Annotated in this window: 54 protein-coding genes (2 of these 54 running past the window's edge); 28 read left to right on the plus strand and 26 right to left on the minus strand. The window is 63.0% G+C overall.

The window, feature by feature from the left end:
- On the plus strand, positions 1-396 hold the final stretch of the coding sequence (locus YH63_RS02590; RefSeq protein WP_046828955.1) for a LysR family transcriptional regulator. It extends 531 nt beyond the left edge of the window; only the last 396 of its 927 coding nucleotides appear in the window; its start codon lies off the left edge, out of view; the stop codon is at positions 394-396.
- On the opposite strand, the gene YH63_RS02595 is transcribed toward YH63_RS02590, so the two are convergent.
- On the minus strand, positions 391-864 hold the full coding sequence (locus YH63_RS02595) for a nuclear transport factor 2 family protein (RefSeq protein WP_046828954.1): 474 nt from the start codon (positions 862-864) through the stop codon (positions 391-393). The two genes, YH63_RS02590 and YH63_RS02595, sit on opposite strands and share 6 nt — an antisense overlap.
- A gap of 19 nt (positions 865-883) precedes the next feature.
- Complete coding sequence (locus YH63_RS02600) at positions 884-1,708, minus strand: helix-turn-helix domain-containing protein (RefSeq protein WP_046828953.1); 825 nt, start codon at positions 1,706-1,708, stop codon at positions 884-886.
- Between the two features lie 223 nt (positions 1,709-1,931).
- Here YH63_RS02600 and YH63_RS02605 point away from each other — a divergent pair, with 223 nt between their 5' ends.
- A complete protein-coding gene (locus tag YH63_RS02605) occupies positions 1,932-3,221 on the plus strand; it encodes a flavin-dependent oxidoreductase (RefSeq protein ID WP_046828952.1) in 1,290 nt (429 codons plus the stop codon).
- On the opposite strand, the gene mutY is transcribed toward YH63_RS02605, so the two are convergent.
- Positions 3,218-4,315: an A/G-specific adenine glycosylase gene (gene mutY / locus YH63_RS02610; protein ID WP_137325096.1), complete on the minus strand. Its 1,098-nt coding sequence runs from the start codon at positions 4,313-4,315 to the stop codon at positions 3,218-3,220. The two genes, YH63_RS02605 and mutY, sit on opposite strands and share 4 nt — an antisense overlap.
- A 29-nt stretch (positions 4,316-4,344) precedes the next feature.
- Here mutY and YH63_RS02615 point away from each other — a divergent pair, with 29 nt between their 5' ends.
- From YH63_RS02615 to YH63_RS02655, 9 genes are all read left to right on the plus strand, one after another.
- Positions 4,345-4,824 (plus strand): DUF721 domain-containing protein, encoded by a 480-nt coding sequence (locus YH63_RS02615; protein ID WP_046828950.1) that lies wholly within the window; start codon positions 4,345-4,347, stop codon positions 4,822-4,824.
- A gap of 116 nt (positions 4,825-4,940) precedes the next feature.
- Positions 4,941-5,597 carry a DsbA family protein gene (locus YH63_RS02620; protein WP_046828949.1) on the plus strand — a complete coding sequence of 219 codons (657 nt, stop codon included), beginning with the start codon at positions 4,941-4,943 and terminating at the stop codon, positions 5,595-5,597.
- Positions 5,598-5,836: 239 nt separating this feature from the next.
- Positions 5,837-9,301: a chromosome segregation protein SMC gene (smc, locus tag YH63_RS02625; protein ID WP_137325097.1), complete on the plus strand. Its 3,465-nt coding sequence runs from the start codon at positions 5,837-5,839 to the stop codon at positions 9,299-9,301.
- A 181-nt stretch (positions 9,302-9,482) separates the two neighbouring features.
- Positions 9,483-10,475, plus strand: a complete 993-nt coding sequence (locus tag YH63_RS02630; protein ID WP_046828947.1) for a small ribosomal subunit Rsm22 family protein — start codon at positions 9,483-9,485, stop codon at positions 10,473-10,475.
- A gap of 71 nt (positions 10,476-10,546) precedes the next feature.
- Entirely contained in the window at positions 10,547-10,927 is a 381-nt protein-coding gene (locus YH63_RS02635; protein WP_046828946.1) for a COG4315 family predicted lipoprotein, read from the plus strand.
- 307 nt (positions 10,928-11,234) lie between these two features.
- Positions 11,235-11,795, plus strand: coding sequence for a LemA family protein (locus YH63_RS02640; protein ID WP_046828945.1), 561 nt, complete (start codon positions 11,235-11,237; stop codon positions 11,793-11,795).
- A 129-nt stretch (positions 11,796-11,924) separates the two neighbouring features.
- Entirely contained in the window at positions 11,925-13,085 is a 1,161-nt protein-coding gene (locus tag YH63_RS02645; RefSeq protein WP_046828944.1) for a M48 family metallopeptidase, read from the plus strand.
- Positions 13,086-13,230: 145 nt separating this feature from the next.
- Entirely contained in the window at positions 13,231-13,998 is a 768-nt protein-coding gene (locus YH63_RS02650; RefSeq protein ID WP_046828943.1) for a hypothetical protein, read from the plus strand.
- A gap of 28 nt (positions 13,999-14,026) precedes the next feature.
- Positions 14,027-14,698 (plus strand): hypothetical protein, encoded by a 672-nt coding sequence (locus tag YH63_RS02655; RefSeq protein WP_046828942.1) that lies wholly within the window; start codon positions 14,027-14,029, stop codon positions 14,696-14,698.
- Here the strand turns inward: YH63_RS02655 and YH63_RS02660 are convergent, their stop codons facing one another.
- The 10 genes from YH63_RS02660 to petA all read right to left on the minus strand — a co-directional run bounded on the left by YH63_RS02660 (position 14,699) and on the right by petA (position 25,856).
- Positions 14,699-15,499, minus strand: coding sequence for an SDR family NAD(P)-dependent oxidoreductase (locus YH63_RS02660; RefSeq protein WP_046828941.1), 801 nt, complete (start codon positions 15,497-15,499; stop codon positions 14,699-14,701). It lies immediately after the preceding gene.
- Positions 15,500-15,565: 66 nt separating this feature from the next.
- Entirely contained in the window at positions 15,566-16,105 is a 540-nt protein-coding gene (locus YH63_RS02665; protein ID WP_046828940.1) for an adenine phosphoribosyltransferase, read from the minus strand.
- A gap of 123 nt (positions 16,106-16,228) precedes the next feature.
- A complete protein-coding gene (locus YH63_RS02670; RefSeq protein WP_046828939.1) occupies positions 16,229-18,391 on the minus strand; it encodes an anthranilate synthase component I in 2,163 nt (720 codons plus the stop codon).
- Positions 18,392-18,587: 196 nt separating this feature from the next.
- Positions 18,588-19,055 (minus strand): GNAT family N-acetyltransferase, encoded by a 468-nt coding sequence (locus YH63_RS02675; protein ID WP_046828938.1) that lies wholly within the window; start codon positions 19,053-19,055, stop codon positions 18,588-18,590.
- A complete protein-coding gene (locus YH63_RS02680) occupies positions 19,052-19,726 on the minus strand; it encodes a dienelactone hydrolase family protein (RefSeq protein ID WP_046828937.1) in 675 nt (224 codons plus the stop codon). The genes YH63_RS02675 and YH63_RS02680 overlap by 4 nt, the downstream gene beginning before the upstream one ends.
- A 26-nt stretch (positions 19,727-19,752) precedes the next feature.
- Positions 19,753-21,048: a flavin-containing monooxygenase gene (locus YH63_RS02685; RefSeq protein WP_046828936.1), complete on the minus strand. Its 1,296-nt coding sequence runs from the start codon at positions 21,046-21,048 to the stop codon at positions 19,753-19,755.
- A complete protein-coding gene (locus YH63_RS02690; protein ID WP_046828935.1) occupies positions 21,045-22,031 on the minus strand; it encodes an SDR family oxidoreductase in 987 nt (328 codons plus the stop codon). The genes YH63_RS02685 and YH63_RS02690 overlap by 4 nt, the downstream gene beginning before the upstream one ends.
- The gene (locus YH63_RS02695) at positions 22,028-22,975 is read right to left on the minus strand and encodes a bile acid:sodium symporter family protein (protein ID WP_046828934.1); all 948 of its coding nucleotides are present in this window, start codon (positions 22,973-22,975) and stop codon (positions 22,028-22,030) included. The genes YH63_RS02690 and YH63_RS02695 overlap by 4 nt, the downstream gene beginning before the upstream one ends.
- Before the next feature lie 201 nt (positions 22,976-23,176).
- Positions 23,177-25,240 (minus strand): cytochrome c1, encoded by a 2,064-nt coding sequence (locus YH63_RS02700; RefSeq protein WP_046828933.1) that lies wholly within the window; start codon positions 25,238-25,240, stop codon positions 23,177-23,179.
- Between the two features lie 49 nt (positions 25,241-25,289).
- Positions 25,290-25,856: a ubiquinol-cytochrome c reductase iron-sulfur subunit gene (gene petA, locus YH63_RS02705; protein WP_046828932.1), complete on the minus strand. Its 567-nt coding sequence runs from the start codon at positions 25,854-25,856 to the stop codon at positions 25,290-25,292.
- A gap of 238 nt (positions 25,857-26,094) precedes the next feature.
- Between petA and YH63_RS02710 the strand changes: the two genes are divergently transcribed.
- The 6 genes from YH63_RS02710 (at position 26,095) to YH63_RS02735 (ending at position 29,966) form a co-directional block, all read left to right on the plus strand.
- Positions 26,095-26,577 (plus strand): tRNA (cytidine(34)-2'-O)-methyltransferase, encoded by a 483-nt coding sequence (locus YH63_RS02710; RefSeq protein WP_046828931.1) that lies wholly within the window; start codon positions 26,095-26,097, stop codon positions 26,575-26,577.
- Positions 26,578-26,609: 32 nt separating this feature from the next.
- Positions 26,610-27,242: a 7-carboxy-7-deazaguanine synthase gene (queE, locus tag YH63_RS02715; RefSeq protein WP_046828930.1), complete on the plus strand. Its 633-nt coding sequence runs from the start codon at positions 26,610-26,612 to the stop codon at positions 27,240-27,242.
- Between the two features lie 31 nt (positions 27,243-27,273).
- Entirely contained in the window at positions 27,274-27,639 is a 366-nt protein-coding gene (locus tag YH63_RS02720; RefSeq protein WP_046828929.1) for a 6-pyruvoyl trahydropterin synthase family protein, read from the plus strand.
- Between the two features lie 13 nt (positions 27,640-27,652).
- A complete protein-coding gene (gene hemF / locus YH63_RS02725; protein WP_046828928.1) occupies positions 27,653-28,546 on the plus strand; it encodes an oxygen-dependent coproporphyrinogen oxidase in 894 nt (297 codons plus the stop codon).
- A 217-nt stretch (positions 28,547-28,763) separates the two neighbouring features.
- Positions 28,764-29,555 (plus strand): outer membrane protein, encoded by a 792-nt coding sequence (locus tag YH63_RS02730; RefSeq protein WP_046828927.1) that lies wholly within the window; start codon positions 28,764-28,766, stop codon positions 29,553-29,555.
- 144 nt (positions 29,556-29,699) lie between these two features.
- Positions 29,700-29,966, plus strand: coding sequence for a YodC family protein (locus YH63_RS02735; RefSeq protein WP_046828926.1), 267 nt, complete (start codon positions 29,700-29,702; stop codon positions 29,964-29,966).
- 63 nt (positions 29,967-30,029) lie between these two features.
- On the opposite strand, the gene YH63_RS02740 is transcribed toward YH63_RS02735, so the two are convergent.
- The 4 genes from YH63_RS02740 to YH63_RS02755 are packed head-to-tail and all read right to left on the minus strand — an operon-like array spanning position 30,030 to position 32,860.
- Entirely contained in the window at positions 30,030-31,286 is a 1,257-nt protein-coding gene (locus tag YH63_RS02740; RefSeq protein ID WP_046828925.1) for a CCA tRNA nucleotidyltransferase, read from the minus strand.
- A complete protein-coding gene (locus YH63_RS02745; protein WP_046828924.1) occupies positions 31,283-31,546 on the minus strand; it encodes a DUF6111 family protein in 264 nt (87 codons plus the stop codon). Before YH63_RS02745 ends, YH63_RS02740 begins: the two co-directional genes overlap by 4 nt.
- Entirely contained in the window at positions 31,543-32,235 is a 693-nt protein-coding gene (locus YH63_RS02750) for a CoA pyrophosphatase (RefSeq protein WP_046828923.1), read from the minus strand. The genes YH63_RS02745 and YH63_RS02750 overlap by 4 nt, the downstream gene beginning before the upstream one ends.
- Positions 32,236-32,251: 16 nt before the next feature.
- Positions 32,252-32,860, minus strand: coding sequence for a DUF1285 domain-containing protein (locus YH63_RS02755; RefSeq protein WP_046828922.1), 609 nt, complete (start codon positions 32,858-32,860; stop codon positions 32,252-32,254).
- Positions 32,861-33,327: 467 nt separating this feature from the next.
- Here YH63_RS02755 and YH63_RS02760 point away from each other — a divergent pair, with 467 nt between their 5' ends.
- The 4 genes from YH63_RS02760 to YH63_RS02775 all read left to right on the plus strand — a co-directional run bounded on the left by YH63_RS02760 (position 33,328) and on the right by YH63_RS02775 (position 40,346).
- Positions 33,328-34,332, plus strand: a complete 1,005-nt coding sequence (locus YH63_RS02760) for an AAA family ATPase (RefSeq protein ID WP_046829808.1) — start codon at positions 33,328-33,330, stop codon at positions 34,330-34,332.
- Entirely contained in the window at positions 34,332-35,276 is a 945-nt protein-coding gene (locus tag YH63_RS02765; RefSeq protein ID WP_046828921.1) for a DUF58 domain-containing protein, read from the plus strand. The genes YH63_RS02760 and YH63_RS02765 overlap by 1 nt, the downstream gene beginning before the upstream one ends.
- Positions 35,273-38,137: a DUF4159 domain-containing protein gene (locus YH63_RS02770; protein ID WP_046828920.1), complete on the plus strand. Its 2,865-nt coding sequence runs from the start codon at positions 35,273-35,275 to the stop codon at positions 38,135-38,137. Before YH63_RS02765 ends, YH63_RS02770 begins: the two co-directional genes overlap by 4 nt.
- A gap of 145 nt (positions 38,138-38,282) precedes the next feature.
- Positions 38,283-40,346, plus strand: coding sequence for a membrane protein (locus YH63_RS02775; RefSeq protein WP_046828919.1), 2,064 nt, complete (start codon positions 38,283-38,285; stop codon positions 40,344-40,346).
- 76 nt (positions 40,347-40,422) lie between these two features.
- Here YH63_RS02775 and YH63_RS02780 read toward each other — a convergent pair whose 3' ends face one another.
- Entirely contained in the window at positions 40,423-40,644 is a 222-nt protein-coding gene (locus YH63_RS02780) for a hypothetical protein (RefSeq protein WP_046828918.1), read from the minus strand.
- A 276-nt stretch (positions 40,645-40,920) separates the two neighbouring features.
- Between YH63_RS02780 and YH63_RS02785 the strand changes: the two genes are divergently transcribed.
- Together YH63_RS02785 and YH63_RS02790 are read left to right on the plus strand one after the other, a co-directional pair.
- Positions 40,921-41,283, plus strand: a complete 363-nt coding sequence (locus YH63_RS02785; protein ID WP_046828917.1) for a DUF2946 family protein — start codon at positions 40,921-40,923, stop codon at positions 41,281-41,283.
- A gap of 115 nt (positions 41,284-41,398) precedes the next feature.
- A complete protein-coding gene (locus tag YH63_RS02790; protein ID WP_046828916.1) occupies positions 41,399-43,741 on the plus strand; it encodes a TonB-dependent receptor in 2,343 nt (780 codons plus the stop codon).
- A 183-nt stretch (positions 43,742-43,924) separates the two neighbouring features.
- On the opposite strand, the gene YH63_RS02795 is transcribed toward YH63_RS02790, so the two are convergent.
- Both YH63_RS02795 and YH63_RS02800 read right to left on the minus strand, forming a co-directional pair.
- Entirely contained in the window at positions 43,925-44,443 is a 519-nt protein-coding gene (locus tag YH63_RS02795; protein ID WP_046828915.1) for a GNAT family N-acetyltransferase, read from the minus strand.
- Positions 44,444-44,590: 147 nt separating this feature from the next.
- Positions 44,591-45,076, minus strand: a complete 486-nt coding sequence (locus YH63_RS02800; protein ID WP_046828914.1) for an NUDIX domain-containing protein — start codon at positions 45,074-45,076, stop codon at positions 44,591-44,593.
- A 118-nt stretch (positions 45,077-45,194) separates the two neighbouring features.
- On the opposite strand from YH63_RS02800, the gene YH63_RS02805 reads away from it, so the two are divergent.
- Positions 45,195-46,094, plus strand: coding sequence for a metallophosphoesterase family protein (locus YH63_RS02805; RefSeq protein WP_046828913.1), 900 nt, complete (start codon positions 45,195-45,197; stop codon positions 46,092-46,094).
- Between the two features lie 118 nt (positions 46,095-46,212).
- On the opposite strand, the gene YH63_RS02810 is transcribed toward YH63_RS02805, so the two are convergent.
- The 3 genes from YH63_RS02810 to YH63_RS02820 all read right to left on the minus strand — a co-directional run bounded on the left by YH63_RS02810 (position 46,213) and on the right by YH63_RS02820 (position 48,812).
- Complete coding sequence (locus YH63_RS02810; protein ID WP_046828912.1) at positions 46,213-46,800, minus strand: hypothetical protein; 588 nt, start codon at positions 46,798-46,800, stop codon at positions 46,213-46,215.
- A gap of 196 nt (positions 46,801-46,996) precedes the next feature.
- Complete coding sequence (locus YH63_RS02815; protein ID WP_046828911.1) at positions 46,997-47,206, minus strand: DUF4170 domain-containing protein; 210 nt, start codon at positions 47,204-47,206, stop codon at positions 46,997-46,999.
- A gap of 187 nt (positions 47,207-47,393) precedes the next feature.
- A complete protein-coding gene (locus tag YH63_RS02820; RefSeq protein WP_046828910.1) occupies positions 47,394-48,812 on the minus strand; it encodes a helix-turn-helix domain-containing protein in 1,419 nt (472 codons plus the stop codon).
- Positions 48,813-48,962: 150 nt separating this feature from the next.
- On the opposite strand from YH63_RS02820, the gene YH63_RS02825 reads away from it, so the two are divergent.
- The 4 genes from YH63_RS02825 to YH63_RS02840 all read left to right on the plus strand — a co-directional run bounded on the left by YH63_RS02825 (position 48,963) and on the right by YH63_RS02840 (position 54,039).
- The gene (locus tag YH63_RS02825; protein ID WP_046828909.1) at positions 48,963-50,603 is read left to right on the plus strand and encodes an isocitrate lyase; all 1,641 of its coding nucleotides are present in this window, start codon (positions 48,963-48,965) and stop codon (positions 50,601-50,603) included.
- Between the two features lie 248 nt (positions 50,604-50,851).
- Positions 50,852-52,090: a lytic murein transglycosylase gene (locus YH63_RS02830; protein ID WP_046828908.1), complete on the plus strand. Its 1,239-nt coding sequence runs from the start codon at positions 50,852-50,854 to the stop codon at positions 52,088-52,090.
- A 100-nt stretch (positions 52,091-52,190) separates the two neighbouring features.
- Positions 52,191-52,694: a DUF1993 domain-containing protein gene (locus YH63_RS02835; protein WP_046829807.1), complete on the plus strand. Its 504-nt coding sequence runs from the start codon at positions 52,191-52,193 to the stop codon at positions 52,692-52,694.
- Positions 52,695-52,941: 247 nt separating this feature from the next.
- Positions 52,942-54,039, plus strand: coding sequence for an alkene reductase (locus tag YH63_RS02840; protein WP_046828907.1), 1,098 nt, complete (start codon positions 52,942-52,944; stop codon positions 54,037-54,039).
- Between the two features lie 69 nt (positions 54,040-54,108).
- Here YH63_RS02840 and YH63_RS02845 read toward each other — a convergent pair whose 3' ends face one another.
- The 3 genes from YH63_RS02845 to YH63_RS02855 form a co-directional block, all read right to left on the minus strand.
- On the minus strand, positions 54,109-54,303 hold the full coding sequence (locus YH63_RS02845) for a hypothetical protein (protein WP_046828906.1): 195 nt from the start codon (positions 54,301-54,303) through the stop codon (positions 54,109-54,111).
- 392 nt (positions 54,304-54,695) lie between these two features.
- Entirely contained in the window at positions 54,696-55,124 is a 429-nt protein-coding gene (locus YH63_RS02850; RefSeq protein WP_046828905.1) for an acyl-CoA thioesterase, read from the minus strand.
- A 39-nt stretch (positions 55,125-55,163) separates the two neighbouring features.
- Positions 55,164-56,842: the 3' portion of a 3-hydroxyacyl-CoA dehydrogenase NAD-binding domain-containing protein gene (locus YH63_RS02855; protein ID WP_046828904.1), read on the minus strand. The gene runs 409 nt beyond the window's last position; the window shows 1,679 of its 2,088 coding nt (coding positions 410-2,088); its start codon lies beyond the right edge, outside the window — the gene reads right to left on this strand; its stop codon occupies positions 55,164-55,166.

Consider the following 56,842-nt stretch of genomic DNA (forward strand, 5'->3'; position numbering starts at 1 on the left):
CCGGCGGGAGCACGCCTGAAAAACAGGGACACGTTTCTCAAGGCGAGGCATGTCGCGGTCATCATCCGTGGCCAGAGCGAAGACCTGATCGACACCTGGCTGCAAACCAAAAAACTGGAGCGGCGGATCGCGCTGGTGGTGCCGAGCTATATCGAGGCCCTGCACGTTGCGGCGCGCACCGACCTCGTCGCATTCGTGCCGCGCCGCCTGATCGCCGCGCTGTCGAAACAGTTGTCGCTGGTCACAGTGGCTCCGCCCATCGATCCGGGGATCGACGAGCAGTTCATGTTCTATCCGACCCGCGCGCAGATGGACCCCGGATCGATCTGGCTGCGGAGCATCATGCTTGGGATCGGACGGGAGCTTGAACGGCCGAAGCGCCGCGCTCCGTCATGAAAGCTGCTTCTGAAGCTTTCCGTCGATGTAGGCACTGACGATCGTATCGTCGGACGGATAGTTCTCGGGAGCAACTGTCGTGATCTGGGCCTGGATGCATGTCCACTTGCCGTTCTCGAACAGATACGTGTCGGTGTATGTCGTCATGCCGGTCACGTCCGCGCCATCGCGGCGGCGCGTGCACTTGTTGGTGGACCGCACCAGCGCGACATCGCCGATCACCGTGATCAGTTCGTCGCGGACGTCCCAGTAAACGATCACCTTGGGATCGAAGCCCGTCGCCCAGCGCTTCAGATACGTTGCGCGGTCCTGCCGCTGGCCGTTGGGCCGGATGTCGATGAAGCTCGGATGAAGAATGGCGTCGTGCGACGCCACGTCGTTGGTCACGAAATTATGGATGAAGCGCGCGTTCAGCGCGCGCAGCGTGTCCATCGTTTCGGCCGATTGATGGTCGGGTTGGGCAAGCATTGTAATCTCCTGAGTTTTTTCAGAGCGCCAGTGCGCGCGCCTTCTCCGCAGTCTCGTCGTCTGCCGGGTAGAAACATTCGATCTTCAACTTTTGCAGCGTCGCGTCGGTCGGCATGGCGAACGTTGTAAATGTCGAAAAGAAAGCGAGACGAAAATCATCTTTCTGAAGCCGCATCGTCATCACCGGCGAAGATCCGGCCACATGACGCGGAAGCCTCCATTCCGCGGGCAGTCCGGGATAGGTCGTGACTTCAGCGAGCAGTTGCGCCGCGATCCCGCCGCCCTGCGCGACCTCGCGATGAAGGATCTGGATCATCTGACCGGCGAACTCGTCCCAGTTCACGATGAACTGCCGCAGGCCTTTCGGGTGAAATACCGTGTGCATGGCGTTGTCGGAGAATTCCGGCTCCATGTCGTAGGCGTCATGGAACGGCTTGAACAAACGCCGCGACGCTTCGTTGCGGATACGAACATCCCAGCGTCCATCGATGACGATTCCAGGATACGGCTCCTGCTGCCGGAGAATGAAGTCCAGCGCCTGGCGCACGTGCTGCAGATTGTCGGCAGCCAAGCCGCTGTCGCCATACGGCGGGACGAAACCCGCCGCGACGTGCAAGGCGTTGCGCTCTTCCAACGGAAGATCCAGCGCGGTCCCGAGCAGTTGCACCATCTCGCGGCTGGGCTGCGCGCGGCCGGTTTCCAGAAAACACAGGTGCCGTGCCGAGACATTGGCATCGCCCGCAAGTTCGACCTGGGTCAGGCGGCGGACGCTGCGCCAATGCTTGAGCAGACTGCTGAAAGGCCCGATTGCCGGTTCTTGCGAAACTGAATTCTGGGTGCCCATGCAACTGAGCCTAGACTGTCGGATCAGAAGATCAATTACCTTGGACGTAAGTCACCGACCTGAAAACCCTAAAGCGGAATCGCACTCTGACGTCACCACACTCGCCTTTGAAGCCGGATGTCCCAGAGCTGCAGCGCCGCGACGAGAGCCCTAAAGGCCCCCTTTCGCAGTTGCCCCCGCGCCGTTTCCCGTGCCATGACCACGTCAGTTACAGGAGCGTATCATGACGGTTCTTATCGCAGGCGGCGGGATTGGCGGGCTGACGCTCGCGCTCAGCCTTCATCAGATCGGCATTCCGTGCCGCGTGTTTGAAAGCGTGCCGGAACTGAAGCCGCTGGGCGTCGGCATCAACGTGCTGCCGCATGCGGTGCGCGAACTGACCGACCTCGGCCTGCTCGACAAGCTCGACGCCTCGGGCGTCAGGACCAAGGAACTCTCCTACTTTTCCAAACAGGGAAAGCCGATCTGGAGCGAGCCGCGCGGGCTTGAGGCCGGATACAAGTGGCCGCAGATCTCGATCCATCGCGGCGTGCTGCACCAGATCCTGCTCGATACCGTGATCGAACGTCTGGGCGCGGACAACCTGCTCAACAGCCACCATCTGGCGAGCTTCACCGACACGCCGGACGGCGTCTCGGCCCGCTTCATCGACAAGGCGAGCGGCGAGGATGCCGGCACCTATGACGGCACGCTGCTGATCGCCGCCGATGGAATCCATTCCGCCGTGCGCGGCAAACTTTATCCCGTCGAAGGTCCGCCGATCTGGAACGGCCGCATCCTCTGGCGCGGCATCACCGAAAGCGATGCCTTCCTGTCCGGCCGCACCATGATCATGGCGGGCCACGAGGTCCTGAAATTCGTCTGCTATCCGATTTCGAATGCGCCGACCCGCGACGGAAAATTCCGCATTAACTGGATCGCCGAACGCCTGCTGCCGCCAACTTATTCATGGCGGCGCGAGGACTACAACCGCGCCGCGAAGCTCGACGAATTCCTGCCCTGGTTCGAGGACTGGACATTCGACTGGCTCGACGTGCCCGGCCTGATCCGCAATTGCGCACACGCTTACGAGTATCCGCTGGTGGACCGCGACCCGATCGACCGCTGGACCTTCGGCAATGTGACCCTGATGGGCGACGCAGCGCACCCAATGTACCCCATCGGCTCCAACGGAGCGTCGCAGGCCATTCTCGATGCCCGCGTGATCACGCGCGAGATTCTCAATCACGGCGAGACGTCCGAGGCCCTGCAGGCTTATGAAGCCGAACGCCGCCCGGCCACCACCGAACTCGTCAAGCTCAACCGCCGCAACGGCCCCGAGCAGGTGATGCAACTGGTCGAGGAACGCGCGCCGAACGGGTTCAACGTCGTGACCGAGGTGATGTCGCAGCAGGAACTGGAAGACGTCGCCAACACCTACAAGCGCGTCGCAGGCTTCCAGGTCGATGCGCTCAACGCCAAGCCGCCGATCGTGCCTCGACCTGAAACATCGATGCTGTCGAGTGCGGGCTAGTCGCCCAATCCATGCGCGATCACCTTGCGCATGACGTTCGGTAGCGCCTCGTCCTTCAGCGTGGCGACGGGCACCCAGCGCATGCCGTCGGGCGCGCGCGTGCGTGCGGCAACGCTCGCGGTATAGACGACAAGCTCGAGCGGGAAATGCGTGAACACATGGGTCACCACGCCAGCCTTGCGATGCCAGCGTGGCACATTGAGCGCCGGAGCCTGTGCGCGCGCGGCCTTGTCGTCGTGACCGGCGAGCCATTCGGAATTCGGCACCTCCGTCATGCCGCCGAGCAGACCTTTTTCACCACGCGTGCGAACCAGCAGCTCATCGCCGCGCGTGACGACGAACGCCGCACCTCGCCGCAGCGCGCCCGTCTTCTTCGGCGCCTTGCGCGGAAACGTCTCCTGATCGCCACGGATGCGCGCGGCGCAATTGTCGTTGAGCGGACAGAGCGCACAGGCGGGTTTCTTTGGGGTGCAGATCGTGGCACCGAGATCCATCAGCGCCTGCGCACTGTCACCCGCACGTGAATCCCAAAGCATCGTCGCCGCCAGTTGCTGAATCTGCGGCTTGGATTTCGGCAGCGGCTCTTCCACCGCGAACAGCCTCGACACCACGCGCTCGATATTGCCGTCCACCGGCATGGTCTGCCGACTGAATGCAATCGCCGCGATGGCCGCAGCCGTATATGGCCCAACGCCCGGCAGCGTGCGGAGGCCTTCTTCGGTGTCGGGAAAGGCCCCGCCGTGCTCGCGCAGCACCGTGACGGCGCAGGCATGAAGATTGCGCGCACGGGAATAGTAGCCGAGCCCCGCCCACATGCGCAGTACGTCATCGAGCGAGGCGGACCCCAGCGCCGCCACCGTCGGCCAGCGCGCGGTAAACTTCTCGAAATACGGCCCGACCGCTTTCACGGTGGTTTGCTGCAACATGATTTCCGACAGCCATACCCGGTAAGGGTCGCTCGTGCGGCCCGGCAGCGCGCGCCACGGCAATTGTCGCCGATGGCGGTCGTACCAGGCGAGCAGCAGCGCCGGGCGATCCGCTTCAACGTTGTCCGGAGATTTCTTTCGCCGCGCGGCTACGCCTGATATGGTCATGGAACACTATGTACCGACGTCAGCCACCCATGAACAAGCCCGGTCCCCTCACCGCGAAGCCGTTATCCGCACTGCTCGGCAGTGCGATCAACGACGTCTTCGCCAAGCAGGGCTTTGCCTCGCGCGAACTGGTGACGCGATGGGCAGAAATCGCGGGGCCGAACGTCGCGGCCCATTCGGAACCGCTGAAAATCCAGTGGCCACGTCCGGTCGAAAACCAGATCCCCGAACCGGCCACATTGGTGTTGCGGGTCGAAGGCCCGATGGCGCTGGAAATCCAGCACACCTCGGATGTCATTCTGGAGCGGGTCAACCGCTTCCTCGGCTGGAATGCTGTCGGGCGGATCGCGCTGCGTCAGGCGCCGCTGTCACGCAAACCTGTGCGGAAAGCCCGAAAAGTGCCCGACGCCGCAGCCGTCGCGACGATCGAAGCCTCGCTCGGCACCGTGGAAGACGACGATTTGCGTGCGGCGCTGGCGCGGCTCGGCGCCTCGATCAAGCGAAATTGAGGCTTAGGACGGCGCGCGGCGGCGGCCCGGCATTGCCACAATTGTCGTTTCAAGCTAGCGAAACGTTCCTCATCAGGCGTGACGACGCCGTTCGCACGTATTTCCGGAGCAGACCGTTGAACATCACGCGCCGTACCTTTACCGCCGCCCTGTCCCTCACCGGCTTCGCCGCAGCACTCGGCCTGTCACCCTGGCAGTTTGTCAGCCAGGCCAATGCCCAGACCGCTGCCGAAATCAATCAGGCCGGCGAACTCGGCGACATGGCTCTGGGATCGAAAGACGCCCCGGTCACCATCATCGAATACGCGTCGATGACCTGCCCGCACTGCGCGTCGTTCACCAAGGACGTGTTTCCCCAGATCAAGACCAACTACATCGACACCGGCAAGGTGCGCTTCATCTTCCGCGAGTTCCCGCTCGATCAGGTGGCGCTGGCCGCCTCGGCGCTCGCACGCTGCGTCGCCAAGGACGACGCCCCGAAATATTTCGCGATCATCGACATCCTGTTCAAGCAGCAGAACGATCTGGCCTCGGACGCGCTCGGCACCATCAATCGCGTCGGCAAGCAGGCCGGCTTTAGCGAGCAGATGATCAAGGACTGTGTGCAGAATGATCCGAAAATCCAGAAGGGCATTCTGGACGTGCGCGAGCACGCGTACAGCAAGCTCAAGGTCAACTCGACGCCGTTCTTCTTCGTCAATGGAACCGTCGTGAAGGGCGATATCTCGTTCGACGCCTTCGAAAAGCTGATCAAGCCGCTACTCAAGAGCTGAGGCCTTCCGGGCGGAACCGATCCGGTTCCCGGGAACATCCGCCCGAAACACACTGAAATCTCTCGGAAATCCCTTTAAATCCCTTGGGAAAAGCCTCCTGCGCAGTTGCCCTGCGCGGCCTGCCTCGCCATTGTGCGGACAGTTCGAGGCGCATTCCGCGACTCAGTTATACTGGCAAGGCCTGCTATGACCTTGCCCCGGCTGGATAATTCCGCCCCGGCCAACAGAGCACCGATTGCATGAAACTCACGCGTCTTCGTCTTCACGGGTTCAAGTCCTTCGTTGAACCGACCGACTTTCTGATCGAACCCGGCCTCACCGGCGTTGTCGGTCCGAACGGCTGCGGCAAATCGAACCTGGTCGAAGCGCTGCGCTGGGCGATGGGCGAGACCTCGCACAAGTCGCTGCGCGCCGCCGACATGGACGCGGTGATCTTCGCCGGCTCCGGCAACCGCCCCGCGCGCAATCACGCCGAAGTGGCGATGACCATCGACAACTCCGATCGCTCGGCGCCGTCCGCGATGAACGATCAGGAAGTGTTGGAAATTTCCCGGCGCATCGAGCGCGAAGCAGGTTCCGTCTATCGCATCAACGGCCGCGACGTACGCGCGCGCGACGTGCAGATTCTGTTCGCCGACGCCGCCACCGGCGCGCGTTCGCCTGCCCTCGTCCACCAGGGCAAGATCGGCGAGATCATTCAGGCGCGTCCCGACCAGCGCCGCCGCGTGCTGGAAGACGCCGCCGGTGTCGCCGGTCTGCATGCGCGCCGTCACGAAGCCGAACTGCGCCTCAAGGCGGCCGAGACCAACCTCACCCGCGTCGAAGACGTCATCGGTCAGCTTGCAAGCCAGATCGAAGGCCTGAAAAAGCAGGCGCGTCAGGCGATCCGCTATCGCGAAGTCGCCGCCAAGGTCCGCAAGGCCGAGGCGCTGCTGTTTCACCTGCGCTGGCTGCAGGCCAATACCGACGTCGCCGAAGCAGGCCAGACCCACGACCTGAATGTCCGCGAGCAGGCCGAACGTACTCTTCAGCAGGCGGAAGCCGCACGCATCCAGGCGATCCGCGCCTCCGAGCTTCCGGGCCTGCGCGAAAACGAAGCGCGCGCCGCAGCCGGCTTGCAGCGCCTGACCAACGCCCGCGAAATGCTCGACCGCGAGGAAGCGCGCGCCAGGGAGCGCGTCATCGAGCTCGACCGCCGCCTGACGCAGTTCGCCGCCGACATCGAGCGCGAGCAGCGCCAGCTGTCCGATGCCGACGTCGCACTGGCGCGGCTGGAGGCCGAAGACAACGACCTCAAGGACGAAATCAAGTCGCGCGTCGACAAGCGCAGCGGCGCCGATGAGCGCGTTGCGGAAGCCGAGGCCACACTCGCCGCGGCGGAGCGGACCTTCTCCGAACTGACCACCGCGCTCGCTGACCTCACCGCGAAGCGCAACCAGTTCGAGGCCAATGTCCGCACCCACCGCGACCGTCTGGCGCGGCTCGATCAGGACATCGTCAGTGTCGAGGGCGAAGTCGAGAAGCTCGCCGCCGAGACCGGCGGACTTGGCGATCTCGATACGCTGGTCGCTGCGATGGAAGCGGCAGCGGAAGCTTTGCTGATCTCCGAAGCCACGACCCAGGCCAGCGAGGCCGCGCATGTGAATGCCCGCGCCACGCTGGAGGCCTCGCGTGCGCCGCTTGCCGACGCCGAGAAGCGCGTGCAGCGGCTGGAGACCGAAGCCAAGACGATTTCCAAGATCGTCAACGGCGAAACCAAGAACCTGTGGCCGCCGATCATCGACGGCGTCAACGTCGCCAAGGGTTTCGAAAAGGCGCTGGGCGCTGCATTGGGTGACGATCTCGACGCACCGGTCGATCCGACCGCGCCGATGCGCTGGTCCAATCTCGGCGTGGTCGATGGCGATCCGTCGTTGCCGGAAGGCATCGAGGCGCTTGCAGCCCATGTCACCGCTCCGCCGGAACTGGCGCGGCGTCTGGCGCAGATCGGCGTCGTCAGCCGCGAGCGCGGCGCGCAGCTTGCCTCGCAACTGAAGACCGGCCAGCGGCTGGTCTCGCGCGAAGGCGATCTGTGGCGCTGGGACGGTTTCGTCGCGGCGGCGCATGCCCCGACCGGCGCCGCACGGCGGCTGGCCGAGCGCGCCCGCCTCATCGACATCGAATCCGAACTTGAGCAGGCGCGCGCCGACGCCGTCGCAAAGCGCCGGGCACTCGACAATGCCGACGCCGAACTCAAGGCCGCGTCCGCCGCCGAGAGCGCCGCGCGTGAAGCCGCACGCTCGGCCCAGCGCGAAGCCAATGCGGCCCGCGAGCAGCATGCCAACGCCGAACGCGAGATCAATCGCCACGCCTCGCGCCGTTCCGCGCTGGACGAGCGCCGGACCCGCCTTGCCGCGGATCGCACTGAAGCCCACGACGCGCACGAAGCCGCCGTCGGCGTCCTGAGCGAATTGCCGTCGAGCGCCGAGAACGAGGAAAAGCTCGCCACCGTGCGCGCCGACATGGACGGTCACCGCCGCCTCGCGGCGCAGGTCCGCGCCGAGGCGCAGGCGCTGGCGCGCGAAGCCGAACTCGCCGACCGGCGCGTGCAGGCAATTATCGCCGAGCGCAACGAATGGCAGAACCGCAAGGAAAACGCCGCGTCGCAGATTGCGACCGTCGAGACCCGCATCGTCGAGGTCAAGACCGAGCGTGCTGAGCTTGAAAACGCGCCGGAGGTGTTCGCCGAGAAGCGCAGCGCGCTGATCAGCGAAATCGAATACGCCGAAGCCGACCGCCGCACTGCCGCCGATGCGTTGGCCTCTGCCGAAACCGCGATGGCGGAGACCGACCGCGTAGCCCGCGCTTCGCTCGATGCGCTGTCTGCCTCACGCGAAGCCTGCGCCCGCTCCGAAGAGCGGATGGACGGCACCCGCCGCCGGCTCGACGACATCGAGCGCGAAATCCGCGACATGCTCGAGGTCGAGCCGCAGGGCGTCGCCGCGCTGGCCGAAATCACGCCGGAGACCGAGCTTCCGGCCGTGATCGACATCGAAACCGATCTGGAAAAGCTGCGCCGCGACCGCGAGCGTCTTGGCGCCGTCAACCTGCGCGCCGAGGAAGAACTGCGCGAGGTCGAGGCCCAGCACCTGACCCTCACCACCGAGCGCGACGATCTGGTGGAAGCGATCAAGAAGCTGCGCACCGGCATCCAGAGCCTCAACAAGGAAGCCCGCGAACGCCTGCTGACCTCGTTCGAGACGGTCAACACCCACTTCAAGCGGCTGTTCTCCGAACTGTTCGGCGGCGGCCAGGCCGAACTGACCCTGATCGAGAGCGACGATCCGCTCGAGGCCGGTCTGGAAATCATCGCCAAGCCACCCGGCAAGAAGCCGCAGACCCTGTCACTTCTGTCTGGCGGCGAGCAGGCGCTGACCGCGCTGGCGCTGATCTTCGCGGTGTTCCTCACCAATCCTTCGCCGATCTGCGTACTGGACGAAGTCGACGCGCCGCTGGACGACCACAACGTCGAGCGGTTCTGCAATCTGCTGCATGAGATGACCTCGTCCACCGAGACGCGCTTCATCATCATCACCCACAATCCGATCACCATGGCGCGCATGAACCGGCTGTTCGGCGTCACCATGGCTGAGCGCGGCGTGTCGCAGCTGGTGTCGGTCGACCTCGACGGCGCGATGAAGGTTCTCGACCAGAACGTGGCGTGATCTGCGCCGCTCCTCGCTGACGAGTGAAACCCGTCACATCCACGATGTCGTCCCCGCGAAAGCGGGGACCCATAACCACCGGCCGGTCAATTTGACAAGATCGCCGGAAGGCTTCGTTGCAATAAGCAAGACTCAGGGATTATGGGTCCCCGCTTTCGCGGGGACGACGTAGTATGCTGCAATGATAGCCCCCAACCTCCCCGCCGAATTGAAAGCCGCACTTGCCCGCAAGGCCGAAGGCCTGTCGCGCAACGACGCCGCGCAGCGCGCGGACACCATCTCGCGCACCTATCGCGACGGCGGCGGCTCCGGCGGTATCCGCACCGGCGCGGACGCGCTGGCCTATGCGCTGGCGCGGATGCCGGCGACTTATGCAGCGGTCGCCGCGAGCCTGAATGCTCTGGCTGAGGTCAATCCGGATTTCGCTCCACGTAGCCTGCTCGATATCGGCGCCGGCCCGGGAACGGCAACATGGGCGGCGAGCGAAGCCTTTGCATCCATCGACAAATTTACGCTGCTGGACGCCAACACGGCGCTGCGCGATCTTGCCACCGAGCTGGCGCAGTCGCACTCGCGGTTCAACACGATGCGCTACGAATCCCGCGACGCGCGCAAACTGCTTGCTGCCGCGCACGAGGCTGATCTGGTCGTCGCAAGCTACGTGATCAACGAGCTGAGCGAAAACGAACGGGCAGCGTTAGCCGACGCCATGTGGGCGAAAACGCGCGACACGCTGCTGGTGGTCGAACCCGGCACGCCGGCGGGCTATGCGCGCATCATCGATCTGCGCGCGCGGCTGATCGATAAGGGCGCGCATGTGATCGCGCCCTGCCCGCACGACACGGCATGCCCGCTGACCAAACCCGACTGGTGTCACTTCACGCAACGGCTACAGCGATCGCGCGCGCATAAACACCTTAAAGCGGCAGACCTTCCCTATGAGGATGAAAAATTCAGCTACGTTGTTCTGTCACGCACGCCACCTGCGCAAAGGCCCGTACGCGTGCTGGCACAGCCACTGGTGACCAAGATCGCGGTCACCGCAAAAATCTGCGCGCCGGATGGATTGAAAACCGCAAGCATCCCGCATCGGGACAAGGCCGCGTACAAGCGCGCGAAGAAATGGGACTGGGGCGACGCGGTTTTTTCCGCTGGGAACGATGGGCCGGAATAATTTCGCCACGCCGGAGTTTGTCCTGATGACGCGTTCGCGTCCGACACAAAATTCATCAGGAGTAAACTGCGATGTCCAAAACATTCGCCGCGATTGCGGCTGTCTCCCTCATGCTCGCGTCAACCAGCGCCTTCGCGCAGGCGGCAAAAGTCGCCGATACTCCGAAGGGCAAGACCTATGTCGATGCCAAGGGCATGACGCTTTATACGTTCGATAAGGACAGCGCTGGCAAGTCGGCCTGCAACGGCCCCTGCGCCACCAACTGGCCGCCGCTGATGGCCGCTGCTGACGCCAAGGCGTCGGGCGACTGGACCATTGTCACCCGCGACGACGGCGGCAAGATGTGGGCGTACAAGGGCAAGCCACTTTACACCTTCGCGAAGGATACCAAACCCGGCGACACCACCGGCGACGGCTTCCTCAACGGCGCGTGGCACATGGCCAAGCCGTGATACTCATCGCAAGTACTAGCCGCACATGATCTTGTCGTCCCGGCGAAGGCCGGGACCCATATTCCCTGGGTTGTCTGTTGACGATCGATCGTTGCAGAATCTGGCGCTACCCAGAGATCAGGGGTTATGGGTCCCGGCCTTCGCCGGGACGACTGGGGAAAATTGAACCTGAATCAAATAGAAGAAAATTGAACCATCGCTCCTTGAAGGCGACCAATGAGAACCATTCCGCCGTGCGGCCCCTGCCGCGCGGGCGGTTTTTGGTCTAGGGTGCGCGCCATTCGTTGTCCTCAAGGAGTTTTCCCTCATGTCGTCCGGCTGGATTTTACTCGGTGTCATCGTCGTCATCGCGCTGTTCGCATTCGGCGCCTACAATCGGCTGGTCGCGCTGGCGCAGCGGGTCAGCCAAGCGTTCGCCGACATCGACGTGCAACTCAAGCAGCGCCACGACCTGATTCCGAACCTGGTCGAGACGGTCAAAGGCTACGCCACTCACGAACGCGGTACGCTGGAAGACGTGGTGAAGGCCCGCAACGCGGCGATGTCCGCGCAGGGACCGGCGCAGGTGTCGGCGACCGAAGGCCAGCTCACCGCTGCGCTGGGCCGACTGATCGCGCTGTCGGAGGCCTATCCGGACCTGAAGGCCAACACCAACTTCCAGCAGCTGCAGACCGAGCTGTCCGACATCGAAAACAAGATCGCCGCCAGCCGCCGCTTTTTCAACAACGCGGTCCAGGAATACAACACCGGCATCCAGCAGTTGCCGACCGCCCTGTTCGCCGGCGCGCTTGGATTCACCAAGAAGGATTTCTTCGACCTCGGCGAAGCGCGCGGGCAGCTCGAACAGGCGCCGTCGGTCAAGTTCTGACGCGTACTCTGATGGCAATAATGTCGTCATTGCGAGCGAAGCGAAGCAATCCAGCATTTCTTTGCCTAAGGCTGGATTGCGTCGTCGCTACGCTCCTCGCAATGACGATCTTGTAGGACAATCCGGATCATGACCGCGTACGGTCTCTACACGCACATCGCATCGAACAAGTTTCGTTCGATGCTGCTGCTCGGCGGACTGTTCCTGCTGGTCTACGTGATGGTGTTCGCCGGCGCGCTGCTGGCCGAAGTGGCGCTCAACAGCAATCGTCCGTTCGAGGCGTATATCACTCTTGCAGCGCATGACCTCGTCAAGGCGTTCCCCTTCGCGACCATCGGGGCCGCGGCATGGATCGTGATTGCCTATTTCTTTCACCAGAACATCATCGATGCGGTGACCGGCGGGCATGACGTGACGCGGCAGGAACAGCCCCGGCTCTACAACCTGCTCGAAAATCTCTGCATCTCGCGCGGCATCCCGATGCCGAAACTCAAGATCGTCGACAGTCCCGCGCTCAACGCCTTTGCCACCGGGCTTAACCGCAGCCAGTATTCCATCAGCGTCACCACGGGGCTGATGAAGGCGCTGAACGACCGGGAGATGGAAGCCGTCCTCGGGCACGAGCTGACCCATATCCGCAACGGCGACGTGCAGCTGCTTGTGATCGCCGTCGTCATCGCGGGCGTGATCGGGTTTTTCGCGGAACTGTTTTTCCGCATCTTTTTCAACTCGGGTGTCCGCTACAGCGGCGGCGGGCGATCATCGTCCTCGTCCGACGGCGACAAGAAAGGCGGCGGCGCCTTCGCCATCGTGCTGCTGGCGATTGCCCTGATCGGCATCGCCTGGGGCCTGTCGCTGGTGGTGCGCTTTGCCCTGTCGCGCTCGCGCGAACTGCTGGCGGATGCGGGTTCCGTCGAACTGACCAAGGACGCGGACGCCATGATCTCGGCGCTGCGCAAGATCGAGGGCCGCGGCGAACTGCCCGGCGCAACCTCCGCCGTGATGGAAATGTGCATCGACAATCCGCGCGAGGGCTTCGCCGACCTGTTCGCGACCCATCCTTCGGTCGATTCGCGGGTCAAGGCGCTGGTGAAATATGCCGGCGGGCGCGATCCCGGCCCGATGGCGCTGCCAGGCGGCGACGCCGAAACCGGCGATAGCGCACCCCAATCCGGGGATACCTCACCGGAAGCGCGGCCTGAGCCTCCGCATGGCGGGCCATGGGGCAGTTCCCCGCAGCCGACACCATCTCCGGCGGGCTCGATTCTCGGTCCATGGGGCCGCCGATGACCCTTCGGCATTAACGAAGCCGTTGTTTATTAAGCATAACAGCGTCGTCAAGAATTGAATTATCCCTCGATTCTGCCATGTTCCGGCGGAAAGCAGGCTAAGCTCCCGTCGTCAGGCGGACGTGTTTAGCGCGTAAAGGGGTCTTATGGCGAAACCGGCAGTGATCGTAGTGGGCGCGGACAAGGGTGGGGTCGGCAAGACCACCGTTTCGCGCACCGTTCTCGACTATTTCAGCGCAAACAACATCCCAACCCGTGCCTTCGATACCGAATCGCCGCGCGGCACCCTGATGCGCTTTCATCCCGACATCACCGAGATCGTCGACGTCACCTCGACGTCCGACCAGATGAAGATCTTCGATACGCTGAATTCATCGGGTACCAGCGTCACCGTCATCGACGTCCGCGCAGGACTGTTGTCCCCTACCCTCGCGGCGCTTCGCGACATCGGCTTCCTCGACGCCGCCCGCTCCGGCCAGATCACCTTCGCCGTGTTCCACATTCTCGGCCCGTCGATCGCCTCGCTCGACGAAATCGCCGAAACCGCGAACTTCATGGACGGCGCGAAGTATTTCCTGGTGAAGAACTTCATCAACAACACCAGCTTCTTCGAGTGGGATCAGGCGACCTACAATTCGTACTTCCACCGCATCAAGAACGCGACCGAGATCACGATTCCGAAGCTGAACGAAATGGCCTACGAGCAGGTCGAAGTCGCCTCGGTGCCGTTCCTCAAGTTCGTCGCCAACAAGGGCACGAAGGACGAGGCCGCGAACTACTCGTTCGTGCTGCGCGGCTATGTCCGCCACTGGCTGGGCAATGTGTGGGGTGAGTTCGACCGCATCAAGCTGACCGAGATCGTCGGCTCGAAGGACAAGTCAGCCACGTCGCGCGCGCCGACAAGCGAGATCTGACGTCGGACACCAGCCGGACATCGCGCCGATGCGCCGCACGCCTGTCTATATCGTCTGCTCGCCCCGCCCTGCGGTGGGCAAGACCCTGATCGCGCGGGCGCTGACCGAATTCCTCGTGCTTCAGCGCGGCGCGGTGATCGCTTTCGATATCAACCTGCGCGAACCGTCGCTGCTGAACTACCTCCCCGGCGTCACCGAGACCGCGCTGATCAGCGATACGTTCGGGCAGATGGCGCTGATGGACCGCCTCATCGTCAATGACGGCGTGCCCAAGGTCATCGACCTCGGCTTTCACGCCTTCGACGATTTTTTCAAGCTCATCGCGGAAATCGGCTTCATGAAGGAAGCGGACCGGCGCGGCGTCGATCCGATCGTTCTGTTCATTCCCGATCGCGACCGAGCCTCCATCATGGCGTGGGCGATGCTGCGCGAGACGTTTCCGAACGCCGCCATCGTGCCGGTCGAGAACGAACACGTGTTGTGGGGACCGTTGCCGAGAGAATTCGCCCGCGTGCGGCCGTTCAAGGTCGCGGCATTGCCCGCGTTCCTCAAGTCGATCATCGGCCGGCTGACCTTCTCGTTCTCGCACTATCTGCGCACCAACAAGGATCAGTCGTCGGAACTGCATCAATGGGTGCGCACCAATTACACGCGCTTCCGCGAGCTGGAGCTGAACCTGATCCTGCACAAGCTGGGCTGATCAGTAATAGATGCTTCCGGGCGCGCCGCCGCCCGCCGCAATCGCATCGCCATTGATGGCAATCGACTTTGGCGACGCCAGAAACGCGACGATGTGGCCGATCTCCTCGGCCGTCACCAGACGGCGGATGGTATTGAGATCGTTCATCGCCTTCTCGACTTCAGCTTCCGTCTTCTTGGTGAGCCCTGCGCGCCACGCGATCACGCCCGGCGTCTTCTCCGTCCGGGTCAGGCCGGGATGAACGCAGGTGACATTGATGCCGCGCGGTCCAAGTTCATCAGCGAGATTCTTGGTGAGTGCCGCCACGCCGACATTGCGGATGCTGCCAATCGTGGTGCCGGTCTGACGCGCGCCGAGTCCGCTGATATTGATGATGCGGCCCCAGCCCTGTTCGGTCATCAGGGGCGCGACCTCGCGCGCCATGCGCAGATAGCCCATCACCTTGACGTTGACGTCGCTCCAGAACATCTCGTCGGTGATCTCGCTCAGCGACGGCGGCTTCGCCTGCCCGCTCGGCTGCGCCGCGCTGTTCACCAGCACATCGATCCGGCCGAAGTCAGAACGGATCGCGGCGACTGCGGCGCGAACCGCCTCGTCCTTGCCGGTATCGCCCGCATAGGCGTGCACCATCCGGCCTGTCGCACTTGAAATCTCCGAGGCCGTCGCCTTCGCAGCCTCCAGGTCGCGCCCGATGATCGCGACATCCATGCCCTCACCCGCGAGCGAGCGCGCAATCGCCTTGCCGATGCCGCGCGTGCCGCCGGTGACGACTGCGATTTTACCCGTGAGTTGAAGATCCATCCGCCGCCCCTCTATGTTTTAGAGCACTTTCTGACGACTAGTCGGATTGCACTTAGCCGGATGTCCTCAATGACCGTCGAATGTCATCAGCGTCCGCACCGGCACATCCATCGCGCGCAGCTTGGCTGCGCCGCCGAGTTCCGGCAGATCGATGATAAAACAGGCGGCGACCACATCGGCGCCGATCTGGCGCAGCAGCTTGACCGCGCCTTCCGCCGTGCCGCCGGTCGCGATCAGATCGTCGATCAGGATGACGCGCTCGCCGGGCTTGATGGCGTCGGCATGCATTTCCATTTCATCGAGGCCGTATTCCAGCGAGTAGGCGATGCGCACCGTCGTATGCGGCAGCTTGCCTTTCTTGCGGATCGGCACGAATCCCGCAGAAACCTGATGCGCCACCGCGCCGCCGAGAATGAAGCCGCGCGCTTCCATGCCGGCGACCTTGTCGATCTTCGACCCGGCCCACGGCTGCACCAGTTCATCGACCGCGCGGCGGAATGCCCAGGCGTTGCCGAGCAGCGTGGTGATATCGCGGAAAACAATGCCGGGCTTCGGATAGTCCTGAATGGCGCGGACGGTAGCTTTCAAATCGTCTTCGAGAGTCATTGTTTGTCTAACCCGGTTGAACCAAAGAGTTCGTCATTGCGAGGAGCGAAGCGACGAAGCAATCCAGACCTCTCGTTGCCGCGCACTGGATTGCTTCGCTGCGCTCGCAATGACGGATACATATCAACTCGCAGGCCGGCCGAGCCTGAATGCATTTTCCACGATCCGCAGGCCGACATTGCCTTCCAGCGACATCAGCGACTCCGGATGAAACTGCACGCCGCCGACCGGCAGCGTCTTGTGCTCGATGGCCATGGCGATGCCGTCCTCGGTGCTGGCAGTGACTTCCAGCACGTCCGGCATGCCGTCGCGATCCACATAGAGCGAATGGTAGCGGCCGATCACGACCTCGTTCGGCAGGTTGCCCATCAGCGTGCCGCCGCGCACCTGAACGCGCGAGGGACGTCCGTGCGCGGGCGTGGACAATTGCCCGAGCTTGCCACCGAAGTATTCGCCGATGGCCTGCACGCCGAGACAGACGCCGAACACCGGCAACTTCTTTTCCAGCGCCGCGCCAATGAATTTCGAGATACCGAAATCCTCTGGGCGGCCAGGGCCGGGTGACAGCACCAGAAGGTCGTAGTTGCCCTTCTTCATCATCTCGAGGGCGTGGTTATGCCGCGTGACGCTGACCGTCGCGCCGACCTGCCGGAAGTAATCCGCCAGCATGTGCACGAATGAGTCTTCGTGGTCGATCAGCAGCACTCTCTTGCCGGAGCCGGTAGCGTCCGGAGCGAAGGCCGACAGCGGCTTCGCCGGATCGCCGCGCAGCGCCTGGAACAGCGCTGCCGCCTTGGTCTGGCATTCCTTCTCTTCGGCGACAGGATCAGAGTCGAACAGCAACGTTGCGCCGACGCGCACTTCGGCAAGACCGTCCTTCATGCGGATGGTTCGAATGGTCAGCCCGGTGTTGATGCTGCCGTCGAAACCGAGGAATCCAAGCGCGCCGGCATACCAGCGCCGCGACGAGCGCTCATGGTCCTCGACGAACTGCATCGCCCACAGCTTCGGCGCACCGGTCACGGTGACGGCCCAGGCATGGGTCAGGAACCCGTCCAGCGCATCGAAGCCCGGACGCAGCATGCCTTCGACATGATCGACGGTGTGGAACAGCTTCGAATAAGTTTCGATCTGCCGCCGCGCCAGCACCTTGATCGTGCCCGGCTCACAGACGCGTGCCTTGTCGTTCCGGTCGACGTCGGTGCACATGTTGAGTTCGAATTCGTCTTTCTGCGAATTCAGCAGTTCCTGAATCTGTTTGGCATCGCTGATGGCGTCGACGCCCCGCGCGATGGTGCCGGAGATCGGACAGGTCTCGATCCGCTTGCCGTCGGAGCGAACGAACATCTCCGGCGATGCCGCCACCAGAAATTCGCCGTCGCCGAGATTGATCAGCGCGCCATAGGGCGATGGATTGATCTTGCACAGCCGCTGGAACACTTCGGCGGGGGTGCGCTCACAAGGCTCGGCGAACAATTGGCCCGGCACTGCCTCGAACAGATCGCCGCGCGCGAACGCCTGACGCGCCGTCTCGACGGTGGCCTGATAGACGCCGGGCGCATGGTCGGCAAAACCCTCGCGCCTGGTCTTGGCGTAGACGCTCTGCGGCGTTTCGCGGTCGAGCCCCTTGGTGGACTGGCCGTTAAAGGCGAATTCGTAGCTCAGGATGACGCCGCGCCCGGTGGCGCGGTCGTAGGCCAGAATGCGGTCGGGAATGTAGAGAACGATGTCGCGCTGGTCCTTCTCGCGCGTACGTTTCTGCACGAGATCTTCAAACTGGAACACGAGATCGTAGGCGAAAGCGCCGAACAGCCCGAGCAACCCGTCGCTCGGAGAATTGAATGCCGCGATGATGTCGCGCACCAGCGACACCACCGAAGCGCGCCGCGTGCGCTGATCCTCGTCCACCGGCGCGTCGCCGCGCACGATATGGCCGGCAAGACGCGTCGCGCTCTTCTCGGTGACGACGGCGCAAGGCTCTTTCAGGGTCTTGGCGAGAAACGCCACCAGCACCTTGCCGCGCGCGTTCAGCGCCTCGATGAAGAAGTCCGTACCGGTGGATTCCAGCCGCAGCGGCGGATCGGAAAAGCCGAGGTCGAAACTCTCGTAGCGGCCCGGCACCGTGGTGCCCGACGACAGCACCACGCCGCGGCGGGTATCGAGCTGCTCGATCAGCTGGTCGAGCGCGGTGCCGCCGGTGAAATGCTCGACGGAACGGGCCACATCGAGGCCGCGGGCGGTCCGGTATTCGCTCTGCGCGGGAAGCGCGAAAACTGTCCTGTTCATCTGGTCCTCTTACGAGACTTGCTGGAGGAACGCCACACAGGACAAACGAAAAAAGGCCGTCGCTCTGCGATGACGGCCTCGACGATTGTTCATGAAATAAATCGCACCGGCCACCTTTAGAAGGTGCGCCACCAGAGACGGGTCGGGTTGGACAGGGTGCTCATGGCAGGCAAAACATCATTGCCGGGGGGCGATGTCAAGACCCGGCCAGCTTCACAAAGACCGTCAGCTTGTGCTCCCCTACGTTCTCCTCGATCGGCGCCCAGCCCTGACGGGTATAAAACCGGCGCCTCTCCTTCTGGGCACAGAGATAGACCCGCCGGAAATTGAGCGCGAAAGCATCGCTGACCGCGCGTCCGACCAGTTCCGTGCCGATCTCCTGCATCCGGTATTTTGGGTCGACCCAGACCGCTGCCACCCAGGGCGAGTATTGCGGGCGATCCTCGAGGTCTGAGGCAATGACCGACGCCGTGCCCAGAAAGGTATCGCCCCGATGCGCCACCAGCGCGAAAGGGATTGGCGACGGCGTCATATTCTCCTGCAAGCGCCCGGCGATGTAGTCCGCCGGGACGCCTTGCTCCTTCCACCATGCCCGCCAGATGCGGTCAGCAACCGCGTCGAAAAACGCAGGCTGCTGGCGCAGGTCGGAGATGGTGAAGCTCACCCCAAATGCTTCTTGAAGAATTCGGTCGCACGGCCCCAGGCCAGTTCGGCAGCCTCGCGGTCATGCACCGACATCCGCTGCTCGTTGACAAAGGCGTGGTCGGCTTCATAGCGGAAGAACTCGCAAGTCTTTCCGGCGGCCTTCAGGCCCTTCTCGAACGCATCGACCACCTGCGGGGTGCACCAGTCATCGCGGTTGGCGAAGTGGCCTTGCAGCGGGATCTTGACGTCGGCGGGCTTCGCCGCCTGCTCGGGCGGAATACCGTAGAACGCGACACCTGCTGCGAGTTCGGGAATGCGGGTTGAGCCGATCACCGTCACCGCACCACCGAGACAAAAACCGGTGAGGCCGACCTTGGCGCCGTTGCGGGCGAGGTACTGCGCTGCACCGCGCACGGTCTGCGTCGTGGCGTCCATGAAATCGAGAGAGTTCATCTCTTTGTTGGCGGCGTCGGTGTCGTGATACGGCACCACCACGCCGTTGTAGAGATCCGGCGCCAGCGCATCAAACCCGGCCACAGCGAAGCGATCGCACAGGCCCTTGATCTGGTCCTGCAAGCCCCACCATTCCTGAATGACGACGACGCCCGGCGCGTTGCCGCGCGCGGCGTTAGCGAGATAACCCTTGGCTTCCTTGCCGTCGGGACGTTTGAACGTGATCGCTGTACCCATAATGTCCTCCGATAGTTTCTGATGCTTTATACCGCGGGCGAAGCGACGCTCAAGCTCGCGATGGCTTTCTGAAGATCACGTTTGTATTGCAGGAAGTCGACGAAAATACCGTGCTCCCCGCGATCCTTGCGCAAAGGTTGCGCGTGAAAGGCGACGATCTTCTCACGGAAGTCCGCCGTCGTATCGGGACTTTCCTTTTGCGCCTTGATGTAGGCAGCAATCAGATCGGTCTGCAACGCGCGGCCCGGCCAGCCGACTCCAGCGCCTTCCAGCAGTCCCGCAACGTAAATGCCATTCGGGCGTGACGGAAAGATGTTGAGGTAGAGTCGGGGCGCGTGCACATCTGGCTGCCAGTTCAGTTCGGTCAGGTCTTCCAAAAACGGAAACGTGATCTCGTAGCCGGTCGCAAGCAGCACCAGATCGACCTGATCTTCCTGTCCGTCATTGAAGACAACCGTGTCGCCGCGAAATTCCTTGATCGGCTTGCGCAACACAACGTCACCCTGCCCCAGGTGCTGCAGCACCAGCGAATTGACGATCGGCGTCTTGTCGTAGAGCCGATGCTCCGGCTTCGGCAGGCCGAACCGCTCGGGCGGTCCCACCATAAAGCGCAGGATCGGCTCGTGCAGCATCGAGCGCAGGCGCTTGGGGATGATGAAACGCCTGGGCTTGTGGTTGCCCTCATCCGCCGGCTTTCCCGCAAGAAATTTCGGCACGAAATGATTGCCGCCGCGCACACTCCACAGCACCTGCTTGGCGCGGTGGATCGCGTCGACAACGATGTCGCAGCCGGTATTGCCCATGCCGACGACCAGCACGCGCTTGCCCTCGAAAATATCGGCGGTCTTGTAGTCCTTCGCGTGCATCAGCTTGCCGCTGAATTCGCCCGGAATTTTCGGCGTCAGAGGATCGCTGAGATGGCCGTTGGCGAAGATCACGCTCTCATAGTCGTCGGTGGTGCCGTCGCTGAGCGTCGCGCGCCAGCTTCCGTCACGCTGCTCGATGGTGCGGACCTCGGTGTTGAAGCGGATCGAGGGATAGAGATCGAAGTGTTTCGCGAACGACTTGAAGTATTCCGACACACGCTCATGGCCCGGATAGGCCGGCCAGTCCTCCGGCATCGGGAAATCCGCATAGGCGGTGGTGCGCTTGGACGAGATCAGATGGGTCGAGGCATAGACAGCGCTGGGTTCAGCGCCGTAAAGCCATTGCCCGCCGACATCGGCGTTTCTCTCCACGGCCTTCACCGGCAAATCGGCCTGCTTGAGACTTCTGACGGCGGCAAGGCCCGCCGGCCCTGCGCCGATAACGAGCGTCGTCATGTCTCGCGCTCCGCCCGGCCGTCGCGATAGCGCTCAAATGTTTCGCGCGCGTTGTAGCGCGGCGTGAATCCGAACTCGGATTTCAGCTTGTCGTTGGCAAGCACAGGCCGGTACTGCACAAATTTGACCGCCCCGGGGCCGAGTTTGGTGATGCGCAGGGATTGCAGCAGCCAAAGCAAAAACTTGAGTGGCCCCGGCGGAATCGCGACATAGAGTTTTCGATTGAGCGCCGCGATCTCGCGCAGGCTCAACACGCCGTCGCCAGCCAGATTGTAGGTGCCGGGCTTCGGATGGCGAACGGCCTGCACCAACGCATCGATCACGTCGCTGTCGGCGATCAGCGAGAACGGCGTCGAGGTCCCGCTGAGACCGAGCACCACCGGCCGCTCGAACATCGCGGTGATCTGATTGTTGGTCGTGGGACCGAGCACCGTGCAGGGTCGGAACACCGTATGCTCCAGGTGCGGATGGAGATCATGCCATTCGACCAGCATTTCCTCGACTTCGCGCTTGTTGCGCGCGTAGGGGAAATCCGCGTTGCCGCGCAGTGGATCATCCTCGCGCAGCGGCACCGGATTGTCGGCGTAATAGCCGTAAGCCGCCCCGCTCGATGTGACGATCAGATGCTCGACCCCGGCGTCAACACAGCATTGCAGCACGTTCTTGGTCCCGAGCACGTCGATTTCCCAGTCGCGCTGCGGATCGCCGCCAACCGCGACAACGGAAGCGAGATGCACCACGGTCTGCGGACGACGGACCTGAAACAGATCCCTGAGCGCCGGGTCGCGCACATCGCCGGTCAAATAAGTAACATTGGGCAAACGCTCGTGAGCGACGACCTCGCGCATATCGAGCGCAATGATCTCCGAGTTTGTATTGGCGCGCGCAAGTTCGGCGATCAGCGACTTGCCGATAAAGCCCGCAGAGCCGGTGACCAGCACGCCGCCGTGCATGGCGTATTGTCCTGCGTGAGCTTCGCTCATTCTGCCGTGTCCGTGCGTGCGACTTGGCTTCCGCCTTGTGGATGCGGATCGCGGCGCTTCCACCACGCCGCCAGCGCCCATCCGGAAATCAGGTGCCAGACGCCCCACCCTGCCGCGACCAGCGCCGCGCCGCCAAGGCCATCGAACTGGTTGAGGATCAGCGCGAGGCCTAAACCCGAATTATGCATGCTGACTTCGATGGTCATCGCGCGGGTGTCGTAATCGCTCAACCGCAACACCTTGGCGGTGCCCCAGCCGAGCCCGATGGCGATGGCGTTGTGAAGCACGACGAACGGCAGGATCGATTGCACGAAGATCGTCAGATAGCGCGCATTGGTGAAGATCGCGCCGCCGATGAACGCGACCAGAAACAGAAACGACAGGATCTGCAGCGGACGGCGCAGCAGATGGCCGAGGCGCGGCCAGTAATGCACCGTCGCAAGACCCAGAGCCATGGGGATGCCGAGGATCGCCATGGTCGAGCCGAGGAACGACAGCGGCTCGATGCTCACCTGTCGCAGCAGTGCCGCGGTGTCGGGATTGAGCGCCGCCCAGAACAGGATGTTGAGCGGCGTCGTGACGATGGCAAGCAGGCTCGACACGCCGGTCATGCTGATCGAGAGCGCGGTGTTGCCCCGCGCCATGTGCGTGATCAGGTTGGAAATGTTTCCGCCCGGACACGCCGCCACCACCATCATGCCGAGCGCGATGCTGGGCTGCGGCTTCAGCAGCATGGTGATCGCCCAGGTCACCGCAGGCAGCACGGCAAGCTGCGCCAGCAGGCCGGACAGCGGCGCGATCGGCCTGCGGAACACTTCGATAAAGTCATCGATCCGCAGATCGAGAGCCACGCCGTAGATGATCAGTGCAAGCACGCCGCCGAGCACGAGCTGCCCGGTCGGATTGATGTTGAGCAGAATGTCGTCGATCGGTGCGCCCGTCATGTGTCCCTCAGCCCCAGACACCGAGGTTAGTTGAGCGGCACACAGGACGCCAGTGTCGCCGGGATGCGATCAGCGTCCGTCATCGCCCCATGGGAGACGGAGCGCATCCGGCCGATGTCGATGCTGCATTGAAGCATTGGCGCAGCAAAAAGGCCCCGCAACGGGGGCCTTTCGCAATCCGGAATTCAAGAAGACTTAGTGTTAGTGGGCGTCGGCCCAGACCTTCTTCTTGGTGAAGTACAGCAGACCCGACAGCACGATCAGGAAGAGCATGACCTGCATGCCGAGGCGCTTGCGAGCCTCCAGATGCGGCTCGGCAGTCCACATCAGGAACGCTGAGATGTCCTTGGCATACTGCTGCACGGTCGCCGGCGAGCCGTCGTCATAGGTCACCTGGCCGTCGCTGAGCGGCTTCGGCATCTTGATCGCGTGGCCGGGGAAGAACTTGTTGTAGTACGACCCTTCGGGCAGCGTGAAGCCGGCAGGCGCCTTGTCCTCGTAACCCTGCATCAGCGCATCGAGGTAGTTCGGGCCCTTCTCCTGGAACTGGATGAAGGCGTCGAAGATGAACTGCGGAAAGCCGCGCTCGTAACCACGGGCTTTGGCGATCAGCGACAGGTCCGGCGGAAAGGCACCGCCGTTCGAGGCGCGCGCCGCTTGCTCGTTCGGATACGGCGACGGGAAGTAATCAGCCGGACGGCCGTTACGCTCGAACATCTCGCCCTTGTCGTCCGGTCCATCCTTGACCTTGTATTCCGACGCGAAGGCAGCCGCCTGCGCAGGCGAATAGCCCGGGCCGCCGGGATCGGCGAGGTTGCGGAACGCCACAAACGATAATCCGTGGCAAGCCGCACAGACTTCCTTGTAAACCTTGAGGCCGCGCTGCAACTGGCCTTGGTCGAACTTGCCGAACGGACCGGCAAACGACCACTTCAGCGACGGCGGCATTGGAGCACCCTCGGCCGCGCGCGCCGTGTCCACGGCGCCCAGCATCAGGGTGCCGCCGACCGCAAGCGCGATCATGGCCGACACCGGCGTCTTGCCGGTTTTGCGCAGCACGTCTTCGGCAATCGAATTCGGCAGCGGACGCGCCTTCTCGATGCGGCTGAGGATCGGCAGCACGATCAGGAAGTAGGCGAAGTAGGCGAACGTCAGGACGCGACCGGCGACGACATAGATGCCTTCCGCAGGCTTGGCGCCCAGCCAACCGAGGCCAAAGCAGACGGCTACGAAGATCCAGAAGAACTGCTTGGCGAGCGGACGATACTTCGACGAGCGCGTCCGGGCCGAGTCGAGCCACGGCAGGAATGCCAGCACGATGATCGCGCTGAACATCGCGATGACGCCGGCGAGCTTGTTCGGGATCGAACGCAGGATCGCGTAGAACGGCAGGTAATACCATTCCGGCACGATGTGCGCGGGCGTCACGGCCGGGTTGGCCGGAATGTAGTTGTCGGGATCGCCCAGATAGTTCGGGATGTAGAACAGGAACCAGGCGAAGAACAGCAGGAAGCAGACCATGCCGAACGCGTCCTTGAGGGTCGCGTATGGCGTGAACGGCACGGTGTCCTTCTCGGTCTTCGGCTCGACGCCAGCCGGGTTGTTCTGACCGGCGACATGCAGCGCCCAGACGTGCAGCACGACGACGCCAGCGATCACGAACGGCAGCAGGTAGTGCAGCGAGAAGAAGCGGTTCAGCGTCGGATTGCCGACCGAGTACCCGCCCCACAGCAGCGTCACGATGCTCTCGCCAAAATACGGAATGGCGGAGAACAGGTTGGTGATGACGGTGGCGCCCCAGAAGCTCATCTGGCCCCACGGCAGCACGTAGCCCATGAAACCGGTTGCCATCATCAGCAGGTAGATGATGACGCCGAGAATCCACAGCACCTCGCGCGGCTCCTTGTATGAGCCGTAATAGAGGCCGCGGAACATATGGATGTATACGGCGATGAAGAACATCGATGCGCCGTTGGAATGCAGGTAGCGCAGCAGCCAGCCGTAGTTGACGTCGCGAACGATCAGTTCGACCGACTTGAAGGCGAAATCGACATGCGGCGTGTAGTGCATCGCCAGGATGACGCCGGTGATGATCTGCACGCCGAGCATCATCGAAAGGATCGCGCCGAACGTCCACCAGTAGTTGAGGTTACGCGGTGTCGGGTAGGCAACGAAGGACGAGTGGATCAGCCCCCCGATCGGGAGACGCCGTTCAACCCATTTCAAGGCTGGGTTTTGCGGGTTGTAGTTCGATGGTCCGCTCATGATGCGATCCTGAAAAAGAAGAAGCGACGCAATCGGGTCAGATTAGGAATCAGCCGATTTTGATTTTGGTGTCGGAGACGAACGAATAAGGCGGCACCGGGAGGTTGGTCGGCGCCGGGCCCGAGCGGATACGGCCCGAGGTGTCGTACTGCGAGCCGTGGCACGGGCAGAAGAAGCCGTCATAGGTGCCTTCGTGGGCAATCGGAATGCAGCCAAGATGCGTGCAGATGCCGACCACGACCAGCCACTGGTCGTGGCCTTCCTTGACGCGCGCCTGGTCGCTCTCCGGATCGGGAAGGCTCGCGGTCGGAACAGCGCGCGCCTCGTCGATCTGCTTCTTGGTGCGGTTCATGATGTAGATCGGCTTGCCGCGCCAGAACACCTTGATGTCCTGTCCGGTGGCGATCGGTGTGAGATCCACTTCGATCGGAGCGCCTGCCGCGATGGTCGAGGCATCCGGGTTCATCTGGGAAATCAGCGGCCAGGCCACTGCCGCCGCACCGACGGCAGCTACGGATCCCGTCGCTACATAGAGAAAATCACGGCGTGTCGCAGCGGCCGATGATGAAGACGTCACGATTGCAAACCCTTTCCGAACTGCAACCGGCTGACCCATCCCCGTACGACGCATCGCATGCGCCGGGAGAGGAAGCCGGTGCCCGCGGGCCCCGCGGTGGCAGAATGACCACTTGTCCTACTCAACCGGGCAGAACATACGATCTAGAATCGATCTATTGGCACCCTTGCCGGGAGAGCGCAAGCCCGCTATCGGCACATTTAGTGCGACGCACTAAAACCGCCCATAGCTGTGATTTTTCTTCACGTTTTCCACCGGGGCCAGAGGCCGTTTTCCGATGCGCGTCGTCCTTTTTCAACCTGACATCCCGCAAAACACCGGGACGATTCTGCGGCTCTGCGCCTGCCTCGGCGTGGAGGCCCACATCATCGAGCCGGCCGGATTTCCCATTTCCGACCGGCATTTCCGCCGCGCCGGAATGGACTACCTCGACCAGGTCACCATCGTGCGCCACGATTCATGGGCTGCCTTCGAGGCCTGGCGCGCCCGGTCCGGCGGCCGGCTGGTTCTTTTTTCGACAAAGGCGGCAACGCCCTATCTCGACCATATCTATCGGGATGACGACATCCTGCTGTTCGGCCGGGAATCCGCCGGCGTCCCGGATGACGTGGTAAACGCGGCCGACGAACGGCTGGTCATCCCGATCGCTTCAGGAATGCGCTCCCTGAACGTCGCCATGACGGTGGCCATGGCGCTCGGTGAAGCGCTCAGACAGACACGCAGCGTGTTTTCGAGCGAAGTGGGCACCGGTTCGCGTTAAGAAAACACGGTAAAGCTAAAAGGAACGGCGAGTTGAGTTACGCGGTCAAGGAAATCTTCCTGACATTGCAAGGCGAAGGCGCCCATGCCGGGCGCACGGCCGTGTTCTGCCGGTTCAGCGGCTGCAACCTGTGGACCGGCCGCGAGCAGGACCGCGCTGACGCCGTATGCAAGTTCTGCGACACCGATTTCGTCGGCATGGACGGTACGCTCGGCGGACGCTACGCGAACGCTGACGACCTCGCCTGCGCCATTGCAGAACAATGGGTGGGCCCGCAGGACCATCGCTATACGGTCCTGACCGGCGGCGAGCCCCTGCTCCAGATCGACCCCGCCCTGATCGATGCGCTGCATGCCCGCGGCTTCACCATCGCGGTCGAGACCAACGGCACCATCGCGGCCCCGCCCGGCCTCGACTGGATCTGCGTCAGCCCGAAGGCCGGATCGGAACTGGTCATCCGCAAGGGGCACGAATTGAAACTGGTCTATCCGCAGGAGGAAAACACTCCGGAGGATTTCGCGGGCCTGGAATTCGAGCGGTTCTCGTTGCAGCCGATGGACGGACCTGACATAGCGCAAAGCACCCAGGCGGCGATCGCGTATTGCCTGCGTCATCCGCAGTGGCGCCTCAGCGTCCAGACGCACAAGACGCTTGGCATCAGATAGAACTGGCATCAGCCAAGACCGGATAGAATCTATGTGGGAATTGACGAAATCGTTCCGTTTCGAGGCCGCGCATTCGCTGCCGGGCACGACGCTGGGCGAAGCCAGCGACGAAATCCACGGCCACTCGTTCCGCGCCGAGATCAGCATCCGCGGCACGCCAGACCCCGCCACCGGGATGGTGATGGATCTGGGCGTGCTCGAGCAATCGATGGCCGACGTGCAAAAAATGCTCGACCACAAACTGCTGAACAAGGTCGAAGCGCTGGGCGCGCCGACGCTGGAAAACCTCACGCGCTTCATCTGGGACCGGGTCCAGCACGCGGGCAAGGTCACCCGCGTCAGCGTTCATCGCGACAGTTGCAACGAAAGCTGCACTTATTACGGCCCGCAGGGCTAGCCGGAGACGTCCATTGGAAAAGCCCGTCACCACGATCGAGCAACGCAAACAGCAGGCGCGGATGTGGTTCGAGCGACTGCGCGACGACATTTGCCTCGCGCTGGAAAAACTAGAGGCAGACGCGCCGAGTATGCTTTATCCCGGCGATGCCGGGCGTTTCGTGCGCACGCCGTGGAATCGCACCGACCACTCGGGAAAGCCCGGCGGCGGCGGCGTGATGTCGGTGCTGCGCGGTCGGCTGTTCGAGAAGGCCGGCGTGCATTGCTCGACCGTGCACGGCGAATTCGCACCGGAATTCCGCGCACAGATTCCCGGCGCCGCGGACGATCCGCGGTTCTGGGCCTCCGGCGTTTCGCTGATCATTCATCCGCGCAATCCGAACGTTCCCGCGGTCCACATGAACACGCGTTTCGTGGTCACGACCAAGGCATGGTTCGGCGGCGGCGCGGACCTGACCCCGGTGCTCGACCGGCGGCGGACGCAGGACGACCCCGACACGGTCGCCTTTCATGCGGCGATGAAGGCAGCCTGCGATGCCCATGCGGCGGTCGCGCCCTACGAGAAGTACAAAACCTGGTGCGACGAGTATTTCTACCTGCCCCACCGCAAGGAGGCCCGAGGCATCGGCGGCATCTTCTACGACTGGCTCGATTCGGGGGACTGGGACGCCGACCTGGCTTTCACCCAGCACGTCGGCCGGACCTTTGCCGGGATCTACCCGGAGCTGGTGCGGCGGAATTTCAAGGACGCCTGGACCGACGAGGACCGCCAGGAGCAACTGGTCCGCCGGGGCCGCTATGTCGAATTCAACCTGCTCTATGATCGGGGAACGATTTTCGGGCTGAAAACAGGCGGAAATGTCGATTCGATCCTGTCGTCGATGCCGCCCGAGGTGAAGTGGCCGTAACGGCTCCCGCGACAGGCAAAAGTTCAGAAAAGCTTAATAAAAGAGCACTTTCTGAGCGATTTTGACGTGTCACCTAGACAACACACTCGCCAAAGAACAGCACCCAAAGCCCCCGAAGCCAGTGGAACGCATTGAGCCGGTAACATCCCGCCGGTATTGCTATGGTCATAGGCGTGGCAGAATCGTGCTGCCATCGACAAGTTATACAGGGGCTCACATGCGCAAGATTGCTGTTCTTCTTCTCGCTGCCGCAGGCGTTAGCCTGGCAGGCGCGGCTTCCGCAGCCGATCTCGGCACCGCACCGATCTATCGCAAGGCACCTCCCGTGCAGGTCTTCACCTGGACCGGCGGTTACATCGGCGGTTACATCGGCGGCGCATTCGGTGCCAACGACGTCGTCACGGGCGTTCCGGTTGATGGGGCTGGCTTGCCAATCTTCGCGGGCGCTCCAGCGTCGTACGGCTACGGCTCAAGCGTGATCGGCGGCTACACCAGCGGCTACAACTACCAGTTCGCCCCGAACTGGGTGATCGGTTACGAAGGTGAAACCGGCTACATCGGCCTCAAGGGCTCGTCCGCCTATGCCGGATCGGCGACCTCGATTGCGACGACTCGCGCCGAAGGCCTCTACAGCGTCTGGGCTGCCCGCTTCGGTTACGCATTCGACCGCTCGCTGATCTACGTCAAGGGCGGCGCGGCTCTGGTCGATTTCGAGACCGGTGTGTCCAACGGAACCCCTGGCACGCACATCGACACCATGCACACCAAGTATCGCCTCGGTTACGCGATCGGCGGCGGCTGGGAGTATGCCTTCGACAACAAGTGGAGCGTGAAGGCCGAATACCTCTACATGGGCTTCGACAACAACATCACCACCACGGGCAACCTCAACGGCAATGGCGGCACGCAGGTCTGGACCACGACCAGCCTCCCCGGCATTCACACCGCCAAGGTCGGTCTGAACTACAAGTTCGACATGCTCGGGTACGTCCTCGGCATCGTTCGCTAACCGCCGACAGTTCTCTAAACGTCAAAGCCCCGGACATGGTCCGGGGCTTTTTCTGTTTGTCGCAAATCCTATCAACGACCCTTTGTCGCCGTGTCATGACCCGCGGCTAGGCTGCAGGCTCCTCACATCACCAAGGAGCCGATCATGAGACTAAAAGCAGGCGACGTCGTTGTTCTTAAATCCGGTGGTCAGGCGATGACTGTCGCCGAGGTCACCGACGAGACGGTCGAGTGCATCTGGCTCGGCGAAGAAGGCGACCTGTTCCGCGAAAAGCTTCCGCCGTCCGTTCTCGAACTCGCTCACATCGACCTGTCGGACGATGAGGACGAACACGACGAAGACGAAGGCAGCGAAGAAGACGAGAGCGAAAGCGAAGACCAGCACGCGAAGAAGACGGCGGAAGTCGCCTGAAGGCGACAGCGCATACTTCTTCACCTCTCCCCGTTCTGACGAGGAGAGGTCAAACAAGCACGATCAAAGCCGGTGATCCCGCGTGAATCGCGCGACGGTGTCATCGGCGATGGTTGTCAGCGCCGCTGCATCGAGCGGAAACTGCATCGCCAGCCACGCATCCTCGGCCAGCGTCAGCACGTGGCCGAGCGCCGGACCTTCCGCGAAGCCACGCGCAATGAAGTCCGCCGCCTTGAGCGGGAAAACCGGAGCCGTCCAGCGCTGCGGCAACGTCACGAGATCACGCCACTGCGGTGAGTTGAAACCCTGCCCCGCCCGCGACCATGCCAGCATGATCCGGTCGAGATAGCGCGGCGCACCCAGCCGGTACAACCTGCGCTGCGCCGTCGCCTCGTCCATGCCGGCCGCCCGCCACCAGCGATGCCCCATCGAATCGAGGCGCTTGGTTTCGGCATTGGACAGCCGCCAGCGCAGCGACAGGCGCTTCGCATCTTCGGTGACCGCGACCCCCAATGCGCCAAGGCGGAGCGTTGCGTCCGGTCCAATCCCCAGCTCGCGCTCGGCGGCGATCATGTTGGCGAGGGCGCCGTGATAGACCACGCCCGCCGTCAGCCGCAGCAGCAGTCCCGCGTCGTCCATCGCCACCAGCGCCGGTGCCGCGCCCTTCGCGACCATCAGCTTGAGCATTTCAATCCGGATGCGCTCGGCGGACAGACCTGACAGGCCGTCGCGTCCGGCGATGCAGGCCTCATACCCGGCAGGGTCCGGCGCACCCTCGCCATAGGCCGCGTGAATCCGGAAGAATCGCAGGATGCGCAGGTAATCCTCGGCAATGCGCTGCGCGGGCTCGCCGATGAAGCGCACGCGGCGGGCTTTGATGTCCGCCAGCCCGCCAATTTCGTCGTGAACAACACCATCCGGCGTCACCGACAAGCCGTTGATCGTGAAGTCACGGCGCATTGCGTCGCGCCTCCAGTCGCGGCCGAAGGCCACCTTGGCCTTGCGCCCGAAGGTCTCGATGTCCTCGCGCAGCGTGGTCACTTCGAACGGCTGGCCCTCGATCACCAGCGTGACTGTGCCGTGCTCGACGCCGGTCGGCACCGACTTGATATGCGCGAGCTTGGCGCGGCGGATCACTTCGTCCGGCAGCGCCGTGGTCGCAATATCGATATCGCCAACGGGAAGATCGAGCAGCGCATTGCGCACCGCGCCGCCCGCCACCCTCGCTTCCTCGCCGTCCGCATTGAGCAAGGTCAGCACCCGCGCCGTCGCGCCAGCCTTCAACCAGGGGGCGTCGCGCAGCGAACGCGGAGCGCTCATTTCTCGGACCCCCGGATCAGCTTGCCGTCCTCAACCCGCGCGGGCGTATAGGTCGAGCCGGGAGGCGCGCCGGAGAAATGCGCCAGCAACACCAGACTGACGATCACAAGCACAAACGCCGCCACCGCCAGCTTGCCGACGACATGGAGTGGCCACGATGACTTGACCCAGACGCCCGAGCGGCTTGCCAGAAGGAACGCCGCATAGACCGCAAATGGAATGAGGAAGATTGCGATCTCGGTGAGGACGGGACGGATCATGAAAGACAGATCCGTTCATACATCGCGCGCAGCATGCCCGCAGTCGCACCCCAGATGTAATGCGTCTCGAACGGCATCTCATAAAACGAGCGCTGCATGCCGCGGAATTCCTTGCTGCCGAGCTTGTGATTGACCGGGTCCATCAGGAACGCCAGCGGCACCTCGAATGCGGCATCGACTTCATTGGCGTTGATCGTGAGTTCGAAGCCCGGCCGGACACGCGCCAGCGTCGGCAGAATCCGAAATCCGAAGCCGGTTGCATACACATCGAGGTAACCGATCGGTTCGACGAAATCCCGCTTGAGCCCGATCTCCTCGTCGGCTTCGCGCAGCGCCGCATCCATCGGCGAGGCATCCGTCGGATCGATCTTGCCGCCGGGAAACGATATCTGTCCGGCGTGCTCGTTGAGATGTTCGGCGCGCTTGGTCAGCAGCACCATCGGCACATCGCGCTCCACGATCGGAACGAGAACCGCCGCCGGACGCACCGGACGCTCCTTCGCGATGATCTGCAGCATCGCATCAGTGCCGAAATCGCCGGTCGGCGCCAGCACGGCGGCGTCGGTCAATCCAGGCGGCACATCGAAATTCAGGCGTTCTCGCGACCGGCGAAAGAATTCGCCGGACGTGATCTCGGCCGCTGCCGCGATGTTGTCAGGTACCGCGTCCCTCAAAACAGTCTTCGTCAACCCAAATCCTCTTTCGTCAAACAGGGTCGCGCGCCTGCGCGGCGTCCGCCATCGAGAAGAACTCGCCGCCCGACGTGACCCCGAACATCTCGTGGCCATCGACGGTGCGAATTTCACCCATCTCGACCAGATCATAATAGAGCGCGCGTGTGACTTTTGCCCACAAATCCGCACGCACATGGAGGTATGGCGTTAGCCCACCGTCGGCCGCGGCTTCGAACCGCAGCCTGTGGGCGCCATCGCATGGCACCCATTCGTCGACATTGGTGCGGAAACTCAACACCCGCGCCGCACCATCACCGTCTTGCTCCATCTCAACAGCGAGAAACGGCGCGTCATCGACGCGGATACCAACCTTCTCCACCGGCGTGACCAGAAAATACTTGCCGTCTTCGCGCTTGAGGATTGTGGAAAACAGCTTCACCAGCGCCGGCCGCCCGATCGGTGTCCCAAGATAGAACCATGTGCCGTCGTTCGCGATCCGCATGTCGAGATCGCCGCAGAACGGCGGATTCCACAAATGGACCGGCGGCAGACCTTTTGTCGCAGCACCGCGCGCAGCATGAGTCAGCCCGTCCAGACGCTGAACCGGATTCGGCTCCTGTTTCTGCCCTTGGTTCGCCATTGTTTGCCCTGACCGTTGACGCTTCTGTTTGGCACGAATGGTGCACAACAAGAAGCCGAGAGACCGCTGATCGAGAACGGATGAACGACCAACAAATCACCCCGGCGCCCGGCGCGATTACTCGCCACATCGTGATGAGTTTCAAGCCCCCTAGCCGCTAATGTGGGGACAGCTAGTGTGGTGGTTCGCAAGTCCGCATCATTTATCCGGGGGCATCTCATCTGCGGACTTGCGAACTAAAACCACACTAGAATTAGTTGTTCTAGTGTCCTTCCGAATCCGAAGTTCGCTTCGGAACGTGCTGCAAGGAAAGCGAACTTCGGATTCGGGACACTAGATGGGTGAATACATAAGAGAATACATGGCCTTTGCACGGGTTTAGCATAGGCCTGCGGTCTGAAGTCCGGGCTTTGAGTCCCGCGGAACCCGAAAACGGAATCGTGCGGTCCACGCAAGGAGCGATGAATATGGCTGGCGCAGAAGGTGTCGAGAAACTGGAAGACGTGATCGTGCGCTCGGCCGAGCAGATCGCGGGGAACATCCGCACCGCCCGGGAGGCGGTTTCAACCGTCATCTTCGGGCAGGAACGCGTCGTCGAAAATGCGCTGGTCACGATCCTGTCGGGTGGACACGCATTGCTGATCGGCGTTCCGGGTCTGGCGAAAACCAAACTCGTGGAAACGCTCGGCATCACGCTCGGCCTCGATGCCAAGCGCGTGCAGTTCACGCCGGACCTGATGCCGTCGGATATTCTCGGAGCTGAAGTGCTGGATGAAAGCGTCAGCGGCAAGCGCTCATTCCGCTTCATCGCGGGGCCGGTGTTCGCACAACTCCTGATGGCAGACGAAATCAACCGCGCCAGCCCGCGCACGCAGTCTGCGTTGCTGCAGGCGATGCAGGAGCAGCACATCACCGTCGCCGGCGCACGCCACGATCTGCCGAAGCCGTTCCATGTGCTCGCCACGCAGAATCCGCTGGAGCAGGAAGGCACCTATCCGCTGCCGGAGGCTCAGCTCGACCGCTTCCTGATGGAAATCGACGTCGAATATCCGGACCGCGACGCCGAGCGCAAAATCCTGTTCGACACCACCGGTGCGGACCAGTCGGTCGCGAAAGTGGCGATGACCGCCGAAACGCTGCTCACCGCACAGCGGCTGGTGCGGCGTCTGCCGGTGGGCGATTCCGTGGTCGAGGCAATTCTGTCGCTCGTCAGGTCCGCGCGTCCGGGTGAGGACAGCGGCGAGATCGGCAAGTCGATCGCGTGGGGACCGGGACCGCGCGCCAGCCAGGCGCTGATGCTCGCGGTTCGCGCGCGGGCGCTGCTCGACGGGCGGCTCGCGCCGTCGATCGACGACGTGCTGGATCTCGCGGAGCCCGTTCTCAAGCACCGCATGGCGCTGACGTTCTCGGCGCGCGCGGAGGGCCGCACCATTCCCGACATCATCAAGCAACTCAAATCACGGATCGGCTGATGGCAGCACGGCCGCAACCCGCACTTCAGGAGATCGAAGCAGTCCGGCGTGCCGATGGTGAAAGCCGTTCGCTCGCCGCGTCGCTGCCGCGTCTCGTGCTGGAAGCGCGGCGCATCTCGGCCAACGTGATCCACGGCCTGCACGGGCGGCGGCGCGCCGGCACCGGCGAAAACTTCTGGCAATATCGCCGCTTCGTTTCCGGCGAAGCCGCGCAGAATGTCGACTGGCGGCGTTCGGCGCGCGACGATCATCTCTACGTCCGCGAGCAGGAATGGGAGGCCGCGCACACCGTGTGGCTGTGGCCGGATCGCTCCAAATCGATGGCGTTCGCCTCGAAGACTGCGCGCGACAGCAAGCTTGAGCGCGCGCTTGTGGTGACGTTCGCGCTGGCCGACCTGCTGGTGGCCGGCGGCGAGCGCGTCGGCATTCCCGGCCTGATGAATCCGAGTTCGAGCAGCAACATCGTCGACAAGATGGCGCAGGCGATCCTGCACGACACGCTCACGCGGTCGAGCCTGCCGCCGTCCTTCGTACCGTCGGCGCTGTCGGAAGTCGTGGTGCTGTCCGATTTCTGGTCGCCCATCGGCGAGATCCACGCCATGCTCGCCGGGCTCTCGTCATCGGGCGCACACGGCACGCTGTTGCAGGTCGTCGATCCCGCCGAGGAAACGTTCCCCTATTCGGGCCGCGTTGAATTCGTCGAGCCCGAAGGCGGCGACGTCATCACCGCCGGACGCGCCGAAACCTGGGCGAAGGATTACATCGCGCGCGTTGCCGCGCATCGCGCCGCCATCCGCGAGGAAACCAACAAGCTCAGTTGGCTGTTCTCGACCCACACCACCGATCGCTCCGCCGCCGAACTGCTGCTGTATCTGCACAGCGGCATGATGGTCGCCAAAGGCAGCGCAGGCCGCGTCGCCGTGACAGCGGGGCGCAGCTCATGATGGGCCTGCCGCTCTCGTTCGCCGAACCATGGCTGCTGATGGGGCTGCTGAGCCTGCCGGCGCTGTGGTGGCTGCTGCGCGTGATGCCGCCGCGCCCGCGCCGCGTCGATTTTCCGCCGACGCGCCTGCTGTTCGACATCGCACCGAAGGAAGAAACGCCGTCGCGCTCGCCGTGGTGGCTAACGCTATTGCGCCTGCTCGCCGCAGCGCTCGTCATTCTCGCAGCCGCCGGTCCGATCTGGAATCCGAGCGAGGGCGTGACGCGCTCCAGCGCGCCGCTGGTGCTGTTGCTTGATGACGGCTGGAGCGCTGCGTCCAACTGGGACGCCCGCATCAAGACCGCCGACGATCTGATTTCCAATGCGGAGGCCGACCGGCGCGCTGTCGCGCTCGTTCCGCTGTCGGACTCGACCCGCGATATCACGCTGATTCCTGCGGGCACCGCGCGCGTGACACTGCGCCAGCTTACGCCGAAGCCCTACTCGGTCGAGCGGGTCGAGACGCTGCCCGCGCTGACGCGCTTCCTCGCCAAGACCGGCGACGGCGAAATCGTCTGGCTCAGCGACGGCATCGATACCGGACGCGGCAGCGAGTTCACCGAAGGCCTGGCGAAAACGATTCAGGATCGCACGCTGACGATTTTCGAAGGCGGCACTCCGCCAGCGCATGCGCTGGTCGCGGCGGAAAATGCAGCGGCAAAGATGACGGTGAAGGTGCTGCGCGCCAATGGCGGCGGCGGTGACACCGGACTTGTCCGCGCGCTGGATCAGAAGGGCTCTCCGATCGGCGAGGCGAAATTTGCCTTCGGTTCCCAGGATCGCGAAACCGAGGCGAGCTTCGACCTGCCGGTGGAACTGCGCAACGACATCACGCGCCTCGAAGTTTCCGGCGAGCGCTCGGCCGGCGCGGTGCAACTGCTCGACAAACGCTGGCGCCGCCGCGCCATCGGCATCGTCTCGGGCGCAACCAGCGACACGGCACAGCCGCTGCTGGCCTCGACATTCTATCTGGCACGCGCGCTGGCGCCGTTCGCCGACGTGCGGCTTGGCGAACGCGGCTCGCCCGCAGTGGCGATTGGACAGTTTCTCGACCAGAAGCTGCCGATGATCGTGCTTGCCGACGTCGGCACCTTGTCGCCTGAGATCCGCGACCGGCTCAACACATGGATCAGGCAGGGCGGCGTGCTGGTTCGCTTCGCCGGGCCGCGCCTTGCCGCAGGCGACGACGATCTCGTGCCGGTGAGACTGCGGCGTGGTGGACGCAGCTTGGGGGGCAGCCTTACCTGGGAGAAGCCGCAGCCGCTGGCATCATTCACCGCCGACGGACCGTTCGCTGGCCTTGTCGTTCCGAAAGACATCACCGTGACGCGTCAGGTGCTGGCCGAACCCGATCCGGGGCTCGCCGCGCGAAGCTGGGCCTCGCTCGCCGACGGCACGCCGCTGGTGACCGGCGAACACCGTGACAAAGGCCTGATCGCGCTGTTCCATATCAGCGCCGATATGCGCTGGTCGGACCTGCCGCTCTCTGGCACCTTCGTCGAGATGCTGCGGCGAATCGTCGATATGTCCGGCTATACGGCCAACATAGGCGCGGGTGTCGCCACTGAAGCCGGAGCGGAAACGGTTGCGCCGATCCGCACCCTCGACGGCTTCGGCGCGTTCGGACCACCGCCTTCCACTGCGAAGCCGTTGCGCGCGGACTACCGCGACCGCGCCACGCCCGATCATCCGCCCGGTCTTTACGGCCCTGCAGACGGCCCGCTTGCGGTGAACGCGCTCGCTGCCGCGGACAGGCTCGCGCCGCTCGATACCTCTGCGTTGAAGGCGCGGCGCGCGACCTACACCAACGCCGAGCCGCGTGAACTGCGCGGCATCCTGCTCTCGACTGCGCTGGCGCTGTTCCTGATCGACGCGATCATCGTCGCTATTCTGGGCGGCGGCCTCACGGCCCTGCTGCGGCGGCGGACGGCGACGGCAGCGCTCGCCGCCGCATTCGCGCTGGCATCTGTGACTGGCCTCCCCTCGCCGTCTTACGCGCAGGCCCCGAAGACTCCGCCGAGGAGCGCGCCTGCCAAGCCCCCTGCAAGCAACCCCGCCAGTGACGACTTCGCCATCAAGGCAGTTTCACAGACGCGCCTCGCCTATGTCGTCACCGGCAACGCCGACGTGGATTCCATCGTCAAGGCCGGACTTTCCGGGCTGACACTGTTTCTCGCGCAACGCACCGCGCTGGAAGCCGGCGAGCCTGTCGGCGTCGATCCGGCGCGCGACGAACTCGCCTTCTTCCCGCTGGTGTACTGGCCCGTGATCACCGGCACACCGAAGCCGTCGCAGGACGCCATCAACAAGCTCGACGCCTACATGAAACAGGGCGGCACGGTGCTGTTCGACACCCGCGATGCGATCGAAGCGCCACCGGGTCCGGGCGGTGAATCGCAAACCCCCGGCATGCTGACGCTGCGCGAGATTTTGTCCTCGCTTGATATTCCCGAGCTTGAGCCGGTGCCGCGCGAACACGTGCTGACCAAAACATTCTACCTGCTGCGCGACTTCCCGGGCCGTTTCAACTCGGGGCAGACCTGGGTCGAAACACTGCCGCGCGTCGACGACGAGGATGCAGCCGACCGGCCCGCACGCGGCGGCGACGGGGTCTCGCCGATCATCATCACCTCGAACGATCTTGCCGGCGCTTGGGCGATGCGGACCGACGGCCAGCCCATGCTGCCGCTGACGCCGGGCGATCCGCGCCAGCGCGAAATGGCCTTCCGTTCCGGCGTCAACATCGTGATGTACACCCTGACCGGCAACTACAAGGCCGACCAGGTCCACGCGCCCGCTCTCATTGAACGGCTGGGGCAATGAGCATGAGCATTGCACCTTCAAACAATAACGCCGTCATGGCCGGGCTTGTCCCGGCCATCCACGTCTTATTCTTGTCTGCTCGCAAGGAAGGCGTGGATGCCCGGGACAAGCCCGGGCATGACGATGAACTCAAAGTCTGTACGTCATGAACTACGGTATCGCCTTCGCGCCCCTCGTTCCCACGCTCGTGCTGTGGATCGGCCTTGCTGCGATCATCGTGATCGCGGCTGTGCTGATGGTGGCGCGTGCACGCGGCGCTGCAATCCGCATTGCCGCGCTGGCGCTGATTCTGCTGGCGCTGGCCAATCCGTCGTTCACGCGCGAGGAGCGCGAACCGCTGTCCTCGGTCGTCGCCGTTGTTGTCGACAAGAGCCCGAGCCAGAATTTCGGCGAGCGCACCCGCGAAACCAACGAGGCGCGCGATGCGCTGGTTGACCGACTCAAGCAGATCAAGGGGATCGAGGTTCGCACGGTCGAAGCCGGACAGGCCGACGGCGAAACCGACGGCACCAAGCTGTTCTCGGCGGTGACGTCGGCGCTGTCCGATGTGCCGACCGACCGCGTTGCCGGCGCATTCCTAATCACCGACGGCCGCGTGCACGACATTCCCGCCAATGCCGCCGCCATCGGCTTCAACGCGCCGGTTCATGCGCTGATCACCGGCCGCAGCAACGAACGGGACCGCCGCGTCGCCATCGTCGCTGCTCCCCGCTTCGGCATCGTCGGCCAGACCCAGACCATCACCTATCGCCTCGACGATCAGGGCGTGACCAACCAGAGCGCGCGTGTCGTGGTCCGGCGCGACGGCGATGTGCTCAGCGAGCGCGCGGTGCGCAGCGGCGAGCAGGTCAGCGTCACCATCGACATTCCGCATGCCGGGCCGAACATCGTCGAGATCGAAGCCTCGAAGCTGGAAGGTGAACTGACGCCGGTGAACAACCGCGCCGTGGTGTCCATCGACGGCGTGCGCGACAAGCTCCGCGTGCTGCTGGTGTCCGGCGAGCCGCATTCCGGCGAGCGCACCTGGCGCAACCTGCTGAAGTCGGACGCCAGCGTCGATCTGGTGCACTTCACCATTCTGCGCCCGCCCGAAAAGCAGGACGGCACGCCGATCAACGAACTGTCGCTGATCGCCTTCCCGACGCGCGAACTGTTCCAGCAGAAGATCAACGAGTTTCAGCTGATCATTTTCGACCGCTACGCCCGGCAAGGAGTGTTGCCGATTTCCTATTTCGACAACATCGCTCGCTATGTGCGCGGCGGCGGCGCGGTGCTGGTGTCCGCTGGTCCCGACTACGCCAGCCAGACCAGCATCTGGCGTACGCCGCTCGACACAATCCTGCCCGCCGAGCCTGTCGGCGTCACCGAGCAGGCCTTCACGGCGCGCCTGACCAATATCGGCAAGCGTCATCCGGTCACGCGCGGGCTTGAGGGCTCCAGCAGCGAACCGCCGCACTGGAGCCGCTTTTTCCGCCTGATCGATACCCGTAACCCCGCCAATCCGCCGATCATGGAAGGCGCTGACGGCAAGCCGTTGCTGCTGTTGTCGCGACAGGGCGAAGGCCGCGTCGCGCTGTTGCTGTCCGATCACATCTGGCTGTGGGCGCGCGGCTATGAAGGCGGCGGCCCGCATCTCGATCTGCTGCGGCGGATGTCGCACTGGCTGATGAAGCAGCCGGACCTCGACGAGGAAGCGCTGCGGCTCAAGGTGGAAGGACGCGATCTCGTTGTCGTGCGGCAGACCATGGCCGACGCCGTGGTGCCCGTTACTGTCACCTCGCCATCGGGCGTGACGCGTCAGGTCAACCTAACCGCGGCCGATCCCGGCGAATGGCGCGCCTCGCTCAGCGCCGATGAACTCGGCCTTTGGCAGGCGACCGACGGTTCGCTCAAGGCGCTGATCAATGTCGGCCCGGTCAATCCGAAAGAGTTCGCCGAGGTGACATCTACGACAGAAGCGCTGCGTCCGCTTGTGCAGGCAACCGGCGGCGATACCCGCCGCGTAGCTGACAGCGGCAGCATCGATCTGCCGCGCGTGCTGCCGGTGCGCGCCTCCACTGTGTTTCGCGGCGAAGGCTGGCTCGGGGTCAAGATGCGCGACGCCAGTGTCGTGCGCGGCATCGGCGTACTGCCGATCTTCGCCGGCCTGATCGGGCTGCTGTTGCTGCTCGGGGCATTCGCCAGCACCTGGCTGCGCGAAGGCCGCTAACAGGTCCAACCGGCATCAGCCATTGGCCGACTGGGCCAATGGGCACCTGGTCAGAAAAATCCTCGAGAGTGAGAGATTACGCGGCCGAACGCCGTGCCGCCGCGACCGACAGTATCGAGATGAGCTCCGACAACGGCACATGAATGCTGACCGGCTTCAACTTGAGCTGGAAGGTCATGATCGCTTCGTGGCAGCGAAGTCCCTTCCCGCCTTTGACCAGACCCAGATCCCGAATGAGCTTGTAGGTTTTACCGTCAGCCATTCGCACAAGACGGACGTTCTCAAAATACTTGAGCATTCACGCTCTCCTCGCACGAATGAGAACAGCCGTTCGTTACGATTCGGTCAACCATACCGCCCGTATCCCGTACGCCGCCATCACTGAGCCGGTAAGCGCTGACGACCTACGCGGCCCAGTCAATCCTGTGTCCTTTTGGCCTCGTGCGGCGGCTTTTCTTCCTCGCGTCCAGCCTTCGCGTGTTGACACCCCGCCCCCGACCGGCGATGTTATAATATAACATCCGAAACCGGCCCTATCAGGACTGGATGCGGATGGGACGGGGCGTAATTCCTGATGAACTGGCTGAGATCAAAGGCGAAAAGACTGTCGCTGCTGGCGCTGTTTGCGGTGGCGTTGCAGCTTGGCCTGTCGTTCGACCATACCCATCACGATGTCGCCGAAGCCGGTATTTCGGTTTCTGCGAGCCTGTCGCTCGCCTCGACGCCTGACGCCGATCACGACCATCAGGGCGTCCACCGCGACCTGTGCGCGATCTGCGTCACGGTCGCGATGGCCAACACTCTTGTCGCTGCGACGCCTCCTTCGCTGGCACTCCCGCTAGCAACCACGGCGCTGCAGACCGCTTTTCATCCCGAAGCCATCGCATCCGACTCCCGCCGGAGCGCATTTCGCTCCCGCGCCCCACCGCAAGCCTGACTCGAATTGTTGTTCCGATCCCGATGGTCGCCGCGCAGCGGTGATCGCGGGACATTCGAGGTTAAGCCGCCCGACTCCGCAAAGACGGACACGGCGGCATCAGGATCCATGCATCATGTCGTACAAGTTTCTTCGTGCCTCATTGGCCGGCGGCTCCGCCGTCGCGATGGCGCTTCTCTTCAACAACACGGCGCGGTCGCAGCAGGCCGATCCCGGCGGCGGCACAACACTGCCCGAGATCGTCGTGCAGGCGCCGAGCCCGATCCAGCGGCCGCACCGGCATCGCGCTGAACCCGGCCGCACCACAGCCGCAGCGCCACCCGCTGCTCCTGCGCCAAATCCGGAGACCTATGCGGGCACGCTGCCGATCGTCACCGATCAGTTCGCCACCGTCACCGTGGTGCCGAACGAGGAAATCCGCCGCAGCGCGGCTTCGACGCTCGGCGATCTCCTGAACAACAAGCCCGGCATCACGGGCTCGTCGTTCGCGCCCGGCGCATCGAGCCGCCCCATTATTCGCGGGCTCGACGTCAACCGCGTCGGCATTGTGGAAAACGGCATCGGCAGCAACGGCGCATCCGATCTCGGCGAAGATCATTTCGTGCCGATCGATCCGCTGTCCACCAATCAGGTCGAAGTCATTCGCGGCCCGGCGACGCTGCGCTACGGATCGCAATCGATCGGCGGCGTGGTCAACGCCAGCAACAACCGCATCCCCGAAACCCTGCCGTGCAGCGCGGTGCCGTCGATCCAGACCTACGGCTACAACGTCAAGGCGCCGCAGCTTTCAGCTTCGAACCCCTGCGCCAGCTTCGAGGCGCGCTCGGCGCTGTCGAGCGTCGATCGCGGACGTGAAGGTGCTGTGCTGCTCGATGCAGCCGGAAACAACGTCGCGATCCATGCCGACGCCTTCGCACGCAAGACCGAAGACTACAGCGTGCCGAATTCGCCTTACCGCTTCGATCCGAACCGGCCGTTCGCCGGCAAGCAGCCGAACTCCGCAACACAGTCCGACGGCGCATCGATCGGCGGATCGTACTTCTTCGCGGGCGGCTTCATCGGCGCGGCCGTGCAGCAGAACAACAGCATTTATGGTATTCCCGGCATCGACGGCGAAGAGCACCGCACCCGCATCAGCGCGCGGCAGACCAAGCTGACGGTCAAGGGCGATTACCATCCCGACTCCGCCGCCGTTGAGGTGATCCGCTTCTGGGCCGGCGCCACCGACTACAAGCACAACGAAATCGGCCTCGCCGATCCGGCGGATTTCTCCAGCGATGGCGTGCGTCAGACCTTCACCAATAAGGAGCAGGAAGGCCGCGTCGAGGTACAATTCATGCCGCTGAACCTGCGTTTCGCAGCATTGACCACCGCTATCGGCGTGCAGGCGTCGCATCAGGAACTGACCGCGCCAAGCCCTGACGATCCGGGCAGTCCGCTCAACGGCCTGTGGGATCCGAACAAGAACACCAAGGTCGCGGGATACATTTTCAACGAGCTGAAATTCAGCGAGGTCACCAAGGCGCAGGTCGCGGCCCGCGTCGAGCACGTCAATCTGACCGGCACCATGCCGAGCTTCATCCCGGAGTTGTTCGATCTCAACGTCGATCCTGCCGGGATCGGCCCTGCCACGGCGCGCAACCTGAACTTTACGCCGACGAGCGGCAGCGTCGGCCTGATCCAGAATCTGCCGTGGAATCTCGTGGCCAGCATCACCGGTCAATACACCGAGCGCGCGCCGAAGCCTGCCGAGCTGTTCTCGCGCGGCGGACACGATGCAACCGTCACCTTCGACGTCGGCAATCCGAATCTCGGCATCGAGACCGCGAAGTCGGTCGAGGTGGGGCTACGGAAGGCAACGGGTCCGTTCCGGTTCGAACTGACCGGTTATGTCACGCGCTTCGACGGCTTCATCTATCGCCGGCTCACCGGCAATACGTGTGAGGACGTCGCGTGCGTCGCAGGCCCCGGCCTCGAACTCAACCAGGCGATCTATTCGCAGAAGGACGCAAACTTCCGTGGCGCTGAATTCCAGTTCCAGTACGACGTGCTGCCGGTCTGGGCCGGTCAGTTCGGCGTCGAGGGGCAGTATGACGTCGTTCGCGCCACCTTCACCGACGGCACCAACGTGCCGCGCATTCCGCCGCAACGGCTCGGCGGAGGTGTCTACTATCGCGACGCCAACTGGCTCGCGCGCGTCAACCTGCTGCATGCCTTCGCGCAGAACAACATCGGCGACATCGAGACCTCGACGCCGGGTTACAACCGCCTGAGGGCCGAACTGAGCTACACCACCAAGCTCGCCAAGAGCGATTGGTGGGGCGCGCAGGAAGTCAGGTTCGGTGTCGTCGGCGACAACCTGCTCAACGAGGAAATCCGCAACTCCGTGTCCTACAGCAAGGATCAGGTCCTGATGCCGGGCCTCGGCGTGCGCATGTTCGCGAATGTGAAGTATTGAGGCAGAGGGCTGGGCTAATCTCAAACACGATGTCGTCCCCGCGAAAGCGGGGACCCATACTCCCTATCGCTGGAGTTCGCGTTAGAGTTCCGCACGATCGTGCTGAACCGAGGATGCGGTGGTCATGGGTCCCCGCTTTCGCGGGGACGACATTGAACATGTGGCAATTTTCTCGATGAGCGCTCAGAGCGCCCGGGCGAATGTCCAGTCCGGGCGAATGGCGCCGCTGACGCCTTCGAACGCGCCGTCGACCAGTTCACGCACCAGCAGCCGCGCGTGATCGACCGGTCCCGGCATGGTCGCCCGGCCCTTCGGAATCCGCTTGAAACCGGCGCGGCTGTAATACGCCTCGTCGCCGACCAACAGCACGAGACTGTGCCCCTTCGTCTTCGCATCCTTCAACGCGCGCTCAAGCAACGCGCGCCCGACACCGCGATCCCGAAATGGTGGTTCGACCGTCAGCGGCCCGAGCAGCAGCGCTGGTGTATTGCCGACACAGACCGGCAGCTGCCGCACCGAGCCGACCATCAGCGTGCCGATCCGCGCCGTGAACGACAGGTCAAGCAAATGATCGACATGCTCGCGCAGCCGATAGGCGCTGAGCGCGTAACGGCCGGGGCCGAACGTGCGTTCGTGCAGGCGCTCGATGGCCTGCTCGTCGCCGGGGGTTTCGGCCAATATGGTCAGGGAAAGATCGGACATGATGGACCGCGAATTAGCATCTGGGGCAAGAATGGTCTACGGCTCAACGGGTCGTCTGAGCTGAAATCTCCGTCCACTATACGAGTGCATTCGCTGTCATTCCGGGATGCGCGTTATTCACGCGCTGGCCCGGAATGACCCAGGTGGTTAAATCCAGTCCTCGGTCAAAGGCCTGTTGTCCAGCACTTCAGCGATCCGCGCTCGCGTCCCGCGGGTGGTCTCCGGCGGCAATTCAGCCACCCCAAAGAAGCCACACGCCACAATCTCATGGTTGGGATCCGGCATCCGGTCCTGCCGGTACTGGCGCACGACATAGACCGCGACATGGTCGCGCGGCGACACCTGGCGGTTGAAGAACAGGCCATGAAGCAGCGGCTCGCCGGTCATCTCGATCCGACCTTCCTCGATCAGCTCACGCTTCAGCGAACTCAGGAACGTCTCGCCGGTCTCAACGCCGCCTCCGGGCAGGTGCCAGCCGGAAACGTAGCTGTGCTTGACCAGAAAAACGCGATTCTCGCCATCAAGCACGACCGCGCGCACGCCAAGAGTCATGCCCCGGGCGAACCGGGAATAGAAATGAAAGACGCGCCGGAGCAAAGGCTCAAACCGCAGCCTGGCATCCTGAATACTCATCGTGCGAGATTCCGTCCGGCGATCATGTTATGTCAGTCTGTCCCCGAACGAATGGTATGAGGACGCTGGTGGCGAACTGGAGCGTGATAGCATTTCAGCCTGTAACGGTCACGTTGCAATGACGTCATTCGTGCTCGCGCATCTGTCCGATCCGCATCTCGGCCCGATGCCGCGGCCGCGCCTGCGTGAGCTCGCCGGCAAGCGCGCCATCGGTTATCTCAACTGGCAGCGCAAGCGGCATATGATCCATCGCCGCGACGTGCTCGGCGAACTCGTCGCCGACATGCAGGCCCAGCAGCCGGATCACATCGCGGTCACAGGCGACCTCGTCAACATCGCGCTGCCGCTCGAATTCACTGAGGCCCGCAAATGGCTGGAGAGCGTCGGCGCGCCGGATCACGTCTCACTGGTGCCGGGCAATCACGACGCCTATGTGCGCGGCATCCGCGAGCATTTCCCGTATTCGTGGGCGGATTACTTTCGCGGCGACGGTATCGCGGCAAATAGCGATGCCGCGTTTCCCTATCTGCGCCGCCGCGGCCCGCTGGCGCTGATCGGCGTCTCCACCGCCATTCCCACCGCGCCGTTCATGGCAACCGGGCGGCTCGGGCTGCAGCAGCGCGGCGATCTCGAAAAGCTGCTGCAGCAACTGGCTCCCGAGAATCTGTTTCGCGTGCTGATGATCCATCATCCGCCGATGACGTCGCCCGGGCGATGGGCGGCGCGGCTGCGCGATTCCGATGAACTGCTGGATCTGATCGCACGTTACGGCGTCGATCTGATTTTGCACGGCCACGACCATCGCCACGCCACGGTCTGGCTCGACGGACCACGCGGGCGCATTCCGGCTATCGGTGTCCCGTCCGCATCAGCGATGGCGCACGGGCACAATCATCCCGCCGCCTACAATCTGTTTTCAATTGAACGCGCCGATGGCGCATGGCGCTGCGATCATCGCGTGCGCGGATTTGCCGACGGCATGATGCTCGGCGAGATCAAGGATGAACGGCTGATTTAAACCTGCTGTCATCCTTCGAGGCTCGCAAGAATTCGCACCTCAGGATGACGTTTCCGTTCTTTCCGTCACCCCGAGGTGCCGGAGCGAAGCGAAGGCCTCGAAGGGCGACGGATGAAAGCTAAATTCCGCGCAGCGCCATCACGAGCGCAAAGCCGAACAGCGCGGCCAGGCCCGCCGCGAATCCGAACGCGAATGTCCACACAGCGTTGCGGCGTTTCGCGGGCGCAGTCGTGGAGACCGCAGCGGCTGAAACCGGTGCTGGTGCTGTCGCCTGGGCCGGCGTCACCACCATCGCGTGCTCGCGTTCGATCAGGCGGCGCGCGATATAGTCGGTCACCGCATCGACCATCACCGGGATGTCGTGCGATTCGGCGATCACGATGCGGCCGAACCGGGTGTCCTGCGTGAAGCGATAGATGCGCTTGTCGCGGCCCATCGCAATATGCGCCACGGCGTCGATCCACAGCCGCGGCGTGTCGCCCTGACTGATGCCGCGGTCGAACAGATCGACCCCCGGCGGAATTTCGGAGAACAGCGAATCGAGCGCCTCGTGCAGAATCTCGAGCCGGGCGACCTCCGCGTCGCGCAGATCCACCACGACGCCGGTCCGGTCCGCGGCTTCGATTCGGGCTTTCCGCAGCGCGTCGCGCAATCGAACCGGGCTCGGTTTGCCGGCCAAATCGTTCGGGGCGCTCTGTTCCGCCATGATCTGAAGACCTCGGGTTCGATAGCTTTGTTTTGACCCGCTTAATCTATCAGTAACCCTGTTCCCCGCAAAGGTCCCAGGCCCTTCCGCGGCTCAGTTCGCGGCGTTGTTCATGTCCCAAAATGAAAAAACGGCCCCGTTCCCATGCGGAACAGGGCCGTAAAATGGGCGGGCGACGAACCCCGCCCGGGAGCTATCAGGTGCTGCTGGTGCGCTGCGGTTCTTCCACGATAGAGAAACGCACGCCCGCGCGATGACGGTTTTCTTCGGAGACGACACGCCAGGCATCCTCGGCCTCCTTGCGGGTCTTGAACGGACCCTGAACCTGAGCCGAGCCTTCCACGAGTTTGTGGAAGTTCATCGAGCCGAACTCACCGCCAATCACCCAGAAATTGCTGCCGCTCATTTGAGTCTCCGTCCGTTAGCTTGAAGTGCAATAGACCGTTCTGTGAACATGATCGTTTCGGAAAATCAATCCACTTCCCGGTTCATGCTCGGCATTTCAGCCGCTTGCGCCTTCGTGTCGTGTATTGATCCTGGACCATATCTAGTCACGTCGCCGCCGTTTGTAATGCAAATTCTGCAATAATCAATCAATCGGACGAGAACCCGAACGGAACGCTGAGCCGCCGGTAGTCGTCTGGAAGCAGTTCACGGCCGATCGGAAGTTCAGATCGCGCGGCGCATGTCGGACGATGACAGACGCGGCATGCGACGCCAATCGGCGTGGGCGCATCGGCGCGAGGCCCGGTTTCATCGCTGGTATAAATCAGCTTTCCGGCATGTTCAGCGGCGCAACCGATCGCAATGGCACGCTCCACGCGCACCGCGCCGAACGAGCCCCCACCGGCGGTGACTGTGCGGGCAATGGAAAAAAACCGCTGACCGTCCGGCAATTCCAGCCACTGCGTCACGATCTGACGCGGCGTTTTGAAGACGCCGTGAACCGACCACAGCGGACAGGCTCCTCCGTGCTTTGCAAAGGGAAAGCCTGCGCCGTCGAGCAGTTTGGAAATATTGCCGGCCGGATCGACACGGATCAAAAAGAACGGAACCTTTTCCGAACCCGGTCTCTGCAAGGTCGTGATGCGATGCGCGGTTTGTTCGAAGCTCGTTCCGAACTGGCGCGCCAGCGCTTCAATGTCGTAACGGCGCGTCTCCGCTGCTTTCGCGAACGCCGAATACGGCATGATGAGCGCCGCGGCGGCGTAACTCGCAAGCGACCGGTGCGCCAAGAGTTCGCCGCTCTTGGTGGAGAACTGGCCGGCTTTCAGCGCTGTACTCATCTCGTCTTCAAATTCGAGATAGGCGAGTTGCTGCGCCAACTGGAAGTTGAAGCTCGCGGTGTCGAGCGAGTCGTCAAACAGGATTTCCTTGCGGTGACGATCCAGCCGCCTGACAGAGCCGAGCATGACATCGGGCGGCAAGTGGCGAACACGAAGGCCATGGCGAGCGCCCAGCCGTTCAATGAACCAGCCCGTTTCCGCAGGGCCGTGCAAAATACGCTCGGCCGCATCGTCGATATCCGCGAAGTTATTTCGGCGCGCCGCCAGAAACCGCCGGACTTCCGCAACCGGATCGTTGACGTCCAGACCGCCCCGACTCGAAAGCGACTTAGCGCCTTCTGCCAGTGCGAGCTGCTCCTCGCGGTAGGCCGTGTAGAGCCGCAGGAATGCCTCTGCCAATCCCGGATAGCCGATTGCGATATCGCTGATTTCAAGCGGTGGGATATCGATGTCGGCAAACATCGGTTCTTTGAGAACCGCCTGCATACGGGCCGTATGATCGGCGCCGCCGTCGCCCGCCAGATCCGCGAGATCGATCTTGTACGTGCGAGCGAGCCGCAGCAGCATATCCGCCGTCACCGGCCGCTGATTGCGCTCCAGAAGCGCCACGTAAGGCGCGGATATATCCAGATCGGCTGCCATATCGGCCTGCGTCAGCCCTAGGTCACGCCGCAGCCGCCGCAGCCGCGGACCCATAAAAACCGAGCGGATTGTTGATGTCGCCATGGGCGGTCATCCTGCCAAACTAGCCAACTTGTAAAGTAATTACAGCATTACAATTAAAGTTTGTAAAGTCTGACAAGCTATCTTCAAAGCCTCTAGCGGTTTGCCGGGCAATGCGTTGAAACATTGGCAACTTCACAAGGGATCACAACCATGAATTACCAATCGCGCGGACTCACCGACCAAGCAATTCAAGGCCCGGCTTCTTACCAGAGCGAGATCGCTGCGGCTGAAACCCTCCTCAAGGACAAGGGCACATGGAACGGCGTGACCGCCGAAGCCGTCGCCCGCATGCGCCTGCAGAACCGCTTCAAGACCGGCCTGGACGTTGCCCGCTACACCGCGGACGTGATGCGCGCGGACATGGCCGCGTACGATGCGGATCCCACCAAGTACACCCAGTCGCTGGGTTGCTGGCACGGCTTCATCGCCCAGCAGAAGCTGATCTCGATCAAGAAGCATTTCGGCGGCAAGACCGACCGCCGCTATCTCTACCTGTCGGGCTGGATGATCGCAGCACTGCGTTCCGAGTTCGGTCCGCTTCCGGATCAGTCGATGCACGAGAAGACCTCGGTGCCGGCGCTGATCGAAGAACTGTACACCTTCCTGCGTCAGGCCGATCAGCGCGAACTCAACGATATCTTCCGTGAGCTCGATGCAGCACGTAAGGCCGGCGACAAGGCCAAGGAAACGGCGCTGATCGCGAAGATCGACAATTTCCAGACCCACGTCGTGCCTGTCATCGCCGACATCGACGCCGGCTTCGGCAATGCCGAGGCAACCTATCTGCTCGCCAAGAAGATGATCGAAGCAGGCGCATGCGCCCTGCAGATCGAAAATCAGGTCTCGGACGAAAAGCAGTGCGGCCATCAGGACGGCAAGGTGACTGTGCCGCACGAAGTCTTCCTCGCGAAGATCCGTGCCTGCCGCCACGCGTTCTTAGAGATGGGCGTGGACAACGGCATCATCGTGACCCGCACCGACTCGCTCGGCGCCGGCCTCACCCAGCAGATCGCTGTCAGCCACAAGCCGGGCGACCTCGGCGACCAGTACAACAGCTTCCTCGACTGCGACGAAGTTGACGCGTCCAAGATCGGTAACGGCGACGTCATCATCAGCCGCAACGGCAAGCTGCTGCGTCCGAAGCGCCTGCCGAGCAACCTGTATCAGTTCCGCTCCGGCACCGGCGTTGATCGCTGCGTGCTCGACAGCATCACCTCGCTGCAGAACGGCGCAGATCTCTTGTGGATCGAAACCGAGAAGCCGAACATCGCGCAGATCGCCGAGATGGTCGATCGGGTCCGTGAGGTGATCCCGAACGCGAAGCTGGCCTACAACAACTCGCCGTCGTTCAACTGGACGCTGAACTTCCGCTGGCAGGTGTTCGACGAGTGGAAGGCCGCCGGCAAGGACGTCAGCAAGTACAACCGTGCCGAGCTGATGAAGGTGGAATACGACAGCACGCCGCTGGCAATCGAAGCCGACGAGCTGATCCGCACCTTCCAGGCGGATTCGGCGAAGCGCGCCGGCATCTTCCACCACCTGATCACGTTGCCGACCTATCACACGGCAGCGCTGTCGACCGATAACCTCTCGAAGGAATATTTCGGCGACCAGGGCATGCTCGGCTACGTGAAGAACGTTCAGCGTGCGGAAATCCGCCAGGGTATTGCCTGCGCGAAGCACCAGAACATGGCCGGCTCCGACATCGGCGACGACCACAAGGAATACTTCGCCGGTGAAGCAGCTCTGAAGGCGGGCGGTGCCCACAACACAATGAACCAGTTCGGCTAAGATCTGGCACGACACAATCAAAAGAACAGAAATGCCCGGCCTCAAGCCGGGCATTTTTGTGTGTGGATGTTGAATGCATCCGAATCGTTTTCGTCATGGCCGGGCTTGTCCCGGCCATCAACGTCTTGTTTGATGGTCACGTTAAAACTTGGATGCCCGGGACATAGGCGCGCGGCAGCGACGCCGTTCTTCGAACGGCTATGCCCGGGCATGACGAGGAAATGGTTTGGGCCCAACGCGGTGAATTCATGCTGAAGCAATTTTCCAGATTCTGGTTTCTTATTCTCGCCGTGACATCGATCGCCTCCCCCGCCTTCGCCCAGAGTGGCGCGCGCTGCCACGGCGGGCAGAGCTTCGATCAATTTCTGACGCGACTGAAACAGGACGCTGTCGCCGCCGGAGTGTCGCAGCGCGCGATAGCCGCTGCCTCTCCCGGCATGGTGTACGACCAGGGCATCGTGAACCGCGACAGGGGCCAGCGCGTCTTCGGCCAGATCTTCACCGAGTTCGCCGGACGCATGGCGACCGAGGGGCGCAGGGTCAAAGGGCAGCAACTGATCCAGACCTACGCGCAGGCCTTTGCGCGTGCCGAGAAGGAATACGGCGTGCCGCCCGCGGTGATCGCCGCGTTCTGGGCTTTGGAAAGCGACTTCGGCGTAGTGCAAGGCAAGCTGCCGACGCTGCGCTCGCTGGTGTCGCTCGCCTATGACTGCCGCCGTTCCGAGATGTTCCGGCAGGAGACCATTGCCGCGCTGAAGATCATCGACCGCGGCGATCTTTCGCCCGCCGAGATGATCGGCTCATGGGCAGGCGAACTCGGCCAGACGCAATTCCTGCCGCGTCATTACTTCGATTACGCCGTGGACTACGATGGCGACGGCCACCGCAACATGCTGCGCAGCGCACCCGACGTGATCGGCTCGACCGCGAACTACATCGCGAATGGACTGAAGTGGCGGCGCGGCGAGCCGTGGCTGCAGGAAATCCGCGTGCCTGCGAATCTGGAGTCTCGTTTTCCTTGGGATCAGGCCGATCTCACCATCAAGCATCCGCGCTCGAAATGGGCCGCATGGGGCGTGACCTATGCCGACGGACGTCCGCTGCCGAAGGATGATCTGACCGCCTCGGTGCTCCTGCCGATGGGCCGCACCGGACCGGCGTTTCTCGCCTATCCGAATTTCGCCGCCTATACCGAATGGAATAACTCGCTGATCTATTCGACCACGGCCGGCTATCTCGCCACCCGCATCGCAGGCGCAGGTCCGATGCGAAAGCCTGCAGCGCCGGTGGCGCAATTGCCGTTCGACGAGATCAAGGAATTGCAGCAACTGCTTGCTCGGCAGGGCTACAACGTCGGCAAGATCGACGGCATTCTGGGCCAGCAAAGCCGCATCGCGATCAAGACCATGCAGGCGAAGTACGGCCTGCCCGCTGATTCGTGGCCGACTGCCGAGCTTCTGGCGCGAATGCGTGGCGGACCCGGCTGATTGTCACCGGTCAGTGCCTTGTAAGGCCACGGAGAACATCTACATCGGGTCAGCCTGACTTCACGGCAAGATTTTCCCTGAAAGGTAGCCCAACGTGTCCATCTCATTCTATGACGGCTCAGCTCCCGTTTTCATCCGCACATTGAACGCGCTTTCCGCCATTCTCACCAAGGCCGAGGCCCACGCCGCCGCGAACAAGATCGCGCCAAACGATCTGCTTGAAGCGCGGCTGCACCCGACGATGTACCCGCTGACCAAGCAGGTTCAGCTTGCATGCGATTTCTCCGGCAAGGCTTGCGCACGCTTCACGCAGACCGAACTGCCGGTGATGGCCGATACCGAGACCACCTTCGCGGAGTTGCAGGCGCGGATCAAAAAGGTTCTGTCGAACATCGAGGCGCTGCCTCCCGCCAAATATGAAGGCGCCGAAAAGCGCGAGATCACGTTTCCGGTTGGCCCCGGCAAGACCATGACCCTGACCGGCCAGCAGTTCCTCAATCACTCGGCGATGCCGCAGTTCTTTTTCCATTGCACCACCGCCTATGACATTTTGCGTCACAAGGGCGTCGAGCTCGGCAAACGTGACTTCCTCGGCGTCGCGTAAGTTACGCAGGCCGACGCACGCAGCAGATTTGCGCTGGAAAACCCGGCGACGGAGACGGCTTATGCCGTCTTCGCTTCGCGTTTGAATGAATCTTCTCCAGCATCGCGCAAACGTTGTTCCTTGATGGCGAACACATGCCTGCCATTCAACCCGGCTGAATCGACATTATTCAGTCGGTCGTGACTTGCGTTTTCTCCCGAGCGATATTTACATGCATCTGCATTGAAATCGTCTCAGGAAACCAGCCATGTCCGCTTCCAAACTTTTCGACCCCTACAAGCTCGGCGCCGTCACGCTGACAAATCGCACCGTCATGGCTCCGCTGACGCGCAACCGCGCCGTCGCGGGTTTCGTCCCCAATCCTCTCGCCATTGAATATTACGGACAGCGCGCCTCCGCTGGACTGCTCATCACCGAAGCCAGCCAGGTCTCGCAGCAGGGTCAGGGCTATCAGGACACGCCCGGCATCTATTCCAAGGAACAGGTCGCTGGCTGGCGCAAGGTCACAGACCGGGTGCACGAGCGCGGCGGTCATATCTACATCCAGCTCTGGCACGTCGGGCGTATTTCGCACACCACGTTGCAGGCCAACGGCAGCGCGCCGGTCGCCCCGTCCGCAGTTCGCGCGAAGGGCAAGACCTTCGTCGGCGGCACCTTCGCCGATGTGTCCGAGCCCCGCGCGCTCGAGCTGAGCGAGATCCCCGGCATCATCGAGAACTTCAAGCGCGCCTCTGCCAACGCGCTGGAAGCCGGCTTCGACGGCGTCGAGATTCACGGCGCGAATGGCTACCTGCTCGACCAGTTCGCCAAGGACGGCGCCAACAAGCGCACCGATGCCTACGGAGGCTCGATCGAGAACCGCGCGCGGCTGATGCTGGAAGTCTCGCAAGCCGTCGCCTCCGAGGCCGGCGCCGACCGCACCGGCATTCGCATTTCGCCAGTGACGCCCGCCAACGATATTTCCGACAGCAATCCGCAGCCGCTGTTCGATCACATCGTCGATCAGTTGAACGCACTGAAGCTGGGCTACATCCACGTCATCGAAGGCGCGACCGGCGGCCCGCGCGACATCGCGCCGTTCGACTATGACAGCCTGCGCAAGCGCTTCAGCGGCGCCTACATCGCCAACAACGGCTACGACTTCAAGCTGGCGACAGAAGTTCTGGAGAAGAACAAGGCCGACCTGATCGCATTCGGCAAGCCGTTCATTTCGAATCCCGACCTTGTGGAGCGTCTCAAGCTCGGTGCGCCGCTGAACGACTTCGACAAGGCGACGTTCTATGGCGGCGGCGCCAAGGGCTACACTGACTATCCGGTGCTCGGGCGTCAGGCGGCGGCTGAATAGGCGCTCATCGCGCATATCTTGAATCCAAAGGCCGGGAGCGATCCCGGCCTTTATCTTTAGGTGAATGGCTTACGCGGGAACCGGGTCCAGCCGCCCGGCCAGAAATCTCGTGGCGGCGCGCTCTGCCTCGCGCGCGTTCTTGAAAACGCGGCCGTCGAGCGGATTGTACTTGTGTACCGCTGCGAAGAAACGAAATCCTGATTTCTCGCGAACGACGATGCCTGCGGCTTCCGAACTGACTTCGATGATGTAGGTGTCCGACATGTTTCTTATCCGTGTCCCGTCTCTGGGTTCCTCACGCGCAATAACTCCGAAGGGCTGAAAAAGTTTCAGCCTTTGAAGACTTCAACACACCGTTTCTTCCGACTCGTACCAATCCAGTATGCACGTCCCGGGCCAACGGCGAAGAGCCTGTATTCAGCCCGAAATGACTCGAAACCAAACGACCAGTGACTCCCGCGTGTGCAGTTCGCCGCACCTGTAGGCGTTTCGCGCGACAGTTTTATAACCGGTGTGTAGACGCTGGAAGACGATCGTCCGCACTGCGGTAAAATAACAATGACAGCCCCGCGCAGCGCTGCAAAAGTGGACGAAAGACTGCGCGCAAATACCGTCAGCGTGAAAAGCTGACTAGCTGCGTTAACGATTGAGGCGAATCAGGCGCTGACGGACGAGGAACCCTGCCGGATCGTTTGCGGATGGCCGCTGTCGTCCACCGCGACGTAGGTGTAGTTCCCGTCGGTCACCAGAATCGATTTTGATTCGTTGCGCCGCTGCACCCACGCCGCGACATGCACCGTGATCGAGGTGCGGCCGACGCGCACGGTGGTCGCGTAGACCGACACCACATCGCCGACATAGACCGGTTTGCGAAAGGTCATTGCCTCGATGGCAACGGTAACGTTGCGGCTTTGCGTCGTCTTGTACGCGTAGATGCTGCCGGCCAGATCCATCTGGCTCAACAGCCAGCCGCCGAAGATGTCACCGTTCTGGTTGGTGTCCGCCGGCATGGCCAGCGTGCGGATCGACAGCTCGCCCTCAGGCGCGGCGGGTGCGGGCGCGGCGTGAATGGGCGTGTCTGCCATCGATGCAATCCGTCAAATGAAGTCAAAGGACAGTATGTCTCAAGCGAACGTATCCCACCCGGCATCCGGTTTAAAGCGCTCACCGAATCTTGCTTCCAGCGTCTTCAGCGCAGCCGCGACATTCGCCGCGCCGCGGGTGCGGGCGTAGTTCAGCGGGCCGCCGCGGAACGGCGCGTAACCGGTGCCAAAGATCATCGCGCCATCCACCACGTCGGCATTATCGACAATGCCTTCGCGCAGACAGGCGACGCAGACATTGGACATCGGCAGAATGAGCCGGTCGATCATCTCGTCGGTGGGCTGGACCGGCGACGGCATCTTCACCGCCTTGCCGTCCTTCCATTCGAAGAAGCCCTTGCCGGTCTTGTGGCCAAGCTCGCCTTTCTTCACCTTGTCGCGGAGCCAGTCCGGTGCCGCGGGCAATGCCTGTTCGCCGAATTTCGAGCGCAGCATGTCGCCGACCGCGAGACAAATATCCAGCCCGACCTGATCGGCCAGCTCGATCGGCCCCATCGGCATGCCGAACTTCTCGGCGGCGGCGTCGATGACAGCCTTGTCCACCTTCTCGTCGAGCATCACCATCGCTTCCAGCATGTACGGCGTGAGCGCGCGGTTGACGAGGAAGCCCGGCGAACTCTTCACCGGCAGCGGCAGGCGATCGATGGCGCCGACGAACTTCAAAGCCGTCGCTAATGCTTGCGGATCGACCGTATCGTGGCTCACTAACTCGACAAGTTGCAGGCGCGAGACGGGATTGAAGAAATGCAAGCCGAGCAGCCGCTCGGGATTCTTCAGCGTGGTGCGCAGATCCTGCAGTGGAATACTGGACGTGTTGGTGGCAAGGATCGCGCCCGGCTTCATGATCGGCTCAAGCCCGGCATAGACCTTCTGCTTGAGTTCAAGTTTCTCCGGCACGGCCTCGATAATGAGATCGGCGTTGCGCACGCCCTCACCGTTCATGTCCGGAATCAACCGGTCGAGTGCATCGCGCAGATCGGTCTTCTTGCGGATGATCTTGCCGAATAGCTCCGACGCACGCTTGATCGCACCGGCAATCGGCTCGGCCTTCATGTCGGCCAGCGTCACGCGCAGGCCCTGATGGGCGCACCAGGCGGCGATATCGCCGCCCATGGCACCCGCGCCAATGACGTGAACGTGCTTCACCGTGTTTTTGCCGTCGGCGAGTTTCTTCATCTGCTCGCGCAGGAAGAACACGCGGATCAGGTTCTGCGCGGTAGGCGTCACCATCAGATCGGCGAACGAGGTTTTCTCCGCAGCCAGCATCGCCTTGCGGTCGCCGCCGTGCTTCTCCCACAAATCGACCAGCGCGTAAGGCGCGGGGTAGTGTTCCTTCGGCGCGGTCTTCGCCGCCTCGCCGCGCATGCGGTTTGCCAGCAATCCGCGGACCGGCCCGAGATTCATCGCCTTCGCCAGCAGGCCCTGCCTGTGCGGCCGAAGCCGCCCGAAGATCGCGTCCTTCACCGCGTTGCGGACATGACGCTCCTGCGTCACGGAATCGACCAGACCCAGTGTCTTCGCCTTGCGCGCGTCGATGGTCTTGCCTGTCAGCATCATCGTCATCGCCTCAAGAGGACTGACGAGATGCGTGAAGCGCGCGGTGCCACCAAGGCCCGGATGCAGGCCGAGCATCACTTCAGGAAACCCGAAACGCGCATTGTCGATGGCGATGCGGGTGTTGCAGGCCAAAGCCACTTCAA

The organism is Afipia massiliensis (assembly GCF_001006325.2).
Classification (GTDB): domain Bacteria; phylum Pseudomonadota; class Alphaproteobacteria; order Rhizobiales; family Xanthobacteraceae; genus Afipia; species Afipia massiliensis_A.

Bases quoted from the DNA above. Each gene is read 5' to 3' on its own strand.
- YH63_RS02740 (WP_046828925.1), bottom strand. From the start codon at position 31,286: ATGAGCGCTCCGCGTTCGCTGCGCGACGCCCCCTGGTTGAAGGCTGGC.
- YH63_RS02755 (WP_046828922.1), bottom strand. From the start codon at position 32,860: ATGGCGAACCAAGGGCAGAAACAGGAGCCGAATCCGGTTCAGCGTCTG.
- YH63_RS02665 (WP_046828940.1), bottom strand. From the start codon at position 16,105: ATGACTCTCGAAGACGATTTGAAAGCTACCGTCCGCGCCATTCAGGAC.
- YH63_RS02815 (WP_046828911.1), bottom strand. From the start codon at position 47,206: ATGAGCGGCAGCAATTTCTGGGTGATTGGCGGTGAGTTCGGCTCGATG.
- YH63_RS02640 (WP_046828945.1), top strand. From the start codon at position 11,235: ATGTCGTCCGGCTGGATTTTACTCGGTGTCATCGTCGTCATCGCGCTG.
- YH63_RS02695 (WP_046828934.1), bottom strand. From the start codon at position 22,975: ATGACGGGCGCACCGATCGACGACATTCTGCTCAACATCAATCCGACC.
- YH63_RS02850 (WP_046828905.1), bottom strand. From the start codon at position 55,124: ATGGCAGACACGCCCATTCACGCCGCGCCCGCACCCGCCGCGCCTGAG.
- YH63_RS02685 (WP_046828936.1), bottom strand. From the start codon at position 21,048: ATGACGACGCTCGTTATCGGCGCAGGGCCGGCGGGCCTTGCCGCCGTC.
- petA (WP_046828932.1), bottom strand. From the start codon at position 25,856: ATGGGTCAGCCGGTTGCAGTTCGGAAAGGGTTTGCAATCGTGACGTCT.
- YH63_RS02795 (WP_046828915.1), bottom strand. From the start codon at position 44,443: ATGTCCGATCTTTCCCTGACCATATTGGCCGAAACCCCCGGCGACGAG.
- YH63_RS02770 (WP_046828920.1), top strand. From the start codon at position 35,273: ATGATGGGCCTGCCGCTCTCGTTCGCCGAACCATGGCTGCTGATGGGG.
- YH63_RS02635 (WP_046828946.1), top strand. From the start codon at position 10,547: ATGTCCAAAACATTCGCCGCGATTGCGGCTGTCTCCCTCATGCTCGCG.
- YH63_RS02720 (WP_046828929.1), top strand. From the start codon at position 27,274: ATGTGGGAATTGACGAAATCGTTCCGTTTCGAGGCCGCGCATTCGCTG.
- YH63_RS02765 (WP_046828921.1), top strand. From the start codon at position 34,332: ATGGCAGCACGGCCGCAACCCGCACTTCAGGAGATCGAAGCAGTCCGG.
- YH63_RS02645 (WP_046828944.1), top strand. From the start codon at position 11,925: ATGACCGCGTACGGTCTCTACACGCACATCGCATCGAACAAGTTTCGT.
- mutY (WP_137325096.1), bottom strand. From the start codon at position 4,315: ATGACCATATCAGGCGTAGCCGCGCGGCGAAAGAAATCTCCGGACAAC.
- YH63_RS02825 (WP_046828909.1), top strand. From the start codon at position 48,963: ATGAATTACCAATCGCGCGGACTCACCGACCAAGCAATTCAAGGCCCG.
- YH63_RS02830 (WP_046828908.1), top strand. From the start codon at position 50,852: ATGCTGAAGCAATTTTCCAGATTCTGGTTTCTTATTCTCGCCGTGACA.
- YH63_RS02700 (WP_046828933.1), bottom strand. From the start codon at position 25,240: ATGAGCGGACCATCGAACTACAACCCGCAAAACCCAGCCTTGAAATGG.
- YH63_RS02680 (WP_046828937.1), bottom strand. From the start codon at position 19,726: ATGGGTACAGCGATCACGTTCAAACGTCCCGACGGCAAGGAAGCCAAG.
- YH63_RS02775 (WP_046828919.1), top strand. From the start codon at position 38,283: ATGAACTACGGTATCGCCTTCGCGCCCCTCGTTCCCACGCTCGTGCTG.
- YH63_RS02810 (WP_046828912.1), bottom strand. From the start codon at position 46,800: ATGGCGGAACAGAGCGCCCCGAACGATTTGGCCGGCAAACCGAGCCCG.
- YH63_RS02670 (WP_046828939.1), bottom strand. From the start codon at position 18,391: ATGAACAGGACAGTTTTCGCGCTTCCCGCGCAGAGCGAATACCGGACC.
- YH63_RS02780 (WP_046828918.1), bottom strand. From the start codon at position 40,644: ATGCTCAAGTATTTTGAGAACGTCCGTCTTGTGCGAATGGCTGACGGT.
- YH63_RS02655 (WP_046828942.1), top strand. From the start codon at position 14,027: ATGCGCCGCACGCCTGTCTATATCGTCTGCTCGCCCCGCCCTGCGGTG.
- YH63_RS02735 (WP_046828926.1), top strand. From the start codon at position 29,700: ATGAGACTAAAAGCAGGCGACGTCGTTGTTCTTAAATCCGGTGGTCAG.
- YH63_RS02800 (WP_046828914.1), bottom strand. From the start codon at position 45,076: ATGAGTATTCAGGATGCCAGGCTGCGGTTTGAGCCTTTGCTCCGGCGC.
- smc (WP_137325097.1), top strand. From the start codon at position 5,837: ATGAAACTCACGCGTCTTCGTCTTCACGGGTTCAAGTCCTTCGTTGAA.
- YH63_RS02615 (WP_046828950.1), top strand. From the start codon at position 4,345: ATGAACAAGCCCGGTCCCCTCACCGCGAAGCCGTTATCCGCACTGCTC.
- YH63_RS02710 (WP_046828931.1), top strand. From the start codon at position 26,095: ATGCGCGTCGTCCTTTTTCAACCTGACATCCCGCAAAACACCGGGACG.
- YH63_RS02630 (WP_046828947.1), top strand. From the start codon at position 9,483: ATGATAGCCCCCAACCTCCCCGCCGAATTGAAAGCCGCACTTGCCCGC.
- YH63_RS02745 (WP_046828924.1), bottom strand. From the start codon at position 31,546: ATGATCCGTCCCGTCCTCACCGAGATCGCAATCTTCCTCATTCCATTT.
- YH63_RS02820 (WP_046828910.1), bottom strand. From the start codon at position 48,812: ATGGCGACATCAACAATCCGCTCGGTTTTTATGGGTCCGCGGCTGCGG.
- YH63_RS02845 (WP_046828906.1), bottom strand. From the start codon at position 54,303: ATGTCGGACACCTACATCATCGAAGTCAGTTCGGAAGCCGCAGGCATC.
- YH63_RS02690 (WP_046828935.1), bottom strand. From the start codon at position 22,031: ATGAGCGAAGCTCACGCAGGACAATACGCCATGCACGGCGGCGTGCTG.
- YH63_RS02785 (WP_046828917.1), top strand. From the start codon at position 40,921: ATGAACTGGCTGAGATCAAAGGCGAAAAGACTGTCGCTGCTGGCGCTG.
- YH63_RS02650 (WP_046828943.1), top strand. From the start codon at position 13,231: ATGGCGAAACCGGCAGTGATCGTAGTGGGCGCGGACAAGGGTGGGGTC.
- YH63_RS02600 (WP_046828953.1), bottom strand. From the start codon at position 1,708: ATGGGCACCCAGAATTCAGTTTCGCAAGAACCGGCAATCGGGCCTTTC.
- YH63_RS02760 (WP_046829808.1), top strand. From the start codon at position 33,328: ATGGCTGGCGCAGAAGGTGTCGAGAAACTGGAAGACGTGATCGTGCGC.
- YH63_RS02660 (WP_046828941.1), bottom strand. From the start codon at position 15,499: ATGGATCTTCAACTCACGGGTAAAATCGCAGTCGTCACCGGCGGCACG.
- YH63_RS02730 (WP_046828927.1), top strand. From the start codon at position 28,764: ATGCGCAAGATTGCTGTTCTTCTTCTCGCTGCCGCAGGCGTTAGCCTG.
- YH63_RS02595 (WP_046828954.1), bottom strand. From the start codon at position 864: ATGCTTGCCCAACCCGACCATCAATCGGCCGAAACGATGGACACGCTG.
- YH63_RS02790 (WP_046828916.1), top strand. From the start codon at position 41,399: ATGTCGTACAAGTTTCTTCGTGCCTCATTGGCCGGCGGCTCCGCCGTC.
- YH63_RS02605 (WP_046828952.1), top strand. From the start codon at position 1,932: ATGACGGTTCTTATCGCAGGCGGCGGGATTGGCGGGCTGACGCTCGCG.
- YH63_RS02805 (WP_046828913.1), top strand. From the start codon at position 45,195: ATGACGTCATTCGTGCTCGCGCATCTGTCCGATCCGCATCTCGGCCCG.
- YH63_RS02840 (WP_046828907.1), top strand. From the start codon at position 52,942: ATGTCCGCTTCCAAACTTTTCGACCCCTACAAGCTCGGCGCCGTCACG.